This is a genomic window from Pseudomonas sp. 15C (assembly GCF_055484735.1).
In genome coordinates this window covers 115,344-173,014 of sequence record NZ_JBUDGD010000002.1, presented here as the reverse complement: position 1 = coordinate 173,014, position 57,671 = coordinate 115,344, and the positions used below count along the sequence as shown (strand labels likewise).

At 61.0% G+C, this 57,671-nt stretch carries 47 protein-coding genes (2 of these 47 cut by a window edge); 23 read left to right on the top strand and 24 right to left on the bottom strand.

Going from position 1 to position 57,671, the window contains the following annotated elements:
• The 3 genes in view from ACYYKW_RS02220 to ACYYKW_RS02210 are tightly spaced (at most 45 nt apart) and all read left to right on the top strand, a layout consistent with a single transcriptional unit that may run on beyond the window.
• A protein-coding gene (locus tag ACYYKW_RS02220; RefSeq protein WP_464989306.1) for a putative bifunctional diguanylate cyclase/phosphodiesterase crosses the window boundary here: on the top strand, positions 1 to 571 show its end. 1,553 nt of this gene lie to the left of the window's left edge; the window shows 571 of its 2,124 coding nt (coding positions 1,554-2,124); its start codon lies off the left edge, out of view; the stop codon is at positions 569 to 571.
• Between the two features lie 45 nt (positions 572 to 616).
• A complete protein-coding gene (locus tag ACYYKW_RS02215) occupies positions 617 to 1,111 on the top strand; it encodes a M48 metallopeptidase family protein (RefSeq protein WP_090287041.1) in 495 nt (164 codons plus the stop codon).
• Positions 1,112 to 1,132: 21 nt separating this feature from the next.
• Complete coding sequence (locus ACYYKW_RS02210; protein ID WP_090287039.1) at positions 1,133 to 1,429, top strand: winged helix-turn-helix domain-containing protein; 297 nt, start codon at positions 1,133 to 1,135, stop codon at positions 1,427 to 1,429.
• Between the two features lie 123 nt (positions 1,430 to 1,552).
• On the opposite strand, the gene ACYYKW_RS02205 is transcribed toward ACYYKW_RS02210, so the two are convergent.
• Entirely contained in the window at positions 1,553 to 2,005 is a 453-nt protein-coding gene (locus ACYYKW_RS02205) for a GNAT family N-acetyltransferase (protein ID WP_093097547.1), read from the bottom strand.
• Between the two features lie 254 nt (positions 2,006 to 2,259).
• On the opposite strand from ACYYKW_RS02205, the gene ACYYKW_RS02200 reads away from it, so the two are divergent.
• Positions 2,260 to 2,997, top strand: coding sequence for a substrate-binding periplasmic protein (locus tag ACYYKW_RS02200; protein ID WP_090287035.1), 738 nt, complete (start codon positions 2,260 to 2,262; stop codon positions 2,995 to 2,997).
• 110 nt (positions 2,998 to 3,107) lie between these two features.
• Here the strand turns inward: ACYYKW_RS02200 and yccS are convergent, their stop codons facing one another.
• From yccS to betI, 9 genes are all read right to left on the bottom strand, one after another.
• A complete protein-coding gene (gene yccS, locus ACYYKW_RS02195) occupies positions 3,108 to 5,300 on the bottom strand; it encodes a YccS family putative transporter (protein WP_464989305.1) in 2,193 nt (730 codons plus the stop codon).
• Positions 5,301 to 5,562: 262 nt separating this feature from the next.
• Positions 5,563 to 6,741, bottom strand: a complete 1,179-nt coding sequence (locus ACYYKW_RS02190) for a BaiN/RdsA family NAD(P)/FAD-dependent oxidoreductase (protein ID WP_093097554.1) — start codon at positions 6,739 to 6,741, stop codon at positions 5,563 to 5,565.
• Between the two features lie 158 nt (positions 6,742 to 6,899).
• Positions 6,900 to 8,285: an ATP-dependent RNA helicase DbpA gene (gene dbpA, locus ACYYKW_RS02185; RefSeq protein WP_090287027.1), complete on the bottom strand. Its 1,386-nt coding sequence runs from the start codon at positions 8,283 to 8,285 to the stop codon at positions 6,900 to 6,902.
• Positions 8,286 to 8,365: 80 nt separating this feature from the next.
• Positions 8,366 to 9,793: a multidrug transporter subunit MdtD gene (mdtD, locus tag ACYYKW_RS02180; RefSeq protein ID WP_090287025.1), complete on the bottom strand. Its 1,428-nt coding sequence runs from the start codon at positions 9,791 to 9,793 to the stop codon at positions 8,366 to 8,368.
• Between the two features lie 160 nt (positions 9,794 to 9,953).
• A complete protein-coding gene (locus tag ACYYKW_RS02175) occupies positions 9,954 to 11,291 on the bottom strand; it encodes a TldD/PmbA family protein (RefSeq protein WP_464989304.1) in 1,338 nt (445 codons plus the stop codon).
• Positions 11,291 to 12,733 (bottom strand): TldD/PmbA family protein, encoded by a 1,443-nt coding sequence (locus tag ACYYKW_RS02170; RefSeq protein ID WP_336356678.1) that lies wholly within the window; start codon positions 12,731 to 12,733, stop codon positions 11,291 to 11,293. The genes ACYYKW_RS02175 and ACYYKW_RS02170 overlap by 1 nt, the downstream gene beginning before the upstream one ends.
• A 278-nt stretch (positions 12,734 to 13,011) precedes the next feature.
• Positions 13,012 to 14,715, bottom strand: coding sequence for a choline dehydrogenase (betA, locus tag ACYYKW_RS02165; RefSeq protein WP_093097561.1), 1,704 nt, complete (start codon positions 14,713 to 14,715; stop codon positions 13,012 to 13,014).
• Positions 14,716 to 14,851: 136 nt separating this feature from the next.
• Complete coding sequence (gene betB / locus ACYYKW_RS02160; protein ID WP_093097563.1) at positions 14,852 to 16,324, bottom strand: betaine-aldehyde dehydrogenase; 1,473 nt, start codon at positions 16,322 to 16,324, stop codon at positions 14,852 to 14,854.
• Positions 16,325 to 16,385: 61 nt separating this feature from the next.
• On the bottom strand, positions 16,386 to 17,006 hold the full coding sequence (gene betI / locus ACYYKW_RS02155) for a transcriptional regulator BetI (protein ID WP_203419794.1): 621 nt from the start codon (positions 17,004 to 17,006) through the stop codon (positions 16,386 to 16,388).
• Between the two features lie 427 nt (positions 17,007 to 17,433).
• Between betI and betT the strand changes: the two genes are divergently transcribed.
• Complete coding sequence (gene betT, locus ACYYKW_RS02150; protein WP_464989303.1) at positions 17,434 to 19,431, top strand: choline BCCT transporter BetT; 1,998 nt, start codon at positions 17,434 to 17,436, stop codon at positions 19,429 to 19,431.
• A gap of 252 nt (positions 19,432 to 19,683) precedes the next feature.
• Here betT and choV read toward each other — a convergent pair whose 3' ends face one another.
• The 3 genes from choV to ACYYKW_RS02135 all read right to left on the bottom strand — a co-directional run bounded on the left by choV (position 19,684) and on the right by ACYYKW_RS02135 (position 22,729).
• A complete protein-coding gene (choV, locus tag ACYYKW_RS02145; RefSeq protein WP_090287012.1) occupies positions 19,684 to 20,862 on the bottom strand; it encodes a choline ABC transporter ATP-binding protein in 1,179 nt (392 codons plus the stop codon).
• Entirely contained in the window at positions 20,859 to 21,704 is an 846-nt protein-coding gene (choW, locus tag ACYYKW_RS02140) for a choline ABC transporter permease subunit (RefSeq protein ID WP_016772805.1), read from the bottom strand. The genes choV and choW overlap by 4 nt, the downstream gene beginning before the upstream one ends.
• 77 nt (positions 21,705 to 21,781) lie before the next feature.
• A complete protein-coding gene (locus tag ACYYKW_RS02135; RefSeq protein ID WP_464989302.1) occupies positions 21,782 to 22,729 on the bottom strand; it encodes a choline ABC transporter substrate-binding protein in 948 nt (315 codons plus the stop codon).
• A 436-nt stretch (positions 22,730 to 23,165) separates the two neighbouring features.
• On the opposite strand from ACYYKW_RS02135, the gene ACYYKW_RS02130 reads away from it, so the two are divergent.
• Both ACYYKW_RS02130 and gbdR read left to right on the top strand, forming a co-directional pair.
• Positions 23,166 to 24,542, top strand: coding sequence for an L-serine ammonia-lyase (locus tag ACYYKW_RS02130; RefSeq protein WP_464989301.1), 1,377 nt, complete (start codon positions 23,166 to 23,168; stop codon positions 24,540 to 24,542).
• Positions 24,543 to 25,058: 516 nt separating this feature from the next.
• Positions 25,059 to 26,162, top strand: coding sequence for a choline metabolism transcriptional regulator GbdR (gene gbdR, locus ACYYKW_RS02125; RefSeq protein ID WP_090287006.1), 1,104 nt, complete (start codon positions 25,059 to 25,061; stop codon positions 26,160 to 26,162).
• A 112-nt stretch (positions 26,163 to 26,274) separates the two neighbouring features.
• On the opposite strand, the gene ACYYKW_RS02120 is transcribed toward gbdR, so the two are convergent.
• From ACYYKW_RS02120 to ACYYKW_RS02095, 6 genes are all read right to left on the bottom strand, one after another.
• The gene (locus ACYYKW_RS02120; RefSeq protein ID WP_464989300.1) at positions 26,275 to 26,538 is read right to left on the bottom strand and encodes a hypothetical protein; all 264 of its coding nucleotides are present in this window, start codon (positions 26,536 to 26,538) and stop codon (positions 26,275 to 26,277) included.
• A 319-nt stretch (positions 26,539 to 26,857) separates the two neighbouring features.
• Positions 26,858 to 28,021, bottom strand: coding sequence for a gamma-butyrobetaine dioxygenase (locus ACYYKW_RS02115; protein ID WP_464989299.1), 1,164 nt, complete (start codon positions 28,019 to 28,021; stop codon positions 26,858 to 26,860).
• A 24-nt stretch (positions 28,022 to 28,045) separates the two neighbouring features.
• Positions 28,046 to 28,522: a thioesterase family protein gene (locus ACYYKW_RS02110; protein WP_464989298.1), complete on the bottom strand. Its 477-nt coding sequence runs from the start codon at positions 28,520 to 28,522 to the stop codon at positions 28,046 to 28,048.
• Between the two features lie 227 nt (positions 28,523 to 28,749).
• Complete coding sequence (locus ACYYKW_RS02105) at positions 28,750 to 29,715, bottom strand: L-carnitine dehydrogenase (RefSeq protein WP_464989297.1); 966 nt, start codon at positions 29,713 to 29,715, stop codon at positions 28,750 to 28,752.
• Between the two features lie 138 nt (positions 29,716 to 29,853).
• The gene (cdhC, locus tag ACYYKW_RS02100) at positions 29,854 to 30,741 is read right to left on the bottom strand and encodes a 3-dehydrocarnitine:acetyl-CoA trimethylamine transferase CdhC (protein ID WP_093097582.1); all 888 of its coding nucleotides are present in this window, start codon (positions 30,739 to 30,741) and stop codon (positions 29,854 to 29,856) included.
• 118 nt (positions 30,742 to 30,859) lie between these two features.
• Positions 30,860 to 31,804, bottom strand: a complete 945-nt coding sequence (locus ACYYKW_RS02095; protein ID WP_093097584.1) for a choline ABC transporter substrate-binding protein — start codon at positions 31,802 to 31,804, stop codon at positions 30,860 to 30,862.
• 191 nt (positions 31,805 to 31,995) lie between these two features.
• Here ACYYKW_RS02095 and ACYYKW_RS02090 point away from each other — a divergent pair, with 191 nt between their 5' ends.
• Positions 31,996 to 32,940, top strand: a complete 945-nt coding sequence (locus tag ACYYKW_RS02090; protein ID WP_093097587.1) for a GlxA family transcriptional regulator — start codon at positions 31,996 to 31,998, stop codon at positions 32,938 to 32,940.
• Between the two features lie 143 nt (positions 32,941 to 33,083).
• Here ACYYKW_RS02090 and ACYYKW_RS02085 read toward each other — a convergent pair whose 3' ends face one another.
• Entirely contained in the window at positions 33,084 to 33,500 is a 417-nt protein-coding gene (locus ACYYKW_RS02085) for a DUF3010 family protein (protein ID WP_093097589.1), read from the bottom strand.
• A gap of 47 nt (positions 33,501 to 33,547) precedes the next feature.
• Positions 33,548 to 33,949, bottom strand: coding sequence for a lysozyme inhibitor LprI family protein (locus tag ACYYKW_RS02080; RefSeq protein WP_336356686.1), 402 nt, complete (start codon positions 33,947 to 33,949; stop codon positions 33,548 to 33,550).
• Between the two features lie 231 nt (positions 33,950 to 34,180).
• On the opposite strand from ACYYKW_RS02080, the gene ACYYKW_RS02075 reads away from it, so the two are divergent.
• From ACYYKW_RS02075 to etfB, 6 genes are all read left to right on the top strand, one after another.
• The gene (locus ACYYKW_RS02075; RefSeq protein WP_007962626.1) at positions 34,181 to 35,158 is read left to right on the top strand and encodes a dipeptidase; all 978 of its coding nucleotides are present in this window, start codon (positions 34,181 to 34,183) and stop codon (positions 35,156 to 35,158) included.
• A gap of 105 nt (positions 35,159 to 35,263) precedes the next feature.
• Positions 35,264 to 35,794: a DUF5943 domain-containing protein gene (locus ACYYKW_RS02070; protein WP_005792152.1), complete on the top strand. Its 531-nt coding sequence runs from the start codon at positions 35,264 to 35,266 to the stop codon at positions 35,792 to 35,794.
• Between the two features lie 15 nt (positions 35,795 to 35,809).
• The gene (dgcA, locus tag ACYYKW_RS02065) at positions 35,810 to 37,870 is read left to right on the top strand and encodes a dimethylglycine demethylation protein DgcA (protein WP_093097591.1); all 2,061 of its coding nucleotides are present in this window, start codon (positions 35,810 to 35,812) and stop codon (positions 37,868 to 37,870) included.
• A gap of 113 nt (positions 37,871 to 37,983) precedes the next feature.
• The gene (gene dgcB / locus ACYYKW_RS02060) at positions 37,984 to 39,933 is read left to right on the top strand and encodes a dimethylglycine demethylation protein DgcB (RefSeq protein ID WP_464989296.1); all 1,950 of its coding nucleotides are present in this window, start codon (positions 37,984 to 37,986) and stop codon (positions 39,931 to 39,933) included.
• On the top strand, positions 39,933 to 41,153 hold the full coding sequence (gene etfA, locus ACYYKW_RS02055) for an electron transfer flavoprotein subunit alpha (RefSeq protein ID WP_464989295.1): 1,221 nt from the start codon (positions 39,933 to 39,935) through the stop codon (positions 41,151 to 41,153). Before dgcB ends, etfA begins: the two co-directional genes overlap by 1 nt.
• Positions 41,154 to 41,162: 9 nt before the next feature.
• Positions 41,163 to 41,933, top strand: coding sequence for an electron transfer flavoprotein subunit beta (gene etfB / locus ACYYKW_RS02050; RefSeq protein WP_336356690.1), 771 nt, complete (start codon positions 41,163 to 41,165; stop codon positions 41,931 to 41,933).
• Positions 41,934 to 42,860: 927 nt separating this feature from the next.
• Here etfB and gbcA read toward each other — a convergent pair.
• Positions 42,861 to 44,156 carry a glycine-betaine demethylase subunit GbcA gene (gbcA, locus tag ACYYKW_RS02045; protein WP_016772823.1) on the bottom strand — a complete coding sequence of 432 codons (1,296 nt, stop codon included), beginning with the start codon at positions 44,154 to 44,156 and terminating at the stop codon, positions 42,861 to 42,863.
• Positions 44,157 to 44,452: 296 nt separating this feature from the next.
• On the opposite strand from gbcA, the gene gbcB reads away from it, so the two are divergent.
• Complete coding sequence (gbcB, locus tag ACYYKW_RS02040) at positions 44,453 to 45,553, top strand: glycine-betaine demethylase subunit GbcB (protein ID WP_093097600.1); 1,101 nt, start codon at positions 44,453 to 44,455, stop codon at positions 45,551 to 45,553.
• A 218-nt stretch (positions 45,554 to 45,771) separates the two neighbouring features.
• Here the strand turns inward: gbcB and ACYYKW_RS02035 are convergent, their stop codons facing one another.
• Entirely contained in the window at positions 45,772 to 46,812 is a 1,041-nt protein-coding gene (locus ACYYKW_RS02035) for a threonine aldolase family protein (RefSeq protein ID WP_090286977.1), read from the bottom strand.
• 126 nt (positions 46,813 to 46,938) lie between these two features.
• Here ACYYKW_RS02035 and ACYYKW_RS02030 point away from each other — a divergent pair, with 126 nt between their 5' ends.
• The 8 genes from ACYYKW_RS02030 (at position 46,939) to fdhA (ending at position 57,137) form a co-directional block, all read left to right on the top strand.
• A complete protein-coding gene (locus ACYYKW_RS02030; RefSeq protein ID WP_464989356.1) occupies positions 46,939 to 47,649 on the top strand; it encodes a TraX family protein in 711 nt (236 codons plus the stop codon).
• A gap of 284 nt (positions 47,650 to 47,933) precedes the next feature.
• Positions 47,934 to 49,187: a serine hydroxymethyltransferase gene (gene glyA, locus ACYYKW_RS02025; protein ID WP_090286973.1), complete on the top strand. Its 1,254-nt coding sequence runs from the start codon at positions 47,934 to 47,936 to the stop codon at positions 49,185 to 49,187.
• Between the two features lie 20 nt (positions 49,188 to 49,207).
• Positions 49,208 to 50,458 (top strand): sarcosine oxidase subunit beta, encoded by a 1,251-nt coding sequence (locus tag ACYYKW_RS02020; RefSeq protein ID WP_003177603.1) that lies wholly within the window; start codon positions 49,208 to 49,210, stop codon positions 50,456 to 50,458.
• Between the two features lie 14 nt (positions 50,459 to 50,472).
• Positions 50,473 to 50,802, top strand: a complete 330-nt coding sequence (locus ACYYKW_RS02015; RefSeq protein ID WP_016772830.1) for a sarcosine oxidase subunit delta — start codon at positions 50,473 to 50,475, stop codon at positions 50,800 to 50,802.
• Entirely contained in the window at positions 50,799 to 53,816 is a 3,018-nt protein-coding gene (locus ACYYKW_RS02010) for a sarcosine oxidase subunit alpha (RefSeq protein WP_464989294.1), read from the top strand. Before ACYYKW_RS02015 ends, ACYYKW_RS02010 begins: the two co-directional genes overlap by 4 nt.
• Positions 53,817 to 53,973: 157 nt before the next feature.
• The gene (locus tag ACYYKW_RS02005; protein ID WP_093097608.1) at positions 53,974 to 54,606 is read left to right on the top strand and encodes a sarcosine oxidase subunit gamma; all 633 of its coding nucleotides are present in this window, start codon (positions 53,974 to 53,976) and stop codon (positions 54,604 to 54,606) included.
• A 271-nt stretch (positions 54,607 to 54,877) separates the two neighbouring features.
• Positions 54,878 to 55,735 (top strand): formyltetrahydrofolate deformylase, encoded by an 858-nt coding sequence (gene purU / locus ACYYKW_RS02000; protein WP_464989293.1) that lies wholly within the window; start codon positions 54,878 to 54,880, stop codon positions 55,733 to 55,735.
• A gap of 202 nt (positions 55,736 to 55,937) precedes the next feature.
• A complete protein-coding gene (fdhA, locus tag ACYYKW_RS01995; protein WP_090286964.1) occupies positions 55,938 to 57,137 on the top strand; it encodes a formaldehyde dehydrogenase, glutathione-independent in 1,200 nt (399 codons plus the stop codon).
• A gap of 164 nt (positions 57,138 to 57,301) precedes the next feature.
• Here fdhA and ACYYKW_RS01990 read toward each other — a convergent pair whose 3' ends face one another.
• Positions 57,302 to 57,671, bottom strand: the 3' portion of a protein-coding gene (locus ACYYKW_RS01990) for an anti-sigma factor (protein WP_464989292.1). 305 nt of this gene lie beyond the right edge of the window; only the last 370 of its 675 coding nucleotides appear in the window; its start codon lies off the right edge, out of view; it ends in the stop codon at positions 57,302 to 57,304.

Below are 57,671 nucleotides of genomic sequence, written 5' to 3'. Positions count from 1 at the left end.
TCATCGCGGTGCAGGTCAGCGTAAAGCCTGGGAAAGTCTGTTTGCCGATGATCTGGTGCTGGGCGTCAGTTTGAGCAACACCCAGTTCAGCCTGCCGAATCTGGTTACCGAATTGCGTCAGGTGATGGAGCGTCACGCCTTGCAGCCGCGACAGCTGGAGGTCGAGATCACCGAAGAAGCCTTGATGCAGAACCCCGACGAAACCCGCAAACAGTTGCGCTTGCTGCGTAATCTCGGCGTGCGCGTGGCGCTGGATGACTTCGGTTCCGGGCCGTGCTCATTGGCGCATTTGCGCGATCTGGAGCTGGATACGCTCAAGCTTGATCGCCATTTGATCGCCCGGTTACCTGATTCGCCCCGCGACGCCTCGCTGGTCAGTACGGTGATCAGTCTGTGCAAGCAATACGGTTTGCTGGTGATCGCCGAAGGGGTGGAAACCGTCGAGCAATACCAGTGGCTGCAAGCCCATGGCTGCGAGTATGTGCAGGGTTTCCTGGTGGCGCGGCCGTTGATCGCCGAGGACGCGGCCAGCTTCGCCGAGCCGTTTGACTGGGGCGCGCTGGCCGGTTGAATTCGCTACACTGGCGCACCTTTTTGCCAACCGTGCTGCCCGCTGATGACTGCGTTGAAATACCTCCAGGCCTATCCGGAACGTTTGCAGGATCAGGTGCGCCAGTTGATCGCCGAAGGGCGGCTGGGCGAATACCTCGATCAACGCTATTCGGGCCGGCACGACGTGCAGAGCGACAAGGCGTTGTACAGCTATGCGCTGGAGCTGAAGCAGGAATACCTGCGCAATGCGCCGGCGATCGACAAGGTGCTGTTCGACAACCGCCTCGACCTCACCCACCGCGCGCTCGGCCTGCATAGCACGGTGTCGCGGGTGCAGGGCGGCAAGCTCAAGGCCAAGAAAGAGATTCGCATCGCCTCATTGTTCAAGGACGCCGCGCCGGACTTTCTGAAAATGATCGTCGTGCACGAACTGGCGCACTTCAAGGAGTCGGACCATAACAAGGCGTTTTATAAATTGTGCGAGCACATGCTGCCCGGGTATCACCAGGTCGAGTTCGATCTGCGCGTGTACCTGACCTGGCGCGACATGCAGGCTTGATCAGCTATCAGGAAGATGTGGATGGACGTCAGCAAGACCAAGAGCAGTTTCTATCGCCGCCTGTTTGTGGCGTACCTGATCGACAGCGGTCTGGCGCCGAGCGTGCCGGCACTGACCGAAGTCACCGGCATGCCCCGCCGCACAGCGCAGGACACGATCGCAGCGCTGGCGGATCTGGATATCGTCTGTGAGTTCGAGCAGGAAGAGGGCGCGCGCAATCATGCCGGGCGTTATCGGATTCGCGATTGGGGGGCGATTGATCGTGGCTGGATCGAGCGCAATTTGCGCCAGATCAAGGCAGTGCTGGAGTATCCCTGAATCCTGAGTGGACTGGGCTGACGCCATCGCTGGCAAGCCAGCTCCCACAGGTTTTTCTGGTGTTCACACAAGTTGTGAACGACGCAATTCCTTGTGGGAGCTGGCTTGCCAGCGATGGGGCCTTCAGGAGCGACGCATACCGATATGTGGAATGTCATCCTCAAGATATTCCTCACCTGCCACCACAAACCCGTACCGGCCGTAATACCCCTGCAGATGCGCCTGCGCCGACAGGTAGATCGGCACCTGCGGCCAATGCTTCTCGGCCTGTTTCAACGCCTGCTCCATCATCTTGTGCCCCAGCCCTTTGCCGCGACCGGCCGGTGCCGTCACGACGCGGCCGATCACCACGTCACCGCCCTGAGACTGCGGATCCAGCAGGCGCAGGTACGCGACCAGTTGATCATTGTCCCAGCCCATCAGGTGATGGGTGTCGCCGTCGAGGTCTTGGCCATCCAGGTCTGGGTAGGCGCATTTCTGTTCGACCACGAACACTTCCGAACGCAGTTTCAGAAGCGCGTACAGCTGTTCCTTGCCCAGATCGCTGTGATGTTTGCAGATCCACTCGATTGTCATTTGCCGATTCCTTGTTCGTGTCGCCCGATACTAAGCGCACGCGACGAAGATGTCTTTATGGCGTAAGAGTCTGTGATAAAGGTCAAAATGCCATCATTCCTTTCGCGCAGCCGTGCCGAGTTTGTGTAATCTGCTGGAGAGTGCCGTGCACTGGCTGTAATGAGCTAATGTTAGTGCCTGGGTTTTGCCGGTAAGGGGTCTTGGTTTTCTGCCGTGAGACGCGTCGGGCCGCTGCCCGTTGAGGATGTTCAAGCATGCCGCGATTGCTTCAAGCCGTTGCTTTGATCGGACTGCTGTTGCTGGGCCAGGATGCGACAGCGCAGAAGCTGCGACTGGTCTTCGATCATTGGCCACCGTTTACCGACGACACGCTGGTCAACGGCGGGCTGGCCACGGATATCGTCAGCACCGCGCTGGCCCGGGCTGGTTACGCCAGCAGTTATGAACAGGTGCCATGGGCGCGGGCCTTGCTCGGCGTCGACGAAGGTCGTTACGACGTGCTGGTCAACGCCTGGTACAACGAAGACCGCACCCGGTACGGGCAATTCTCCGGCGAGTACCTGACCAACCGGATTCGCTTCCTCAAGCGCAAAGACGCGCCGATCGATTACAGCAATCTGCAGGAACTGCACACCTATCCGATTGCGGTGGTACGCGGCTACGCCTATTCGGCGGTATTCGATGCCGATACGGCGATGCAGAAAGTCCCTGTGCATAACTTCGCCATGGGTGTGCGCATGCTCGCGGCGGATCGGGTCAAGTTGACCCTGGAAGACGAATACGTGGCCAAGTATTACCTGGCGCGCGAGTCAGCCAAGGTGCGCAATTCAGTGGAATTCCTGCCTAAGCCGTTGAGTGAGAACAGCCTGCATATTCTGGTCAGCCTGAAGAATGCGCAGCATGAACAGATTGTTGCGGGGTTCGACAAGGCGATTGCAGCGATGAAGGCTGATGGCAGTTATGAAAAGCTGCTGCGCCAGCATGGGATGTGAAGGCTGATCCAGGATTTGTTGTGTCGCTGATGGCGCTATCGCGAGCAGGCTCACTCCTACATTGGAATGCGTTCCCCTGTAGGAGTGAGCCTGCTCGCGATAACGCCTTGTCAGCCGCCGCTGATCTCTGAGGTGTCCTTGATAAGGTGCGCCGCCAGCGTGCGCAGCGGCCCCAACTGCCGGCAGATCAACGCCAGTTGCGTCTGCACCAGCCGCTGGCCTTCATCGATTTCATCCGGCATCTGCTCCAGCTCATTGGCCAGTGCTTCTTCCTCATCGCTCTGAATCGCAATCGGCTGTTTGCTTGCCAGCCCCTGGGCGATTTCGTCGATACTCGCGGCCAGCTTGACCCCGGCGCCATCGATCAGATGCTCACGCACATCGGCTGGCAATTGCGTCTCGCGATGCGCGCCCAGCCCTGACAGATAACTCAGCAGAGTGTGCGAGAGCACCAGAAAGCGGAAGCCGACGTCCGCTTCCTTACGGAAATGCCCCGGCTCCATGAGCATGTTCGCCAGCGTCGTCGACAGCGCCGCGTCGGCGTTGTGCGCGTTGCGGCGAGCCAGGCGATAGGCGAGGTCGTCGCTCTTGCCGGCGGCGTATTGCTGCATGATCTGGCGCAAATAGATGCTGTTGCAGGTCAGCGTGTTGGCCAGCACTTTGTTCAGGCGTCGGCCCTGCCAGTCCGGCAGGAACAGGAACACCGCCAGCCCGGCGATCAGGCTGCCAAGCAGGGTATCGAACAGGCGCGGCAGGAACAGCCCGTAGCCATCGCCGACCTGATTGAAGCAGAACAGCACCATGATGGTGATCGCCGCTGTCGCCAGGGTGTAGCGCGTGGTGCGGTTGGTAAAGAACACCACCCCGGCGGCAATGGCGAAGCACGATTGCACCAGCGGGTTGGGGAACAGGTCGAACAGCGCCCACGCCACCGTAAGGCCGATCGCTGTGCCGAGAATCCGCTGACCAAGTTTGCGCCGCGTCGCGCCGTAGTTCGGCTGGCAGACGAATAGCGTGGTGAGGATGATCCAGTAACCTTGCGACGGGTGAATCAAGTGCACCATGCCGTAACCGATACTCAGTGCCAGCGGCAGGCGCAGGGCATGACGGAACAGCAACGAGGTCGGCGTCAGCTGGGTGCGCAGGCGAATCCACACGTCTTTGAGATTGCGCGGCGAGCGGTCGAGCAGGCTGCTGTCGGTGGCATCGGCGAGGGCATCAGGATTGCTCGCATCGCTGAGCAAACGGTCGAGGGTGCCGAGGTTGGCCGCCAGTGCGCGTAGCGAGCGGAGCAAGCCGCGCCACGCGGGGTTGCTCTGGATGCGCAAGTGTTCGAGGGAGGCGTGCAGGTCGCCCAGGGCTTCGGCAAAACTCGCGTCGTAAACGAAAGGCTGGCGCATCTGGATCGATTCGGCCAGGGCGCGGCAGGCCTTGCCTTGCTGGCGCAACAGACGCTGGCAGCGGAACAGCACGTCGCTGTGAAAAAACGCCTCGGCGAGGGCGTTGTACGGATAGTGCGAAGAGCTGGCGCGTTCGTGGATGTCTTGGGCGAGAAAGTACAGCTTCAGGTAACGGCTGACTTTCGATCCGGGGCGACCGTTGCCGACCCGGTGCAGAATGATTTCCTTGGCGGTGTTGAGCGCGGCGACCACACGGCCATTCTGCTGCGCCAGTTCCAGACGCCGGGCTTCGACGTCCATCTGCCGGATCGGCTCGAACAGCGCTGACTTCAGCTTCAGATAAAACCCGAGTTCACGAAACAACCGCGCCAGACTCTGCTGCACCGGTTGATTGGAAAACAGTGCCTGCCACAGCACCGAGAGCAGACCGTACCACGCTGCACCGGCGACCAGCAGCATCGGCTCATGCCAGAAGTCGGTGACCGCGCCGCCACGCTGATCGACGCCGATCATCGTGTACACGGACAAGATCAAGGTTGCCGAGGCAATCGCCCCATAACGCTCGCCGAGTGCACCGAGCATGGTCAGGCCGAAACTGGCGAGCGCCAGGGCAACGGCGAAAATGATCGGGTAGGGGAACAGCAATTCCACCGACAGCGCGGCGATGCTGAAACACACCAGCGTCACCGCGAGCGCATTGAGGCGGCCCTGCCAACTGTCGTCGGTTTCCGCCAGGGCGCTGGCGATGATGCCGAGGAACAACGGAATCAGCAGGCCCATTTCATCCTGATACCAGCACAGCGCCATGCTGCCGGTCAGGGCGATGAACACCCGCACGCTATAACTGAATTTATCCAGCGCCCACAGGCGCCGCAAAGACTGACGAAACGAGGTCGAGGACATGAAGTGCGAAGGCCTTCCGAGGCGATGCCGCTAAATTGAGCCAGTAATGACGCCGACGCAATGGCGCCGAGCACATCTGACAGCAAAAAGTGTTCCTTTGAGATCTTGTGCGAACTAAATCTTGAATGAGGCACATGTTCCTGTGGGAGCTGGCTTGCCAGCGATGAGGCCGGTACATCCAACATCAATGTTGAATATCAGACCGCCATCGCTGGCAAGCCAGCTCCCACAGGGATTGCATTTCACATTCGAGAGAATGGGGTCAGGCGTACTGCGCAGCCGCGTATCCGGACGCCCACGCCCACTGAAAGTTGAAGCCGCCCAGATGCCCGGTGACGTCGAGCACTTCGCCGATGAAATACAGGCCGGGACTTTTCAGCGATTCCATGGTTTTCGACGAGACTTCGCGGGTATCCACGCCACCGAGCGTCACCTCGGCCGTGCGATAGCCTTCGGTGCCCGCCGGCACGACTTTCCAGCTGCCCAGCTTGTCGGCGATCTCGGCCAGTTCGGCGTGGGTGTACTGCTTCATCGGTTTGGAGACGAACCAGTTGTCTGCGAGCAGGTTGGCCATTTTCTTGGTGAAGATCTCGCCGAGTAGCGTCTTCAGCTCGCTGTTCGGCCGTTCGGCCACTTGCTGCTGCAGCCAGCTCGCGGCGTCGTGATCCGGCAGCAGGTTGATCTCCACCGTATCGCCGGATTCCCAGAACGAGGAAATCTGCAGAATCGCCGGGCCGCTGAGGCCACGGTGGGTGAACAGGATGTTTTCGCGAAAGCTCTGCTCGTTGCAGCTGACCAGACAATCCACCGAAGTGCCGGACAGCTCGGTGCACAGTTCCTTGAGCTGGTCGGTGATGGTGAACGGCACCAGCCCGGCGCGGGTCGGCAGCAGTTCATGGCCGAACTGTTTCGCCACCTGATAGCCGAAACCGGTGGCGCCCAGCGTCGGGATCGACAGGCCGCCCGTGGCAATCACCAGCGACTGGCACTGCACCTGGCCGAGCGTGGTGTCGAGCAGGTAACCGCTGTCGACTTTCTCGATAGTCTGGATCGAAGTGTCGAGGTGCAACTCGACGCCGGCCTGATCACATTCATCAAGGAGCATTTCGAGGATGTCGCTGGATTTGTTATCGCAGAACAGCTGGCCGAGTTTTTTCTCGTGGTACGGCACGCCGTGCTTGCCGACCATGCCGATGAAATCCCACTGGGTGTAACGCGCCAGTGCGGATTTGCAGAAATGCGGATTCTGCGAAAGGAAATTGCCCGGCTCGGTGTACATGTTGGTGAAGTTGCAGCGGCCACCGCCCGACATGAGGATTTTCTTGCCGGCCTTGTTCGCGTGATCGAGCAGCAACACCTGACGCCCGCGCCCGGCGGCGGTCAGTGCACACATCAACCCAGCGGCGCCAGCGCCAATGATCACGACTTCGGTAGAGCGCAAAACGGTGTCCTCACACAAAATTCAAAATCACCTGCGACCCATGTGGGAGCGGGCTTGCCCGCGATGAGGCCTGCACATCCAACATAGATGTTGTCTGTCAGTCCGTCATCGCGGGCAAGCCCGCTCCCACAGGGGATCTTCTTTGGATGGAAGATCGATTACAAAATGCGTACGCGCAGCGAGCGGCCCTTGATCTTGCCATCGTTCAAACGCTGCAGGGCCTGCATGGCCACGGTGCGTTCCACGGCGACGTAGGCCTGGAAATCGAAGATCGCAATCTTGCCCACTTGCGCACCGGGAATGCCGGCTTCGCCCGTCAACGCACCGAGAATGTCGCCCGGACGCACTTTGTCTTTGCGCCCGGCGCCGATGCACAGGGTAGTCATCGGCGGCTGCAGTGGTGCCAAGCCCTGGGACTTGAGGTTGTCGATCTGATCCCAGTTCAGCGGCGATTTCTGCAGTTGTTCGATGGCTTGCGCACGGTGCGCTTCGCCCGGGGCGACCAGGCTGATGGCAATGCCTTTCTCGCCGGCGCGACCGGTGCGGCCAACCCGGTGAATATGGATTTCCGAATCGCGGGCCAGCTCGACGTTGATCACCATGTCCAGCGCATCGATGTCCAGACCACGGGCGGCAACGTCGGTGGCGACCAGCACCGAGGTGCTGCGGTTGGCGAACATCGCCAGCACCTGATCGCGATCACGCTGTTCCAGATCGCCATGCAGGCCGACTGCGGAAATGCCTTTGGCGGTCAGGTGATCGACGGTTTCCTGCACCTGCTGCTTGGTGAAGCAGAACGCCACGCACGAGGCCGGACGGAAGTGGTGGAGGACTTTGGTCACCGCGCTCATGCGATCTTCCGGGGAAATCTCATAGAAGCGCTGCTCGATCTGGGTGTCATCGTGGAACGCTTCGGCTTTCACCGTTTGCGGGTCACGCATGAACTTCGAGGCCAGTTGCTTGATGCCCACCGGGTACGTGGCCGAGAACAGCAGGGTCTGACGGCGCTCCGGGGTTTTGACGATGATGTCTTCGATGGCGTCGTAGAAACCCATGTCGAGCATGCGGTCGGCTTCGTCGAGGATCAGCGTGTTCAGGCCATCGAGCACCAGCGAACCCTTGCGCAGGTGCTGCTGAATGCGCCCCGGCGTGCCGACGATGATGTGCGCGCCGTGCTCCAGCGAAGCGATCTGCGGGCCGAACGACACGCCGCCGCACAGGGTCAGGACTTTGATGTTGTCCTCGGCGCGAGCCAGACGACGGACTTCCTTGGCGACCTGGTCGGCCAGCTCACGGGTCGGGCAGATCACCAGTGCCTGGCAGCCGAAGTAGCGCGGGTTGATCGGGTTGAGCAAGCCGATACCGAACGCGGCGGTCTTGCCGCTGCCGGTCTTGGCCTGGGCGATCAGGTCCATCCCCTTGAGGATCACCGGCAAGCTCTGCGCCTGGATCGGCGTCATCTGGGCATAACCGAGTGATTCGAGGTTAGCCAGCATGGCGGCGGACAGGGGCAGAGTATTAAAAGCGGTGGCGATGGTGGTCACGGGACGGGCCTGCAAAACAAAATGTCGCGCAGTGTAGCAGCCCCGTGCCACTTTCTTCGAAAGTTCTGGACGAACAGCGATCAATGTTCGATGTGTTGTTCCGGGCGTTTGGGCCGGCGCCCGTCTTCCTTGGACAGCTGCGAGAAGATCGTCGCCGCCAGCATCGCCATCACCCCAACCGTGACAAAGGTCAGCTGGAACGCACCGAGCACGGTGTCCACGCCGTCGTTGCCGATCTGCGCGGTAAACCCGCCGAGCAGCGCACCGGCGCAGGCCACGCCCAGGCTCAACGACAGTTGCGCGACCACCGACAACAGGCTGTTGCCGCTGCTGGCGCTGGCGTCGTCGAGGTCGATCAGCGTCACCGTGTTCATCGCCGTGAACTGCAACGAGTTGATCGCGCCGAGCACCGCCAGCAGGCACAGCAGCAGCCAGTACGGCGTCTGCTCACTGACCAGCGCCATGCTCGCCAGCATGATCCCCAGCGCCAGCGTGTTGCCGGTCAGGACGATGCGATAACCGAGGCGTTCGATCAACGGCCGCGCCACCCACTTGGCGACCATCGCCGCTGCGGCCAGTGGCAGCATGCTCATCCCCGCTTGCGACGGTGAATACCCCAGCGCCACTTGCAGCAGCAACGGCACCAGAAACGGCAGGGCGCCGCTGCCCAGACGGGCGAACAGATTGCCGAGAATGCCGACGGCAAAGGTGCGGGTCTTGAACAGCGACGGTGCGAACAAGGGATTGTCGATGTGCCCGGCGCGCAACCAGTACGCCGCCAGACAGGCCATCCCAGCGAACAGCAGCAACATCACCCGCAGGTGCGGCAGGTGCAATTCACCGAGGCCTTCCATGGCAATGGTGATGAGGATCATCGCCGCACCGAACAGCAAAAAACCCAGGCTATCGAAGCGCGTGCGTTCGCTGCCACGCAGGTCGGGGATGAACTTCCATACCGCGTAGCAACCGATCAAACCGACCGGCAGATTGATCAGGAAGATCCAGTGCCATGTCAGGTACTCGACCATCCAGCCGCCCATGGTCGGGCCGATCAAGGGGCCGAGCAATCCTGGAATGGTGATGAAACCCATGATCCGCACCAGCTCCGAGCGGGGGTAGGCGCGAAGCACCACCAGCCGCCCGACCGGGAGCATCAGCGCACCGCCGAGGCCTTGAATCACCCGTGCGCCGATCAGCATGCTCAGGCTGCTGGACAAGGCGCAGAGCAGCGAGCCGAAGCTGAACAGCAGAATTGCCCCGAAGAAGATTTTCTTGGTGCCGAAACGGTCGGCGATCCACCCCGAGGCCGGGATCAGCAAGGCCACGGTGAGCATGTAGGCAATGATCACGCCCTGCATGCGCAACGGGTCTTCGGCCAGATCGCGGGCCATCGCCGGCAGAGCGGTATTGAGGATGGTCCCGTCGAGGGACTGCATGAAAAATGCAATGGCGACGACCCACGGCAACCAGCGGGCGGTGATGGCGTCGAGAGGCGGGCGGTTGGGCATGGAACCTCGTGTGGTCAGCATATTCAAGGTCGAGCGCGGTCAGTGTGGGAGCTGGCTTGCCAGCGATGGCGGATTTCCAGACAAACAGATGTTGAATCTGATGTCCTCATCGCTGGCAAGCCAGCTCCCACAGGTGTTGCGGTGTTGCGGTGTTGCGGTGTCAGAGGGTCAGGGTCAGTCGGCTGACCAATGCCCCCGGCAGCAACGATGACGAGGTATTGCGCTGGCTATAAGTACTGGCCGACAGCAGCAACTCCCGCTCGGCGGTCAACGCTTCCAGCTGCGAACCGAGCAGGTTGTAGGCGCTGTCGTCGAAACGCATGGTGCTGACCGGCGCCTGGATCTCGCCATTCTCGACCCAGAAGGTTGCGAAACGGGTCATGCCGGTCATGCGTGCGGCCGGTTGATCCGAGTAGTTCAGGTACCACAGGTTGCTGATGTACAGCCCGGTGCCCAACTGCTGGAGGATCTGTTCCTGCGACAAGTCACCGGCGGCCATGTTCAACGCACTGGGCATTTCACCGCCGCCCGCGCCGTTCGCCGCCAGGCCATATTCGGCGGCACTGCGCGAGCCGACCAGTTGATCGCCGGCCTTGCCCTCGACAATCAGGCGCAAGTCGCTACGCGGATAACCCTCACCGGAAAACGCCGGACTCAGCGAAGTGCTGACTTTCTCGTCCAGCGACACCAGCGGGCTGAATGCCTGATCGCCGACGTAGAGCTTTTGCAGCGGGCTGCTTTTGCTGGCAATCGACTGTGCCGAAAACCCGCCCCAACTGAGCATGCCCATGATTTCTTCCAGCGCCGCCGGCGCCAGGTAGGCGCGGTATTGCCCCGGTGCCAGAGTGCGTAACGGTCGTCCCAGGTATTCAAGTTGTTCGCGCGCCTGAGCGAAGCGTTTGGCGAAGCCTGCGCTGCTCCAGTCATGCCCGGCGTAGCTGGCCTTGACCGCCTCGCCGTTGTCGTGGAACAGGCTGAAATCGAAGTTGAAGCTGTTGGCCTGATGCCAGCCGAACGCCCCCGACGAACTGGCGAAACCCCGGCTGATCGGCCCGGCGGCGTAGAACCCGACGAGGTCCAGACCTTCAGCAGCAGCGCAGATTTCATCCACCACCTGCTCGGTGTCCGGCAGCGGATGCTCCTGCACTTTCTCGCTCTGCCAGCCGTTGTGGTTGAGCAGCAGGTACGGGTCCTGCGGCAGCAGCGGCAGGGTTTCGCGCAGTTGTTGCAGGCCTTCGCTGAGCCTGCGCAGGTCGCCTTCCTGATCGCCGGACAGGGTTACCTGCAAGTCGGCGTGGCGACCGTCATTGATCAGCTTCAGGACGATGTTGGCCTGTTGCACTTGCCCGGCCTGACGCACCTTGGCGTGATTGAAGCGCACGAACGCCGAGGCTTCGGCGGCGTAGCTGAGGGTGAACTGTTCCGGCTCGCGGACGCTGTCGCGCAGCCAATCGACCATGACCTTGAAGGCGTCGCACGGATTCTTCGAAATGCTCATCAGGCGTCTCCCCCAAACACATCAATATTGCTGAACACGCAAGCCGGCGAAGCGTGGCCGACGCGGATCACCTGGTTCGGTTCGCCCTTGCCGCAGTTCGGCGTACCAAGCACCTTGACGGTGTCGGCGTTGCCCACGGCGCGCAGGCTTTTCCAGAAGTGCGCGGAAATTGCCCGGTAGTTGGGATTTTTCACCACGCCTTTAAGTTCACCGTTCTCGATCAACTGGCCCCATTCGCAGCCGAACTGGAATTTGTTGCGAGCATCGTCGATCGACCACGAACGGTTGGTGCTCATCAGAATGCCGTGCTCGATGCCTTCAATGAGCAGGCTCAGCGGCTGGTCGCCCGGTTCGATATTGAGGTTGGCCATGCGGTCGATCGGCGCGCGGTTCCAGCTGCAGGCGCGGCTGTTGGCGACGCCGTCGAGACCGGCGCGGTATTGCGACAGCGCCCCGCCCAAGGGGCGCAGCAACAAGCCGTCGCGGATCAGAAATTGTTTGCTCGCCCGACTGCCATCGTCGTCATGCCCGTAACTGGCGAGTTCTTCGGGAATGCCCGGATCGAAGGTCACGTTGAGCAGTTCGGAGCCGTATTGCAGGCTGCCGAAATCGCTGGTCTTGACGAAACTGGTGCCGGCGTAATTGCGCTCGTCGCCAAGGATCCGGTCGAGTTCCAGCGGGTGGCCGATCGATTCGTGGATTTGCAGCATCATCTGATCGGGCATCAACAGCAGATCGCGCGGGCCTTGCGGGGTGTTCGGCGCGAGCAGCAATTGCAGCGCCTGATCGGCGACTTGCGGGCCGGCGCCGACCAGGCCGCAGCGACTGATCACATCGGCGCCGCCCTGCTGGCCGAAATTCTCACGGCCGAGGCTGCGGGTCTGGCTGTCATTGCCGTCGTAGGCGGTGACGTCGAGGCTCGGGTACACGAAGCGCTGAGCCTGGCGCAATTCGGCGCCGGCGCTGCTCAGGTAGATCTGCTCGACGTGGGTAATGCCGATGCTCACTTGCCAGTTCACCAGGCGCTCATCCTTGGGCACCGAGGCGGATTCCGCGCCGAGCAACTCATAACATTCGCTCAGCGACGGAAAGGGTTGTTCGAGGTTGGGCGAAAAATAATCAGCCCGATCGCTGCTCAGCGGCTGATCGCGCAGGTCGAGCAAGGCGTGCGGCTTGAGCTGGCGGGCTTGCTGCTCGGCACGCTCGAGCGCGGTTTGCAGGCCTTGCTGCGAGAGGTCGTTGGTCGCGGCATAAGCTTCGACGCCGTTGACGCGCACGGTGAGCATCGCCCCCTCATCGCGGCTCAGGCTCGGCGGTTCGGCGACGTTCTTGCGCACCGACAGGTACTGCCCGGACTCGCGGACATAGCGCAGGGAAAAAAACTCGGCGCCCGTGCGCAAGGCAGCGAAGCGCTGCTTGAGCTGGGGGTGGAAATCGAACATTCGGAAACCTCCTTGTAGGGGCAAGCGGCACAGCGACGGCGGGGAGGGATGAAACGGTTGCGCGAGGTCTAGAGTAGGCCTGCGTGGGGGTAGGATCAAGTGAAGAGGGGGTGTAGGAGGTTTTACTGTGCAGCGGGGAATTGTGTGCTGGCTGTGAGGGCCTCATCGCTGGCAAGCCAGGCTCCCACAGGTTTTTTGCTGAACACAATATGTGTGAACGACGCAAAACCCTGTGGGAGCTGGCTTGCCAGCGATTAGCCGTGACGCGGTGTTATGTCTTATTGAGTAACCGGGGTGATATCACGCATCGGCTTGCCTTTGACCGGCGCGCCGTTCGCTACGTAATACGCAGCATTGCTGCGCGGCAGCGGCTTGCGGCCACGGATCCTGTCGGCGATTTTCTCGGCCATCATGATCGTCGGTGCGTTGAGGTTGCCGGTGGTGATGATCGGCATGATCGAGGCATCGACCACGCGCAGGCTCTGCATGCCGTGCACGCGGCCTTCGCCATCGACCACAGCCATCTCGTCGGTGCCCATCTTGCACGAGCACGACGGGTGGAACGCGGTTTCGGCGTGCTCGCGGATGAACTTGTCCAGTTGCTCATCGGTTTGCACGTCAATGCCCGGGCTGATCTCCCGACCACGGAAGGCGTCCAGTGCCGGCTGCTGCATGATTTCCCGGGTCAGGCGGATGCCGTCGCGGAATTCCTGCCAGTCCTGCTCGGTGGCCATGTAGTTGAACAGGATGCTCGGGTGCTGGCGCGGATCCTTGGATTTCACCTGGATGCGGCCACGGCTCGGCGAACGCATGGAACCCATGTGCGCCTGGAAACCGTGTTCTTTGACACCGTTGCTGCCGTTGTAGTTAATCGCCACCGGCAGGAAGTGGTACTGGATATTCGGCCATTCGAATTCCGGACGCGAACGGATGAAACCGCCGGCCTCGAACTGGTTGCTGGCGCCGATGCCGGTGCCGTTGAACAGCCACTCGGCACCGATGGCTGGCTGGTTGTACCAGAGCAGCGACGGGTACAGCGAGACTGGCTGAGTGCAGGCGTATTGCAGGTACAGCTCGAGGTGATCCTGGAGGTTTTCACCGACGCCCGGCAGGTCGTGAACCACCGGGATATCGAGGCTTTCCAGCAGTTTCGCCGGGCCGACGCCGGAGCGCTGCAGAATCTGCGGCGACGCGATGGCGCCGGAGCACAGCAGGACTTCCTTGCGCGCCTTGGCTTCGACGCGCTCTTCAGCATCGCCGATCAGGTAACGCACGCCGACCGCACGCTTGCCTTCAAACAGAATCTTGTCGGTCAGTGCGTGGGTGACGATGGTCAGGGTCGAGCGCTTTTTGGCAACGTCGAGATAACCACGGGCGGTGGAAGCACGGCGGCCGTTCGGCGTCACGGTGCGGTCCATCGGGCCGAAGCCTTCCTGCTGGTAACCGTTGAGGTCTTCGGTGCGCGGATAACCGGCCTGCACGCCCGCTTCAACCATGGCGTGGAACAGCGGGTTGTTGCCGGCTTTCGGTGTGGTCACGCTGACCGGCCCGTCGCCACCGTGGTAATCGTTCGGGCCGATGTCACGGGTTTCGGCTTTGCGGAAATACGGCAGGCAATCGAGGTACGACCAGTTTTCCAGGCCCGGCAGTTTCGCCCAGCCGTCATAGTCCATGGCGTTGCCGCGGATGTAGCACATGCCGTTGATCAGCGATGAGCCACCGAGGCCCTTGCCGCGACCGCATTCCATGCGGCGACCGTCCATGTGTGGCTCTGGATCGGTTTCGTAGGCCCAGTTGTAGCGGCGGCCCTGCAGCGGGAACGCCAGCGCGGCCGGCATTTGCGTGCGGAAGTCGTAACGGTAATCCGGACCGCCGGCTTCGAGCAGCAGAACGGTGACGCCTTCGTCTTCAGTCAGACGGGTGGCAAGTGTGTTACCGGCCGAGCCGGCGCCTATGATGATGTAGTCGTATTCTTTAGTCATAAATTCTCCTGCGGGAGCTACAAGCCACTAGCTTCTAGCTGCAAGGAAAAGCAGCGAGCGGTGGCTTCGAAATCGGGGAGGGCGGCAAGCCCAAACTGCTTTTACTTGCAGCTTGAAACTTGCCGCTTGTGGCTCCTCAGAACACCGAGACGTAATCGCCCAGCTCGACCTGTACCGATTTGATGCGGGTGAAGTTGTTCAGCGAGCTGATCCCGTTCTCACGGCCCACACCCGACTGCTTGTAGCCACCGACCGGCATTTTTGCGTCGGACTCGCCCCAGGCGTTGATCCAGCAGATACCGGCTTCGAGTTGATGAATCACGCGGTGCGCGCGGTTCAGATCGCGGGTGACGATACCGGCGGCGAGGCCGAAGTCGGTGTCGTTGGCGCGGCGGATCACTTCTTCTTCGGTTTCGTAGGAGAGGATCGCCATGACCGGACCGAAGATTTCTTCGCGAACGATGGTCATGTCGTCGGTGCAATCGGTGAACACGGTCGGTGCCACGAACGCGCCTTTGGCGAACTCGCCGTCAGTCAGACGACCGCCGCCGCACAGTACACGTGCGCCTTGTTCCTTACCTTTCTCGATGTAAGCCAGCACGCTTTCCATGTGGGCGAAGCTGACCAGCGGACCGAAGTTGGTATTTTCGTCTTCCGGGTTGCCGACGCGAATGCGCGCAACGCGTTCGACGATCTTGGCTTCGAACGCGGCTTTCAGGTGCGCCGGTACGAACACGCGGGTGCCGTTGGTGCAAACCTGACCGGAGCTGTAGAAGTTGGCCATCATCGCGGTGTCGGCGGCGCGATCCAGATCAGCGTCGTCGCAGATGATCAGCGGCGACTTGCCGCCCAGTTCCATGGTCACGTCTTTGAGCGACGAAGCCGAAGCGCTGGCCATGACTTTCTTGCCAGTGTCGGTGCCGCCGGTGAAGGAGATTTTCTCGATGCGCGGGTGCTCGGTCAGCCAGGTGCCGACTTCACGGCCGCTGCCGGTCAGGACGTTGAACACGCCGTTTGGCACGCCGGCTTCGGTGTAGATCTCGGCCAGTTTCAGGGTAGTCAGCGAGGTGACTTCGCTTGGCTTGAAGATCATCGCGTTACCCGCCGCCAGGGCTGGAGCGGATTTCCACAAAGCGATCTGGATCGGGTAGTTCCACGCGCCGATACCGGCGACCACGCCCAGCGGCTCGCGACGGGTGTAGACGAAAGAGGTGTCACGCAGCGGGATCTGCTCTCCCTCGATGGCCGGCACCAGGCCTGCGTAGTACTCCAGCACGTCGGCACCGGTGACGATGTCGACGTACTTGGTTTCGGAGAAGGATTTACCGGTGTCCAGGGTTTCCAGCGCGGCCAGCTCATCGTTGCGCTCGCGCAGAATGTCGACGGCGCGACGCAGGATGCGCGAACGCTCCATGGCGGTCATCGCGGCCCAGATCTTCTGGCCCTTTTCAGCGCTGACCACAGCGCGCTCGACGTCTTCCTTGGTCGCGCGTTGCACTTGGGCGAGGACTTCACCGTTCGCCGGGTTGATGGCTTCGAAGGTGGCATCGCTGCCAGCGTCGGTGTACGCGCCATCGATGTAGAGTTTTTGCAGTTCGAAACGGGCCATAGTGTCCTCGCAAGTGCATTGGTTGTTGGCCTTGGCCACCGCGATGACGCTACGGTGGGGGTCAGGCGTCGAGCGGTTTCTGTGTGCTCTGACCTGCCTGCTTGGCCAATTGGAAATCCATGTATTCGTAAGCGATCCGTTGCGCCTGCGCCGTGTCGAAAGCGTCTCCCGACAGCGCGCCGCGCAACCACAAACCGTCAATCAACGCTGCCAGGCCTCGCGCGGCATTGCGCGCTTCTTCGAGCGGCAACACCCGGCGGAACTCGCAGCACAGGTTGGAATACAGGCGGTGATCGTTGATCCGCTGCAACCTGTGCAAAGACGGCTGGTGCATGCTGGTGGCCCAGAAGGCCAGCCAGGTTTTCATTGCCGGGCCATTGACCTGGCTGGCGTCGAAGTTGCCTTCGATGATCACCTGCAGATGCGCCCGTGGGCTGTCATCTGTCAGCGCCTGACGGCGCGCGGTGACGTTCTCGCTGAGGACGCTCATCAGGTACCGCATCGTGGCGGCGATCAGGCCGTTCTTGTCCTGAAAGTAATGACTGATGATGCCATTCGAGACACCGGCCAAACGGGCGATCAGCGCAATGCTGGCGTCCCCCATTCCGACCTGATCGACCGCTTGCAACGTGGCTTCGATCAGTTGTTGACGGCGGATGGGTTGCATACCGACCTTGGGCATCTTGCACATCTCCTTAGGCCTTCCGAGGGGCGAATGACGCCGATCGGATTGAGGGCCAGTCTATTTTGTTTTGATTGAACGTTCAATCAACAAAGAATAAGATCTGCGACAATTCGTCGCTGCCTACAGCTTTTTCCTACGTGTAATGACGATAAAAACCGACACTTGAAACGGCTCGAAACCTGCGTGGGGCATGGCGCGGTTCGCGATTCGATGGACGTGTTGAAAGGGCAAGACGCTCGAGGCCAGGTTTCGGATGAACGTCCGCACACTTGGGCCACGAAAGCGATCAGCGCGCCATTTCGGCAGGTTCGGGCTTTTTTCGGAGTGTCTTTATATCACCCGCCGGTCGGCTGCCAACTAACCGATTGGTCGGGTTCCGTGATGCCTTGTGTTCTTCTCTCGCACTGCCTGGAGCATTTGTGCCATGAGTTCTGCCTCGCTAATAAAGACCCCGCCCGAGAAGGTGACGGTCAACGGTTGGGTGTTCTACACCTCGACCGCGTTGATTCTGTTGTTGACCGCCATTCTGATCATCGCCCCGCAAGAGGCCGGCAGAGTGTTGGGGATGGCTCAGGCCTGGTTGTCGCGCAGCTTCGGCTGGTACTACATGGTGGTGATCGCCGCGTATCTGGTGTTCGTGGTCGGTCTGGCGTTTTCCTCGTACGGCAAACTCAAACTGGGCAGCAAGGACGACACCCCGGATTTCAGTTACGGCGCCTGGGCGGGGATGCTGTTCTCGTCGGGTATCGGCATTTCGCTGTTGTACTTCGGCGCGTCCGAGCCACTGGATCACTACTTCAATCCGCCGGAAGGCACGTCGGCCAGCAACCTCGCGGCGCGGCAGGCGGTGCAGTTGACGTTCCTGCACTGGGGCCTGCATGGCTGGGCGATCTACGCACTGGTCGGCCTGGCGGTTGCTTACTTTGCTTATCGGCATAACCAGCCGTTGGCCTTGCGTTCGGCGCTGTATCCGCTGGTCGGCGAGCGGTGGGTCAAAGGCGCGGCCGGTCATGCGGTGGACGGCTTCGGCATGTTCGTGACCCTGCTGGGTCTGGTGACCAATCTGGGTATCGGTTCGCTGCAAGTGTCGTCAGGGCTGGAAAACCTGTTCGGCATGGAGCACAGCAACACCAACCTGTTGATCGTGATCATTGTCATGAGCACCGTGGCGACCATCGCTGCCGTGTCCGGCGTGGAAAACGGCATCCGGCGTCTGTCCAACCTGAATATTGTTTTGTTCAGCGGCTTGCTGATCTTCGTGCTGCTGTTCGGCCCGACTCTGCACTTGCTCAATGGCTTCGTGCAGAACATCGGTGATTACCTGAACGGCGTGGTGCTGAAGACGTTCGACCTGTATGTCTATGAAGGCGACAACGCCAAGTCCGATCGCTGGCTGGGCCTGTGGACGCTGTTCTACTGGGCGTGGTGGATTTCCTGGGCGCCATTCGTGGGCATGTTCATCGCGCGGATTTCCCGTGGTCGCACCGTGCGTGAACTGGTTGCCGGCGTGCTGCTGATTCCGCTGGGCTTCACGTTGGCGTGGCTGTCGATCTTCGGTAATTCGGCACTGGATCTGGTGATGAACCACGGCGCGGTGGAGCTGGGCAAGACGGCGCTGGAACAGCCGTCGATGGCGATCTATCAATTGCTTGAGCATTACCCGGCGTCGAAGGTCGTGATCGGTGTGTCGATCTTCGTCGGCTTCGTGCTGTTCCTGACCCCGGCCGACTCCGGCGCGGTGATGATGGCGAATCTGTCTTGCAAGGGCGGCAACGTCGACGAAGATGCGCCGCACTGGCTGCGGATCTTCTGGTCGGTGGTGATCACCCTGGTGACCATCGGCCTGCTGTTCGCCGGTAACTTCGAGGCCATGCAGACCATGGTGGTGCTGGCTGGTTTGCCGTTCTCGGTTGTGCTGGTGTGCTTCATGTTCGGCCTGCACAAGGCGATGCGTCAGGACGTGCAGATCGAACAGGAGCAGGCGCAACTGGCCGAGCGTGGGCGCCGCGGTTTCAGCGAGCGGCTGACCCAGCTGGACCTGCAACCGAGCCAATCGGTGGTGCAGCGTTTCATGGACAAGCATGTGACACCGGCGCTGGAAGACGCAGCGGCGCAGTTACGCAATCAGGGTATTGAAGTGCAGACGCTACTGGGTAAAGCCAAGCGTTGCATGGGCGTGCGCGTCGAGATGGAAGAGGGCAACCCTTTCGTTTACGAGGTGAGCCTGGAAGGTTATCTGGCGACTCCGACTGAGTCAGCGCAATCGGATGAGGCGCGTCAGCGTTATTACCGGGCTGAGGTGTATCTGCACAACGGTAGCCAGGATTACGACTTGATGGGCTTTACGCCGGAGCAGATTACCCGGGATGTGCTGGATCAGTTTGAGAGTCATCGGCAGCTCCTTGGCCGGGTGTACAGCTAAAGTCAAAAGCTGACCCTCACCCCAGCCCTCTCCCGGAGGGAGAGGGAGCCGACTGAGGTGTCTGGCGTTGTACATTGACCTGAAAGATCGAGTCGATTATGGATTCGGTAAAGCAAGATCAGGTCGGTGCAGATCTGCAGCATCCCCCGATCGGTCCCCTCTCCCTCTGGGAGAGGGCTAGGGTGAGGGGCTATTCCTGACCCAACAAAAAGGGATCGCTCACCGCGATCCCTTTTTTTATGCCACCTGCGGCTAACCCAGATTCTTGCCCAACAACGCGTGATACAACTCGCTGTCGCCCAGAATCCCCACCACATGATTGTCATCGTGCAGCACCAGCTTGTTGCCGGTCTGATAACGAATCTGCAGCGCGTCGCGCATGCCGATGTTGGAGTCCACCAGCGTTGGCTTGCGCTCGAGGCCTTCCACCGCTTGCCCAGGGGCCCAGTTCTGCAGGTTCAGCACCGAGCCGTTCTGCCGTGCACCCTTGATGGTGTTGCCTTCGGCCAGGTCCAGCCACGAATCGCCGCCCGGATCGAGGCACACCGAGCCGTTGATGCGTTTGCACTTGTCCAGCGTGCGCATCAGGCTGCGGCCGCAAAGCACGTTGAGCGGGTTGGTATGGGCGACGAAGGTGCGCACATAGTCATCCGCCGGGTTAAGGACGATTTCTTCCGGCACGCTGTACTGAATGATCCGCCCGTCCTTCATGATCGCGATGCGGCTACCCAGTTTCAGGGCTTCATCAAGGTCGTGGCTGACAAACACGATGGTCTTGCTCAGCTTGCGTTGCAGCTCCAGCAGTTCATCCTGCAGGCCCTGACGGATCAGCGGGTCGAGGGCCGAGAACGGTTCGTCCATCAGCAGAATGTCGGCGTCCATCGCCAGCGCACGGGCAAGGCCAACGCGCTGCTGCATGCCGCCGGAGAGCTCATCAGGCTTCTTGTTGCGCCACTGCGTCAGGCCAACCAGTTCGAGTTTCTCATCGACCAGTTTCTTGCGTTCCTTCTCCGGTCGGCCCTGCATTTCCAGACCGAAACTGATGTTCTCGCGCACCGTCAGCCACGGCATCAGGGCGAACTTCTGAAACACCATGGCGATACGTTTGGTGCGCATCATTTTCAGCTCGGCCGGGGTGCACGAGGCGATGTCGATCTGGCGGTTTTCATGCTCGACGAACAGCTTGCCGCGGCTCACCGTGTTGAGGCCGTTGATGCAGCGCAGCAGGCTCGACTTGCCCGAGCCCGACAGGCCCATCAGCACGCAGATTTCGCCTTTATTGATGTCCAGCGTGGCTTTTTCCACGCCGACGATCTGCCCGGTCTTCTTCAGGATCTCGTTGCGGGTCATGCCCTGGTCGAGCAGCTTGAGTGCCTCGCGCGGGTCCTTGGCGAAGATTACATCGACGTCTTCGAAGCGAATAATGCTCATGCGTCACCCCCTACTTTGGCGTCGGGTTGTTTGCAGATACGGTCGAGCATGATCGCCAGCAGTACGATCGCCAGGCCCGCTTCGAAGCCCAGCGCAATATCAGCAGTGTTCAGTGCGTTGACCACCGGTTTGCCGAGTCCGTCGGCGCCGACCAGTGCCGCAATCACCACCATCGACAGCGACAGCATGATGCACTGGGTGATGCCGGCGGCGATGCTCGGCATGGCGTGGGGCAGTTCGATCCGTGAGAGTAGCTGGCGACGCGAGCAGCCGAAGGCCTTGCCGGCGTCCATCAGTTCTTGCGGGACATCGCGGATGCCCAGGTAGGTCAGGCGGATCGGCGCAGCGATGGCGAAGACCACCGTCGAGATCAGGCCCGGTACCACACCCAGCCCGAAGAGGGTCAGGGTAGGAATGAGGTAAACGAAGGTCGGTACGGTCTGCATCAGATCGAGCACCGGCCGCATCATGGTGTAGAACATCGGTTTGTGCGCAGCGACGATGCCCAGCGGCACGCCGATCAATACGCAGACGAGGGTGGCGAACAGCACCTGGGCGAGGGTTTCCATGGTTTCCTGCCAGTACCCCAGGTTAAGGATCAGCAGGAACGAGGCGACCACGAACGCGGTCAGGCCCCACTTGCGTTGAATCAGATGGGCGATGATTGCAATCAGGCCAATCAAGACCAGTGGGTTGAACCAGGTCAGCGCAAACGTCACGCCGTGGATCATCGTTTCCAGGGTCACGGCGATTGCGTCGAAGGTGTTGGCGCCGTGTTGCGTCAACCATTCGACGAAGCCCGCGATGTACTGGCCTAAAGGTATTTTCTGATCAATCAGCATGGTAGTGAACGTCCGCATGCAAGGAAATTAACAGCCCGGGCAAGCATGCCTGCCCGGCATAAGCGATGCCCCTCGGATCAAGGCGCGAGCTTGGCTTTCACGGCCTCCAGGCCTGGTTTTCCGTCAATGGTGGTCACGCCAGCGAGCCAGGTATCGAGCACCTGTGGATTCTTTTTCAGCCAGGCCTTGGCGGCCGCGTCAGGCTTCATCTTGTCGTCGAGGATGTTGCCCATCAGTTCACTTTCCATGTCGACGGTGAACTCCAGGTTCTTCAGCAACTGACCGACGTTGCTGCATTCTTCGGCGTAACCCTTGCGGGTGTTGGTGGCCACGGTGGCGGCACCAAAGTCGGGGCCGAAGAAGTCGTCGCCGCCGGTCAGGTATTGAATCTTGAAACGCTTGTTCATCGGGTGCGGCGCCCAGCCGAGGAAGACCACGGCGGTGTCGCGCTTCTGCGCACGGTCGACCTGCGAGAGCATGCCGGCTTCCGATGATTCGACCATTTTGAAACCGGCGGTCTTCAAACCGAAGGCGTCCTTGTCGATCATGCTCTGGATCAGCCGGTTGCCGTCGTTGCCCGGCTCGATGCCATAAATCTTGCTGTCGAGTTCTTTCTTGAACTTGGCGATGTCGGCGAAATCGTGCAGGCCTTTGTCATACAGGGCTTGCGGTACGGCGAGGGTGTACTTGGCGCCCTTGAGGTTGGTGCGCACGGTGTCCACGGTGCCGGCATCGCGATACGGCTTGATGTCGTTTTCCATGGTCGGCATCCAGTTACCGAGGAACACGTCCATGTTCTTGCCGTCGGCCAGCGACTTGTAGGTCACGGGTACGGAGATCATGGTGGTCTTGGTCTTGTAGCCGAGGGCGTTGAGGACAACGGAGGTGGTGGCGGTGGTCGCGGTGATGTCGGTCCAGCCGACATCGGAGAAGTTAACGAGGCTGCACTGTGCCGGTTCTGCGGCTTGCGCCAGTAGCGGCAGACTCAGCAGGGCGGCCAACAACAACGACGGGGAACCTTTCATGGATGGACTCCTTGGTGTTTTTTTTGGCAGTGTTCCGACTGTGGACCACCGCACTTATGGGTTGCGGTTGGGTGGCGTTCTGAAGACAGCTCTACCGCAGCGCCTGGCAATCGAGTCATCCCGATCATGTACCAGTGAAAATCTGACGCCTACAGGGAGGGTCGTATCCAGTACAGGGATGGTCGCTTCCAGTGTCGGTGACGTCGCTTACAGCTTTTTTCCGCCCTCGATGGCCTTCTGATCTGCATAAAAACGGCGCATTTGCGGGGCGAAAACGTAACGGCGCTGCTGGACATGAGTGCGTCGGTGTCAGACGCCGTGCGCGCCGACAAAAGCCCGATGATGCCGGCATTCGGCGGATCGCAGCTTGAGCGTAGCAGCTCCGCCAGCGGGCGCTTTTGCCGCCCGGACCGGTATTCTCAGGAGCTCTGCAGCAATGGCTATCAGCGTTTTCGACCTGTTCAAAATCGGCATCGGCCCTTCCAGTTCCCATACCGTGGGGCCGATGCGCGCCGCGGCATTGTTCGTCGAGGCGTTGCGCGACAAGCATCAGCTGGAGCAGGTGCGGCGCATCGAGGTGCAACTGTTCGGTTCGCTGTCGGCCACCGGCGTCGGCCACGGCAGCGATAACGCAGTGATCATGGGCCTGATGGGCGAATGGCCGGACGCCATTGACCCGGCGCAGATCGGCCCGCGTATTCAGGCGCTGCGTGAAACCGACACGCTTCTATTGGCTGGTCGCCTGCCGGTGCCGTTTGTCTGGGCGCGCGACATGCGCCTGATCGATGAAAACCTGCCGTTCCATCCCAATGCCATGACCATCGTTGCCGAGGGCGATCACGGTGAATTGCATCGCGACACCTACTATTCGGTGGGTGGCGGTTTTGTCGTTGATGAGGCACAGGCCAGCAGCGGTGTGGTCGATCTCGACCGCACTGAATTGCCCTACGACTTCTCCAGCGCGGTCGAGCTGCTGGAACTGTGCAAGAAGCACAACCTGCGGGTTGCCGAACTGATGATGGCCAACGAAAAAGTCTGGCGCAGTGAAGAAGAAATCCGCGCCGGGCTGATGAAGCTGTGGCGGGCGATGCAGGATTGCGTCGAGCAAGGCCTCAAGCACGAAGGTATCTTGCCCGGCGGCTTGAATGTGCGGCGGCGCGCGGCGAAGTTGCACCGCAGTCTGCAGGAGCTGAACAAACCCAATGTCATCGGCTCGACGCTGAGCGCGATGGAATGGGTCAACCTGTTCGCGTTGGCGGTCAACGAAGAGAATGCCGCCGGTGGGCGCATGGTCACGGCGCCGACCAACGGCGCGGCGGGAATCATCCCGGCGGTGTTGCACTACTTTATGAAGTTCAGCGAGGCGGTCACCGACGCCAATGTTGTCGACTACTTCCTCGGCGCGGCGGCAGTGGGGATCCTGTGCAAAAAGAACGCTTCGATCTCCGGCGCCGAAGTTGGCTGTCAGGGCGAGGTCGGTTCGGCTTGCGCGATGGCGGCGGCGGGGCTGGCGGAGATTCTCGGGGCGACGCCTGAGCAGCTATGCAATGCGGCGGAGATTGGTCTGGAACATAACCTAGGCCTGACCTGCGATCCGGTCGGTGGTCTGGTTCAGGTGCCGTGCATCGAGCGCAATGCGATTGCCGCGGTGAAAGCGATCAACGCGGCGCAGATGGCGCTGCGTGGTGATGGTCAGCACTTTATTTCCCTGGACCGGGTGATCCGCACCATGCGTGATACCGGTGCGGATATGCATGACAAATATAAAGAAACTTCGCGCGGTGGGTTGGCGGTCAGTGCGGTTGAGTGCTGAAACCGAGTTGGCCCCGATCGCGAGCAGGCTCACTCCTACAGTTTGAAATGCGTTCTCCTGTAGGAGTGAGCCTGCTCGCGATGGGGGCCAGACCAGTCAAAACTGCTCAGCAAACGAACACCATAATTCAACCGCGCCACCTTTTGGCGCGTCGCAATCAGATAAGAGCGGTTGTCAGTCGTGACCGCTGAGTCTCTAATCGACCGTCCATCGCCTGTGCTTGCGGTGACACTCCGTGCAAATCCCCCGCAGGCCAGTTCCCACAAGTGCTACCGATCTGCTCACAGGTCGCGGGACAGGGCCCTGTCCGCGCTTGATGGCACTTCGAAATGCCACATTCGCAAGTCTCGAATAGACACGTCGGCAGGTCGTTTTCAGGAGTTATTGAATGGCCGTCCAATTTTAGGCATGGCAATTGCTCTGTCATAACAAAGCCTGCTTCTCTCGTGAGACCGCCGGCAATAACAAGAGCCTCCGCCTGAGGCCATCACCCGCTTTGTGTGAGGAGATACCGCGATGACGTCGTTCAACTCCGGGGCCCAACCCCAGAACCGTGCGCCTCAATCCATCGGCTTTCTGCTGCTGGACAATTTCACGCTGATTTCTCTGGCGTCCGCAGTTGAACCGCTGCGCATGGCCAACCAGTTGTCCGGTCGCGAGCTGTATCGCTGGAGCACCCTCACTGTCGACGGTGGCCAGGTCTGGGCCAGTGACGGGCTGCAAATCACCCCCGACGCCTCCATGCACAAAGCTCCGCCACTGGACATTGTTATCGTCTGCGGCGGCGTCGGCATTCAACGCACCGTGACCCGGGAACATGTGTCCTGGTTGCAAAGCCAGGCGCGCCAGTCCAAGCGTCTTGGCGCGGTGTGTACCGGTAGCTGGGCGCTGGCCTGCGCCGGCCTGCTCGACGGTTTCGATTGCAGCGTGCACTGGGAATGTCTGGCGGCGATGCAGGAAGCCTTCCCACGTGTCGCCATGAGTACGCGACTGTTCACCCTCGACCGTAACCGTTTCACCAGCTCCGGTGGCACCGCGCCGCTGGACATGATGCTGCACCTGATCAGCCGCGATCACGGCCGCGAGCTGTCGGCGGCGATCTCGGAAATGTTCGTCTACGAGCGCATCCGCAACGAACAGGATCACCAGCGCGTGCCGCTCAAGCACATGCTCGGCACCAACCAGCCGAAGTTGCAGGAAATCGTCGCGCTGATGGAAGCCAACCTGGAAGAGCCGATCGATCTGGATGAACTGGCGGTGTACGTCGCGGTGTCGCGTCGGCAGCTGGAGCGGCTGTTCCAGAAATACCTGCACTGCTCGCCGTCACGTTATTACTTGAAGCTGCGGCTGATCCGCGCCCGGCAACTGCTCAAGCAGACGCCGATGTCGATCATCGAAGTGGCGTCGGTGTGCGGTTTCGTCTCGACCCCGCACTTCTCCAAGTGCTACCGCGAATATTTCGGCATTCCACCGCGTGACGAACGCGTAGGCTCCAACACCACCCAGCAAGTGGCGATGCTGCCGCTGCCGCAGGCGATTGTGATGTCGCCGCTGTCGGGACCGATGTCGGCGTTGAGTCAGGCGCGCAATGAATCGACGTTTGCCAGCGTAAGGCTGTAGACCGCGTCAGCTTCATCGCTGGCAAGCCAGCTCCCACAGGGTCTGTGCAGTACACAAATGTTGTGTCGGTCCGGATCACTGTGGGAGCTGGCTTGCCAGCGATGGCGGCCTGTCAGGCGCTGTGGGATTGCTGGTAAACCGAGAGGGCCGGCAACAATTGCTTGTCGATCGCCTGACGCACGGCCGGCTGAATGCTCGCGCCGCTGGTGTACATGTCCTTGACCATCTTGCGCAGTTCAAAGGCGCGCACGTTGTCCAGCCCGCGCACCGCACACTCGCAGGCCTGTTCGGCGGTGGTGCCGCTCGGCACCTGGATGCCCAACGCCTTGAGCTGGCCCAACAGGTCTTCCTGATCAATCAAATCGGCGTACATCATCACGCAAATCCTTCTGTGGCATCGGAGGTCTGGCCCGATTCTGGTGGCCCCGACCGGAGGCGGCAAGGGCGTTTTGTCGCAGTGGCCGGGACGACTATGAACAGGTCGTTTTCGGCTAACCGACGTAATTGTCGACTAGGCACACTGGCCTCAGCTCGCTTCACGAAGGTTTGGTCACCCTCGCCTGGCAGCTCCTCGACAGTACCCTCCTCAGCTCCGATCCTGTCACGGCTTGATCGGGGTTTTTTTTGTCTGTGGATCAGAAATGTCCAGGTTGTCTGTGCTGACGCCATCGCTGGCAAGCCAGCTCCCACAGGGTCTAGCGTTGCAACACCAGAATCCGCGACAACAACTCATCCCGGTCGACATAACAGCCCTGAAAATGCCGCGCCCCGCTGGCCGGATCGAACACATTGCGCGCATGCAACGTGCGGCGGTTATCGAAGCACCACAATTCGCCCGGTTTGAGCCGCTGCATCAGTCGAAACCGCGGCTCGCGGGTCATCGCGATAAACCGTCGATAGGCGCGATACAGCAACGGCATCTGCTCAACTGAAGTCTCAAATGCCCCGCGCAAGAAGTTCGCCATGCGAATCTCCGCGACCCGTCCCAGCGTATCGAGGGCAATGATCGGCGCCAGGCGGCGATAGTCGCTGTGACGGTCCTTGTTGCGAAATTCCACGGGGATTTCGCATAGCGCCTGAAACAGCGGCGCATCCTCTTGGCGCAAGGCATCGGCAATCGCAAAGCCGTCGACAAAGATACTTTCGCCACCCTCAGCGTCATTCACCAGACAGTGCAGAAATTGCAGGCCCGGTTGCAGCTCGCGGGTGGGCAGGTCGGTGTGCAGCGGCAAGTTGAAAGCGGTGTAGGCGTTGCTGTCGGCGTCGGCTTTGGATTGCACGTTGAACAGCACGCCGAAATTGCTCTCGCGAATGAAGGAAATCCGCTGCGCGATGAGTTGCAGCGAACCGGGCTCGGTGGGCACGCCGCGCACTTGCGTCAGGCCGATGTCACGCACGGCGAGCAACCACTGCAGCAAGGCAGCGTTGTCGTTCATCAGCGCGGCGTAGTCGAACACCGGCAACTGCAGATCGCTGCGCCACAAATAGCTCTTGGGTTTTGCGGCCAGACGTTCGGTGCGGGACTCGTCGTCGTAGGCATGGGCACGCAACCAGCCCGGATCGAAACGGCTGAGGTGGCCGTCCTGCCAATCGATGCGCAGGCAGCCTTCGGTGTCAACGTAGGCGGCGCTCGGTTGCAGTTCGTCAGGCGCATCGACAATCTCGAACACCTGCTCACGAGTCACGCTGTAGACGCACTGCTGGCACGGGCAGTTGTCGCGCAGCCAGACATGGTGAAACGGGCTGACACGGCCGTCGGCCCACTTGATGACAACGCGATCCGCCAGACCCTGCACGCCACTCAGCGCGCTGATCAACGGATAAGTACGGAAATCGGCAACAGCGGCAGCGGTGTGCATGGCGGCTCCTGATGATCGAGGGATTTACCGGGCGGGCGGCAGCGCAATCACGCGGCCGACGTAAGCAGGAGCGGGCAGGTCCCGCTGCTCGGCGACGATGCTTTGCAGGTGACTCAAGGTCTCGGCACTGAATGGCGCCGAACGTGGCCCGGCGAGGTCGACGTGCAGCAGCATCTGTTCGTTGCCGGCCAGTTCCTGCGCATCACCGATCTTGTGCAGGCTGTGATAGAGGTGCAGGCGTTTGTTGTCGTGGCCGATGATCTGCGTACGCACTTCGACCTCGGTATCGAGCTTCACTTCGTGCAGGTAATTGAGGTGCAGTTCGAGGGTGAACAGCGAATGGCCGCTGGCTTCGCGGTTGTTGCTGTCCATACCGAGACGGTCCATCAGGGCGTCGGTGGCGTAGCTGAAGATCAGCAGGTAGAAGGCATCGCGCAGGTGGCCGTTATAGTCGACCCACTCGGGGATGATTCTGGTTTGGTAGGTGGTGAGGTGGGGCATTGGTTTTGGTTCCGGCAGTTGGCGGGTCGTTAGGATCAAGAGCAACCCCCTCACCCCAACCCTCTCCCCCAAGGGGGAGAAGGGGAAAGGGAGCTGATCGGGGGCCTTTCAAAACTTGAGCTCGGCACGCTGGTGCAAGTCGGCGTCACTCGAACAATCAACGCGGTCAGTTCCCTCTCCCCCCGGGAGAGGGCTAGGGTGAGGGCTGCGGTGTCATGCCATACGCATCACTCGCTGAAACTCATCCCGTGCTTCTCTTTGGTGGTTTTCACCGCCTCAAGCACCGCCAGCAAACAATCATCACGATAGCGCTCCAGCGCCGAGATGCTGTGCCGGCCCAGTTGATCTGTGGTGCCATCGACCACATCATCGATCAGCTTGTCAGTCAGCTCCGGCGCCGGCAGATAGGTCCATGGCAACTGCAACGCCGGGCCGAACTGCGACATGAAGTGGCGCATGCCAGCATCACCACCGGCCAGGGTGTACGTCAGGAAAGTGCCCATGAACGACCAACGCAACCCGGCGCCAAAGCGGATCGCATCGTCGATCTCGCCGGTGGTCGCTACGCCGTCATTGACCAGATGCAGCGCCTCGCGCCACAGCGCTTCGAGCAAGCGGTCGGCAATAAACCCCGGCACTTCCTTGCGCACATGCAACGGACGCATGCCGAGGGATTCGTAGACTTGCATCGCCGCCTGAACGGCCGCGGGCGCGGTGTTCTTGCCGCCCACCACCTCTACGAGCGGCAGCAGATACACCGGGTTGAACGGATGCCCGACCACGCAACGTTCAGGATGCGTCGAACTCTCGTAGAACTCGCTCGGCAGCAGGCCCGAGGTACTCGAACCGATCAACGCATCGGGTTTGGCTGCTGCGCTGATTTTGCTGTGCAGGTCGAGTTTCAGCTCCAGCCGCTCGGGGGCGCTTTCCTGGATGAAGTCGGCGTCGCGCACGCATTCTTCGATGGTCGCGACAAAGCGCAGGCGATCCTGCGAAGCGCCCGGCGCCAAGCCGTTTTTCTCCAGCGCACCCCAGGCATTGGCCACACGTTTGCGCAGCGCGGCTTCGGCACCCGGTGCCGGGTCCCAGGCCACTACGTCGAGACCGTGGGCGAGGGCGCGGGCGACCCAGCCACTGCCGATGACACCGCTGCCGAGGGCGGCGAAGGTTTTGATTTCGGTGATAAAGCGCATGGTGGATTTCCTGAAATTGGCTCGAAATCTGTAGGAGTGAGCCTGCTCGCGATAGCGGTTGTTCTACCGCTGGAGATGCTTCGGATGTACCGACGCCATCGCGAGCAGGCTCACTCCTACAAGGGAAATGGGTGTTCATTAGCCGCGCTGGGTCAGGCCCATCTTTTTTCGGCCTTCAGCCGGCGTAAGCACGCGGGCGCCGAGGCGGCTGAGGATTTCGCTGGCGCGTTCGACCAGTTGGCCGTTGGTCGCCAGCACGCCCTTGTCCAGCCACAGGTTGTCTTCGAGGCCGACCCGCACGTTGCCGCCGAGCAGCACCGCTTGCGCCGCCATCGGCATCTGCATGCGGCCAATGCCGAACCCGGCCCACACCGCATCGGCCGGCAGGTTGTCGACCATGGCTTTCATGGTGGTGGTGTCGGCCGGCGCGCCCCACGGGATGCCCAGGCACAGCTGGAACAACGGGTTGTCGAGCAAGCCTTCCTTGATCAGTTGCTTGGCGAACCACAGATGACCAGTGTCGAAAATCTCCAGTTCGGCCTTCACGCCCAATTCAGTGATGCGCTTGGCGCCGGCGCGCAGTTGCGCCGGGGTGGACACGTAAATGGTGTCGCCGTCGCCGAAGTTCAGGGTGCCGCAATCGAGGGTGCAGATTTCCGGCAGCAATTCTTCAACATGGGCCAGCCGGGTCAGCGGGCCGACCAGATCGGTGTTCGGGCCGAACTCCATCGGGTTTTCGCCGGCACCGATTTCCAGGTCACCGCCCATGCCGGCGGTGAGGTTGACGATGATGTCGACGTCCGCCTCGCGGATGCGCTCCATCACTTCGCGGTACAGGGCCACGTCACGGCTGAACTTGCCGGTCTGCGGATCGCGAACATGGCAGTGCACGACGGTGGCGCCGGCCTTGGCGGCTTCGACGGCGGCGGCAGCGATCTGTTTCGGGGTGACCGGCACGTGCGGGCTCTTGGCGGTCGTGTCGCCAGCACCGGTGAGTGCGCAGGTGATGATGACGTCGTGGTTCATGGTGCGGTTTCCTTGGGGCGTGATGGGTCTGTCCGCAGCCCTGTTCGGGGCTGCGAAGCGTCGTCCGGTTCCCTTTTCCTCTGGAGAGGGTCAGGGTGAGGGGCTTTTCAAAAGAGGCTTATTTGCTGGTCAGCTGCAGGTTTTCAGCGGCCGGTTTGCCGTCGAAGGTAGTCACCCCTTCGAGCCAGCGCTGCTTGTCTTCCGGGTGATCCTTGAGCCATTGCTTCGCCGACTCGAAGGCGTCTTTATGGTCGAGCAGCGGCTGCATCATCCGGCTCTCGTCTTCGGCGGTGAAGGTCAGGTTGGTCAGCAGGCGGCCGATGTTCGGGCACTGCTCGGCGTATTTCGGCGCGGTCACGGTCCACACCGTGGCCATGCCTTCGTTCGGGCCGAGGGCGTCTTCGCTGCCGGTCAGATAAGTCATCTGAATGTTGACGTTCATCGGGTGCGGCGCCCAGCCGAAGAACACCACGGCTTCCTTGCGACGTACTGCGCGATCGACGGCGGCGAGCATGCCGGCCTCGCTCGATTCCACCAGCTGGAACTTGCCGAGGCCGAACTGGTTCTTGGCGATCATTGCCTTGATCTGCGTATTGGCCCCCGAGCCCGGCTCGATGCCGTAGATCTTGCCGCCCAGTTCCTTCTGAAATTTGGCGATGTCGGCAAAGGTCTTCAGACCCTTGTCAGCCAGATACGTCGGCACCGCGAGAGTGGCGCGGGCGTCTTTCAGGCTTGGCGCTTCAAGCACCTTGACCTGGTTGGCCTCGACGAACGGGGTGATGGTCTGGGTCATCAGCGGGTTCCAGTAACCGAGGAACAGGTCCAGGCGCTGATCGCGAATCCCGGCGAAGATGATCTGCTGGGAGGCGCTGGTCTGTTTGGTGCTGTAGCCGAGGCCGTCGAGCAGGACCTGGGTCATGGCACTGGTGGCGATTACGTCAGTCCAATTGACCACGCCCATGCGCACGTTCTTGCAGGACGCCGGTTCGGCCGCCATGACGCCGGTGCTCAAAAAAGCGGTACCGCTGAGTGCAAGAACGCAGCTGCTGATCAGTCGTTTCATGTCGGGTTCCTCGGCAGTTCGATTATTGTGGTTTCCGGCATCTGGCGCGCCGGTGGTGCCAAGTTACGCAGCAACGGCCCGGTGAAAGCGCACTGCGGCGACTGGCATTTGCACTGTAGCGACCTGCACGCTTGAATGCCGCCGGCAAACGGCGTATCAACGAGCCACGCGTCCGCCAACCGAGTGCGCCCATGTCCCAGGATTTCTACTTTTTGCTGATGCCGGGGTTCTCCGCCATTGGCTTTATTTCAGCAATCGAACCGTTGCGCGTGGCCAATCGCTTTCGTGGCGAGCTGTATCGCTGGCATGTGCTCAGCGCCGACGGCGGGCCGGTACTGGCAAGCAATGGCATGTCGGTCAACGCCGATGCCGCGCTGGAGCCGCTGAAGAAAGGTGCAACGTTGCTGGTGGTGGCCGGCTTCGAACCGCTGAAGTTCATCACGCCGACGCTGGAGCACTGGTTGCGTCGGCTGGACAACGACGGTGTGACGCTCGGTGGCATCGACACCGGTAGCTTCGTCCTCGCCGAAGCAGGGCTGCTCGACGGGCACCGCCTGACGCTGCACTGGGAGGCGATCGATGCGTTCAAGGAATCTTATCCACAGCTGAGCGTGACCCAGGAGCTGTTCGAGATTGATCGGCGGCGGATCACTTCGGCGGGTGGCACGGCCTCGATTGATCTGATGCTCGACCTGATTGCCCAGGCCCACGGCCCGCAACTGGCGATTCAGGTCAGCGAGCAATTCGTGCTCGGGCGCATCCGCCCGCGCAAAGACCACCAGCGCATGGAAGTCGCCACGCGCTACGGCATCAGTAACAAGAAACTGGTGCAAGTGATCGGCGAGATGGAACAGCACAGCGAACCACCGCTGACCACGCTGCAACTGGCGGAATCGATCAAGGTTACCCGGCGGCAGCTGGAGCGCTTGTTTCGGCTGCATCTGAACGACACGCCGAGCAATTTCTATCTGCGGTTGAGGCTTGAGAAGGCGCGGCAGCTGTTACGCCAGACCGACATGAGCGTGCTCGAAGTGAGCATTGCCTGTGGCTTCGAGTCGCCGTCGTACTTCACCCGCAGCTACCGCGCAAAATTCGCCCGCTGCCCGCGCGAAGACCGGCGTACCGCACAGGCCTGAATGGCTTCCGCAACGCCATAGAATCCTGTGGGAGCGGGCTTGCCCGCGATGAGGTCGGCACATCCAACATTAGTATTGCCTGACAGTCCGTCATCGCGGGCAAGCCCGCTCCCACAGGTTCCAATGTGATTTCGGCAATCGGGTTACCTCTTCACCAACGCCGAACATGCCGCTTTGTAAGCCTCATGCTGATATTTGTTCAGCGTCCCCGGCAGTTCGAAATTGTGTTTCTTGGCCTGCGCATTGATCGTCTGCGGCGACAACAGCGTCACCTCACACCCGTCCAGCAGCTGAAACACGCCTTCAATCTTGAACGTCGTTGGCCCACCGGCAAACTCACCCTTCTTGCTGCGCTTCTTGATCGCAATCCGGTCCACCGAATTCTCCCGCACAAACGACGCGACTTGCGCCGCGAACAGCTTCACGTTGGCCGCTTCGTCATCGTCATCGAGGGCAATTTTTTTCGTGGCAAGGGGAACGTGGCTCAAGGCCGAGCCGTCGAGAGCGGCCACGGCGATGATCGCTTCGCTGCCTTTGATTTCGATGCCGCAGATGTTCATGGGAATCCTTAGACTGACTTAAGAGGTTCAGCTTACAGCTCAAACACTCATTCCTGCCCGATCGACTCCAAAAACTCCGACCGTTCATCACTCATCCGCGCCACACAATCATTCTGCGCAATGGTGAACGCTTTGCTGCCTGCAGTCGCCGGGAACGCTTCCACCGCGCAATCCGCATCCCGCGTCTTCAACCATTGCTGCTGAGCCGTCTTCAACTTGGCGGTGATGTCGGCCAGTTGCGTCGGGTTCTTGCCGTACGCACTCTGCATGCGTTCGTTGAGGCTGGCGTAGTTGTCCTTGAGCAGGTCTTCGGCGGTGGTGCGGCTGTAGGCGGAGCATTCCAGGGTCTGGATGTCGTTTTCCACCGCGTCGCACGGGTTGTTCTCGGATTCTTCGGCGGCGTGGGCGCCGGTCGCAATCAGTGCCAGGGCGAGGAGGATCGATTTCATTGGGGTCGCTCTAATCCGTTGGTGTGTGCAGGCTGCGGCAGATTCTGGCGCAAGCATGCGAGCTTGAACAGGTAGCTGATCGGAGCGGCACACGACCCTTTGTCGCGGATTGACGCTTTCGGCAATTCCCCTGTCGTTTTTGCACCCGGTCGCCCCGACACCTAGGCATATGCTGGCCCCAAAGCGCCGGCAGACGATTCGGCGCATGAATCGCCAACAAGGGGACGCCTGATGAGCCCAGCCGAATTACACGCCGACAGCATCGTTATCGACGGTCTGATCATTGCCAAATGGAACCGCGAGCTGTTCGAAGACATGCGCAAGGGCGGTCTGACGGCGGCCAACTGCACTGTGTCGGTGTGGGAAGGCTTTCAGGCGACCGTGAACAACATTGCTGCCAGCCAGAAGCTGATCCGCGAGAACAGCGACCTGGTGATGCCGGTGCGCACCACCGCCGACATCCGTCGTGCCAAGGAACAGGGCAAGACCGGCATTCTCTTCGGCTTCCAGAACGCCCACGCTTTCGAAGACCAGATCGGCTATGTCGAGGTGTTCAAGCAGCTCGGCGTCGGCATCGTGCAGATGTGCTACAACACCCAGAATCTGGTCGGCACCGGTTGCTACGAGCGTGACGGCGGCCTGTCGGGCTTTGGCCGCGAGATCGTCGCCGAGATGAACCGCGTCGGCGTCATGTGCGACCTGTCTCACGTCGGTTCCAAGACCTCCGAAGAAGTCATCCTCGAATCGAAAAAGCCGGTCTGCTATTCCCACTGCCTGCCATCGGGTCTCAAAGAGCACCCGCGCAACAAGTCCGATGCAGAGCTGAAGTTCATTGCCGACCATGGCGGTTTCGTCGGCGTGACCATGTTCGCGCCGTTCCTCGCCAAGGGCATCGATTCGACCATCGACGATTATGCCGAAGCGATTGAATACACCATGAACATCGTCGGCGAAGACGCCATCGGCATCGGCACCGACTTCACTCAGGGCCACGGCCAGGACTTCTTCGAATACCTGACCCACGACAAGGGCTACGCCCGCCGCCTGACCAGCTTCGGCAAGATCATCAACCCGCTGGGCATCCGCACCGTCGGCGAATTCCCCAACCTCACCGAAACCCTGCTCAAGCGCGGCCATTCCGAACGCGTGGTGCGCAAGATCATGGGCGAGAACTGGGTCAACGTCCTGAAAGACGTCTGGGGCGAATAGCGCTTTCTCAAGACCGCCGCCGATCTGCCCCCTCTCCTGAGGGAGAGGGCTGGGGTGAGGGCCGCGGCCAACACTGAACCATCATTTTTCTGGAGTTAAGTTTCCATGGCCAAGATCGCCCCGCAATTGCCTATCGAAGTCGACAGCGAGACCGGTGTCTGGACCTCCGACGCCCTGCCGATGCTCTACGTGCCACGTCACTTTTTCGTCAATAACCACATGGGCATCGAAGAAGTATTGGGTGCTGATGCCTACGCCGAGATCCTCTACAAGGCCGGCTACAAATCCGCCTGGCACTGGTGTGAAAAAGAAGCTGAATGCCACGGACTTGAAGGCGTTGCGGTGTTCGAACACTACATGAAACGCCTGTCGCAACGCGGCTGGGGTCTGTTCAAGATTCAGGACATCGACCTCGACAAAGGCACCGCCAGCGTCAAGCTCGAGCACTCGGCGTTTGTCTACGTCTATGGCAAGGTCGGGCGCAAGGTCGATTACATGTTCACCGGCTGGTTTGCCGGCGCCATGGACCAGATCCTCGAAGCCCGTGGCAGCAAGATTCGTACTGTGGCCGAACAAGTCTACGGAGGCTCCGAAGAGGGCCACGATGACGGCCTGTTCACCGTCAAGCCGTTGTAAGCCGAGGACCGTGAAATGGCTTTCGAAGCAATGTTCCAGCCGATCCAGATCGGCAAACTGACCATCCGCAACCGCGTGCTCAGCACCGCGCACGCCGAGGTCTACGCGACTGACGGCGGCATGACCACCGACCGCTACGTCAAGTATTACGAAGAGAAGGCCAAGGGCGGCATCGGCCTGGCCATCTGCGGCGGTTCGTCCGTGGTGGCGATCGACAGCCCGCAGGAGTGGTGGAGTTCGGTCAACCTGTCCACCGACCGGATCATTCCGCATTTCCAGAATCTGGCCGACGCCATGCACAAGCATGGCGCCAAGATCATGATTCAGATTACCCACATGGGCCGGCGCTCGCGCTGGGACGGTTTCAACTGGCCGACCCTGATGTCGCCATCGGGCATCCGTGAACCGGTGCACCGCGCCACCTGCAAGACCATCGAGCCGGAAGAAATCTGGCGGGTGATCGGCAACTATGCCCAGGCCGCGCGCCGGGCCAAGGCCGGTGGCCTCGATGGCGTCGAGCTGTCGGCCGTGCACCAGCACATGATCGACCAGTTCTGGAGCCCGCGCGTCAACAAGCGCACCGACGAATGGGGCGGCAGCTTCGAAGGACGGATGAAGTTCGGTCTCGAAGTACTGAAAGCCGTACGCGCCGAGGTCGGTGACGACTTCTGCGTGGGCATGCGCCTGTGCGGTGACGAGTTTCATCCGGACGGCTTGTCCCACGAGGACATGAAGCAGATCGCCAAGTATTACGACGACACCGGCATGCTCGATTTCATCGGCGTGGTCGGCTCGGGTTGCGACACTCACAACACCTTGGCCAACGTCATTCCGAACATGAGTTATCCACCGGAGCCGTTCCTGCACCTGGCTGCCGGGATCAAGGAAGTGGTCAAGGTGCCGGTGCTGCACGCGCAGAACATCAAGGACCCGAACCAGGCCACGCGAATTCTCGAGGGCGGTTACGTCGACATGGTCGGCATGACACGCGCGCACATCGCTGACCCGCACCTGATCGCCAAGATCAAGATGGGCCAGATCGATCAGATCAAGCAGTGCGTCGGCGCCAACTATTGCATCGACCGTCAGTATCAGGGTCTGGACGTGCTGTGCATCCAGAACGCCGCGACTTCTCGTGAATACATGGGCGTGCCGCACATCATCGAGAAATCCACCGGGCCGAAACGCAAAGTGGTCATCGTCGGTGCCGGCCCGGCCGGGATGGAAGCCGCACGGGTGGCTGCCGAGCGTGGCCACGACGTGACACTGTTTGAGAAAAAAGAATTCATCGGCGGGCAGATCACGACCGCGTCGAAAGCACCGCAGCGCGACCAGATCGCCGGCATCACCCGCTGGTTCCAGCTGGAACTGGCGCGGTTGAAAGTCGATCTGCGCCTGGGCGTAGCGGCGGATGCGCCAACCATCATGGACCTGCGTCCGGACGTGGTGGTGCTGGCGGTCGGCGGACATCCGTATCTTGAGCAGAACGAGCACTGGGGCGCGGCCGAAGGGCTGGTGGTCAGCAGCTGGGACGTGCTCGACGGCAAGGTCGCGCCGGGCAAGAACGTGCTGGTCTACGACACCATTTGCGAATTTACCGGCATGTCGGTCGCCGACTTCCTCGCCGACAAGGGCAGCCAGGTCGAGATCGTCACCGACGACATCAAACCGGGCGTGGCCATTGGCGGTACGTCGTTCCCGACCTACTACCGCAGCATGTATCCGAAAGAAGTGATCATGACCGGCGACATGATGCTGGAGAAGGTCTACCGCGAAGGCGACAAGCTGGTGGCGGTGCTGGAGAACGAGTACACCGGCGCGAAAGAGGAGCGGGTGGTCGATCAGGTGGTCGTCGAAAACGGCGTGCGCCCGGACGAGGAAATCTACTACGCCCTCAAGGACGGCTCGCGCAACAAGGGCCAGATCGACGTCGAAGCGCTGTTCGCGATCCAGCCCCAGCCTTCGCTGAGCGAGGCGGGCGACGGCTACTTGCTGTTCCGCATCGGCGACTGCGTGGCGCAGCGTAATACCCACGCCGCCATTTACGACGCACTTCGGCTCTGTAAGGATTTTTGACGGCTCAGCTGCAAGCCACAAGCTGCAAGCTGCAAGTAAAAGCACAGCCGGTCCATGCTGCTCTTTCTTGCCGCTTGTAGCTTGCAGCTTGCCGCTCGCCAGAGGTGACCCTGATGTTGAACACCCTTCTTCCAATCCTGTTGTTCGCAGCCATCGGCCTTGCGGTCCTCGGCGCGCTGCGGCGGATGAACATGTGGCGTCGTGGCCGGGCGGCGAAGGTCGATCTGCTCGGCGGTCTGCTGGCCATGCCCAAGCGCTACATGGTCGACCTGCACCACGTCGTGGCGCGGGACAAATACATCGCCAACACCCACGTCGCCACGGCCGGCGGTGCCGTGGCGTCGATTGTGCTGGCGATACTGGTGCACGGTTTCGGCCTGCATAACCGCATCCTCGGCTACGCCTTGCTGCTGATGTCGGCGGTGATGTTCGTCGGTGCGATCTTCATGTACCTGCGTCGTCGTAATCCGCCAGCGCGCTTGTCGAAAGGCCCGTGGATGCGCCTGCCGAAAAGCCTGCTGGCGTTTTCCGCGTCGTTCTTTCTGGTGACCTTGCCGGTGGCCGGGATCCTGCCGGAGAACTTCGGCGGTTGGGTGCTCGCCGCTATTCTCGGTGTTGGCGTGCTGTGGGGCGTGTCGGAACTGTTCTTTGGCATGACTTGGGGCGGGCCGATGAAGCACGCCTTCGCCGGCGCCCTGCACCTGGCCTGGCACCGTCGCCCGGAACGCTTTGGCGGTGGTCGCTCGACCGGTTTGAAAGCGCTGGACCTGAGCAATCCAGACGCACCGCTGGGCGTGGAAAAACCCAGGGATTTCACTTGGAACCAGTTGCTCGGTTTTGATGCGTGCGTGCAGTGCGGCAAATGTGAAGCCGCGTGCCCGGCGTTCGCCGCCGGCCAGCCGCTGAACCCGAAAAAACTGATTCAGGACATGGTTGTCGGTCTCGCCGGTGGCACCGATGCCAAATTCGCTGGCAGTCCGTATCCGGGTAAGCCCGTAGGCGAACATGGCGGCAATCCGCATCAGCCGATCGTCAACGGTCTGGTCGATGCCGAAACCCTGTGGTCGTGCACCACCTGCCGCGCCTGCGTCGAGGAATGCCCGATGATGATCGAGCACGTCGATGCGATCGTCGACATGCGCCGCCACCTGACCCTGGAAAAAGGTGCGACGCCGAACAAGGGCGCCGAAGTCCTCGAAAACCTCATTGCAACCGACAACCCCGGCGGCTTCGCCCCGGGCGGGCGGATGAACTGGGCAGCGGATCTGAACCTCCATCTGCTCAGCGAGAAGAAAACCACCGACGTGCTGTTCTGGGTCGGCGATGGCGCCTTCGACATGCGCAACCAGCGCACCTTGCGTGCCTTCGTCAAAGTGCTGAAAGCGGCGAAAATCGACTTCGCCGTGCTCGGCCTCGAGGAGCGCGACAGCGGCGACGTGGCGCGGCGGCTCGGTGACGAAGCGACCTTCCAGTTGCTCGCCAAGCGCAATATCCAGACCTTGGCCAAATACAGCTTCAACCGCATCGTCACCTGCGATCCGCACAGTTTCCATGTGCTGAAAAACGAGTACGGCGCCTTCGACGGCCATTATCTGGTGCAGCACCACAGCACCTACATGGCCGAGATCATCCAGGCTGGCGCGCTCAACCTCGGTCAGCACAAAGGCAGCAGCGTGACCTATCACGACCCGTGCTACCTGGGCCGCTACAACGGCGAATACGAAGCACCGCGCGAAGTGCTGCGTGCGCTCGGCATTGAGGTCAAAGAGATGCAGCGTTCCGGTTTCCGCTCGCGCTGCTGCGGTGGCGGTGGTGGCGCGCCGATCACTGACATTCCGGGCAAGCAGCGCATTCCCGACATGCGCATGGACGACATCCGCGAGACCGGCGCCGAACTGGTAGCAGTGGGTTGTCCACAGTGCACGGCGATGCTCGAAGGCGTGGTCGAACCGCGTCCGCTGATCAAGGACATTGCCGAACTGGTGGCCGATGCGCTGCTCGAAGACGCCGCGCCGAGCAAACCGGCGGCACCGGCCAAACGTGAACCTGCGGAGGTGCATTGATGAGCGACATTATCCGCCGCGACCCGCGCGCCGAATGGATCGCGCGTAACCGCCTGCATCCGCTGCACGCGGCGATGCAGCCGGCGCAACACAGCTGGATGGGGCCGAATGGCGTTATCCGCAAGAATCTGCACGGTATCGGTTTCATTGGCCCCAACGGCATCAAACGCATTGACCGCAGCGGCGCGCAGCAGGGCGGGGCGGTCAAGCGTTCGGCCGCGGTTGAGGTGCAATTGCCGTTGCATCAGGTGCCAGCGCCGGCGTTCTACATCTGCGTGGTGCCGGACATGGTTGGCGGCCGCTTGAGCAGCCACGACCGCGATCTGCTGGGCCTCGCTCATCAACTGGCCGGCACGGACGGCGCGGTGTTGGCGGTGGTGTTTGGCGAGCATAAGGAAAGCACTTTTGAAACCGCCGGCGTCGATCGCTTGCTGGTACTCGAAGGCGACGAATTCAGCGGTTATGCACCGGAACAACGGGTGCAAGGGCTGCGGGCTGTGGATAACCAGTTCAATCCGCGCCACTGGCTGCTGCCGGACAGTCGTAGCGGTGGTGGCGAACTCGGCCGACGCTTTGCTGCAGCGCTGGGCGAACGCCCGGCAACGCGGGTCTGGCAAGTGAAGGACCAGGAATGCATCGGCCGCGCTGGCGCCGGGTTGCAGGACTTGGCCCGTCCGGTCGAGCGGTTGATCCTGGCGGCGGCCGAATGCGCCGAACCGGTCAGCGAAACCCGTCACGAAGCACTGCCGGTAGAGTTATCCACAAGCGTGGCGCGCAGCCTGTCGCGAATCGAAGATCTCGGTGCGGTGGCGGTGGACCCGGGCGCGATCCCGATGGCCGAAGCCGAATTCATTTTCTCCGGTGGCAACGGCGTGAAGGACTGGGCGCTGTTCCACGAAACAGCCGCTGCACTCGGCGCCACCGAGGGCGCGTCGCGGGTCGCCGTGGACGACGGTTTCATGGCCCGTGATCGCCAGGTCGGCGCGTCCGGCACCTGGGTCACCGCGCGGGTGTATGTCGCCGTGGGTATCTCCGGGGCGATCCAGCACCTGCAAGGCATCGGCGCCTGCGACAAGGTGGTGGCGATCAACCTCGATCCGGGTTGCGACATGATCAAGCGTGCCGACCTTTCGGTAATCGGCGAAAGCGCAGAGATTCTGCAAGCGTTGATCGAGGCGGTCGCGGCTTACCGCAACGAAGCCAAGCGCGATGCGGCTTAAGGAAACCCTATGAACACGAACGTTATCAGTCTGGTCTCGATTGGCGCCCATCCTACCTCCGGCCGGCCACGGCGCGCCGAACAGGACGCCCGCGCGGTCGAGCTGGGCTTGCAACTGGCTGGGGATAACCTGCAAGTGCTGCACGCCGGCGACATCGCCGAACCGGCCCTGCGCGCGTATCTGGGCATGGGTCTTGAGCAGATGCACGTGCTGGAACAACCGGCTGGCGCCGATGCGTTGCCGGCGCTGACGGCGTACCTGCGTGATGCAGGTGCGCAGGTGGTATTGACCGGCAGTCAGGCGGAAACCGGCGAAGGTTCGGGGATGCTGCCGTTTCTGCTGGCCGAAGGCCTGGGCTGGCCACTGGTGGTCGGGCTGGCGCAGGTGGAGTCGATCAACGACGGTTCGGCGCTGGTGCTGCAAGCGTTGCCGCGTGGGCAGCGTCGACGCTTGAAGGTGAAGCTGCCGTTTCTGGCGACTGTGGATAACGCTGCGCCGAAACCTCGGCAGAGTGCTTATGGGCCGGCGCGACGGGGCGAGTTGCAGGCCAATGAAGTCGAGGTGGTGGACGACCAACTCCTGGCCGTCGCCACGCTGCAGCCTGCCAAGCCACGGCCCAAGCGTTTGAAAGTGATCAAGGCCAAGAGCGGGGCTGACCGGATGAAGGCTGCCACGGCGAAGGCCAGTGGTGGCGGTGGGCAGGTTTTGAAAGGTGTTACCGCGCAGGCGGGTGCCGAAGCCATCCTCAAATTGCTGATCGAAGAGGGTGTGGTGCGCTGAGAAGCCCCTCACCCTAGCCCTCTCCCGGAGGGAGAGGGGACCTACCGTGGTGAATTGGCCAATTACATCGACCTGCGACGTTGCGATGGCCTTGGTTTGGCCAAACTGAGACCGCCTCGATCGTTCTGTTCGATGTACCTTTACGAGTCGACTCGGTCTGCTCCCTCTCCCTTGGAGAGAGGGCTGGGGTGAGGGTAGGCTGCTTACCCACAATCCCTGTTGGCGAGTCTGTGGATAACATGTTCGCCCCTCCCTGCATGCCAAGCCAATCAAGCCTTCCACCCCAATGATCAAAAAGTGATCAGTGTAACCTACGGATTTTCAGAGGTTTTTTACAAGGCCGTGCGAAAACTTGCCCCCAATCCCTGTTGGCGCTTCTGTGGACAACATGTTCGCTGTCCTCTACACCCCTTATGAAACGGGGGTTACAAGGGGATGGTCAAATTTTGATCAAATGAAGCCGTTCTGCAGTAAAAGCGCCATGCACGGGGTCTTTTCCCCAGCCTTGCACGCTTTTCCACAGAACAAGCGAAGTTACCCCCGATCTCTGTTGGCGCTTCTGTGGATAACGTGTTCGCTACCCGCTACAGGCCTTTAAAAACCTGATCTGTAGAGATCTGTTCAAAAAGTGATCAGCCGTTTTCAGAAACCATGATTCTGAATAAGTCACGGTTTTTCTTTGCAAATCAGCAGGATATTTTTCACTTCATCCACAGTTACCCCCAATTGCTGTGGGTGGGTATGTGGATAACTTGTTTGCGGAAGGCTGGGGGGCTTGCAGGGTATGGCTGACGGGGTGGTTGATCAGAATTTGCGCAATTAAGGTTTGGGGATGTGGTGAATGTTAAATAGCTATCGCGAGCAGGCTCACTCCTACAGGGGAACGCATTCCAAACTGTAGGCGTGAGCCTGCTCGCGATACTTTTTTTAGCCTTGAACAGGAACGCCTTTGAGGTACGGTGCTGGCTCAGCCCCAAGGTTGTTCAACATCCGCTCGCTGTACCAGTCGACAAAGTTGACCACGCCAAACTCATAAGTCTTCGAGTAGGGCCCCGGCTGGTAGGCGGTGGAGTTGATCCCGCGCTGGTTCTCTTCTGCCAGGCGACGGTCCTGATCGTTGGTGGCGTCCCATACCTGACGCATGCGCTCCACATCGTAATCGACCCCTTCAACGGCGTCCTTGTGCACCAGCCATTTGGTGGTGACCATGGTTTCCTGGGCGCTGATCGGCCATACAGTGAAGACGATGATGTGGTCGCCCATGCAGTGGTTCCACGAATGCGGCAGGTGCAGGATGCGCATCGAACCCAGGTCCGGGTTCTTGATCCGGCCCATCAATTTGGCGCAGCCCTGCTTGCCATCGAGGGTCATCGACACGGTGCCCTTGAGCAGCGGCATGCGCACGATGCGGTTGCGCAGGCCAAAACTGGCGTGGGCGTACGGAATCTTCTCGGCTTCCCAAGCCGCGGCGGAGGCGGCGACGTGGTCCTTGAATGCCTGATCGGCGCGCGGATCGGTGACGTCGTCCCATTCCAGCAGGGTTTTCAGCAGTTCCGGGTGCGACGCGTTGCAGTGGTAGCACTCGCGGTTGTTTTCCAGGACGAGTTTCCAGTTGGCCTTTTCCATCAAGGTGGTGGTGATCGCCACCTTGGTGTTCTCCATGTCGTACGGTTCCATGTAATGGTTGAGCGTCGACAGGAAGTCATCGATGGCCGGCGGATTCTCGGCCAGGCTGATGAAGATGTAGCCGCCGGCGGTTTTCACGTTCACCGGTTTGAGGCCGTACTGCTTCATGTCGAAGTCGGCGCCCATCTCGGTGCCGGCGAACAGCAAGCGACCGTCCAGTTCGTACGTCCACTGGTGGTAATGACAGACCAGTTTGGCGACCTTGCCTTTTTCACTGGTGCACAGGCGCGAGCCACGGTGGCGGCAGACGTTATGGAACGCGTGCACCACGCCTTCGGCGCCACGAATGACGATGATCGGGTTCTTGCCGACCTGCAGGGTCAGGTAGTTGCCCTTGGCCGGGATTTCGCAGGTCATGCCGGCGATCAACCACTCTTTCTGAAAGATCTCCTGCATGTCGATATCGAACAGGCGCTCGTCGCTGTAGAACGGCTGCGGCAGGGAAAAGGTCCGCTCGCGCTCCTGAAGCATCTGTGCGGTGGCCTTGCGTGCGGGTTCCAGCGGATCGCCCAGGCTGATTTTTGCGGTGACGTCCATCGATGTAATCCTCATGGCCCTCTGCGTGGCCGGCGAAAGTGGCTGATCAGGTGTGCTGCAAAACGGTTGCTACGCAAGGTGTAAAGAAGTCGTCTTGTGTTGGGGCGAGTGTGGGGCCGGCGCTGCCCCGAACCTTATCCATGGGCGACATGGTGCAATCTGTTCCCGACGCGCAAGCCCCGGTGTTCAAGGGCTGGTCGCGATAAGCATGTCAATGTCGCGGATAGGTAAACGCGCGGTCCGCGCTATACGCAGAATCGCCGACATGAGGCCGACAGTCGGCCGTGGAGAACAGCATGTCCAACAGCTTCCTGAATCCGGTCACCACCCAGACCTGGGCCAATGGCCGACACATTGTCCGTTGCGTCAAAGTCATCCAGGAAACCTGGGATGTGCGCACTTTCTGCTTCATGGCCGATCAGCCGATCATGTACTTTTTCAAGCCGGGGCAGTTCGTCACCCTGGAGCTGGAAATCGAAGGCCAGCCGGTCATGCGCTCATACACCATTTCCAGCTCGCCCTCGGTGCCCTACAGCTTTTCGGTAACCATCAAGCGCGTGCCGGGCGGCAAGGTGTCCAACTGGCTGCACGATACCCTTCACGAGGGGCAGGAGCTGGCGGTGCATGGCCCGGTCGGGTTGTTCAATGCCATCGATTTCCCGAGCCCGAAAGTTCTGTACCTCAGCGGTGGCGTCGGTATCACCCCGTGCATGTCGATGGCGCGCTGGTTCTACGACACCAACGCCAATGTCGACATGACCTTCATCCACAGCGCCCGCTCGCCGAAGGACATCATTTATCACCGCGAGCTGGAACACATGGCGTCGCGGATCGACAACTTCAGCCTGCACCTGATCTGCGAGAAACATGGCCTCGGTGAGCCATGGGCCGGTTATCGCGGCTACCTCAACCACAAGATGCTTGAGCTGATGGTGCCGGACTTCCTCGAACGCGAAGTGTTCTGCTGCGGCCCGACGCCGTACATGACCGCAGTCAAGCGCCTGCTGGAAAACGCCGGCTACGACATGTCGCGTTATCACGAGGAATCGTTCGGCGCTACGCCACCGGAAGCGCGTGCCGACGCGGTGGAACAGGCCGAGCAGGCAGCCGATGCGCCGGAAATCGACGCGGCGGATCTGCATCAAGTCGAATTCACCGCCTCCGGCAAGAGCATCCGCGTGGCACCGGGCGAAACCGTGCACGCGGCGGCGGCCAAGCTGGGCTTGATGATCCCGAAAGCCTGCGGCATGGGCATTTGCGGAACGTGCAAGGTGATGAAGCTCGGTGGCGAAGTGGAGATGGAGCACAACGGCGGGATAACCGAGGATGACGAGGCCGAGGGTTTCATCCTTTCTTGCTGCAGCGTGCCTAAAGGTGATGTGCGGATTGAGTTCTGAGTAAGGCGGGCTTCGGCGTCCGGCTCGCCCCTCACCCCAGCCCTCTCCCAGAGGGAGAGGGGGCCGACCGAGGTGTCTGTCGCTCTCACCGACCTGAGACACCGTGTCGATTATGGATTCAACACTTCACGTTCAGGTCGGCGCAATGCTTGAGCGTCCCCCAATCAGTCCCCTCTCCCTCTGGGAGAGGGCCAGGGTTAGGGGCTTCTTGCTTTGCGTCAGGCCGACATCACTTCGCGAATGTCACGCGCCAGTTCGCGCACGCGTTCTTCTTCGGTGTCCCAGGAGCACATGAACCGTGCGCCGCCCTTGCCGATGAAGGTGTAGAAACGCCAGTTCTTCGCAGTCAGCGCGGCGATGGCCGGTTCCGACAGTTGCAGGAACACGCCGTTGGCCTGGACCGGGAACATCAGTTCGACGCCGGGTATGTCGCTGACCAGCTCGGCCAGCAGTTGCGCGCAGTGGTTGGCGTGGCGGGCGTATTTGAGCCAGGCGCCGTTTTCCAGAATGCCGACCCAGGGCGCCGACAGGAAGCGCATTTTCGACGCCAGTTGCCCGGCCTGTTTGCAGCGATAATCGAAGTCTTCAGCCAGTTTGTGGTTGAAGAACAGAATCGCCTCACCCACCGCCATGCCGTTTTTCGTGCCGCCGAAGCAGAGCACATCGACGCCGGCCTTCCAGGTCAGATCAGCGGGCGAGCAGCCGAGGAATGCGCAGGCGTTGGAAAACCGCGCGCCGTCCATGTGCAGGTGCAGGCCCAGCTCCTTGCAGGTGGCGCTGATCGCGCGGACTTCTTCCGGGGTGTAGACGCTGCCGACTTCAGTGGCCTGGGTCAGGGTCACCACACGCGGTTTCGGGTAGTGAATGTCCTGGCGCTTGAGCGCGACTTCGCGGATCGACTGCGGAGTGATCTTGCCGTTTTCGGTGCCGGCGATCAGCAGTTTCGAACCGTTGGAGAAAAATTCCGGGGCGCCGCATTCGTCGGTTTCGACATGGGCGGTTTCCGAGCAGATCACGCTGTGGTAACTCTGGCACAGCGACGACAGGGCCAGCGAGTTGGCGGCGGTGCCGTTGAAGGCGAAGAACACTTCGCAGTCGGTTTCGAACAGGTTGCGGAAATGATCGGCCGCGCGGGCGGTCCATTCATCGTCGCCATAGGCGCGCTGGTGGCCGTGATTGGCCTGTTCCATGGCAGCCCAGGCTTCCGGGCAGATACCGGAATAGTTGTCGCTGGCGAATTGTTGGCTCTTGTCGGTCATGGCCGGCTTCCGTAATCGAGACTCTTGTGAAGGCTCGTGGTCAATGAAGATGCGCACTTTACCGAAGATCTTCCGGGGAGCACATGCGATGTCGGGTGCAGGAAATTACCAGTTTATGAGCCGATTATGCACCTGAGCCGACGCGACGGTGCGCTGGATCTGCTCAAGTGGCTGGCGCTATTGAGTATGGTCCTTGATCACTTGCGATATGTCGGCTTTTCCGCCGATTGGCTGTACGTGCCGGGGCGACTGGCCTTTCCGTGGTTCTGCCTGGCGATGGCGGCGAATCTTTCGCGCGACGGTTCGCGAAAAATGGAGTGGCGCTATCTGGGCTGGTTGTTGCTGTTCAGCGCCGTCAGTGAAATTCCGTATCGCTTGTACATTGCTGATCCTGACACGTTGAACGTGATGCCGACGCTGGCGCTGGGGTTGTTGGTGGCGCGCGGTTGGCAGGACTCCTCGTCGGTATCGCGAATGCTGGCAGCCGCTGCGTTGGTGGCCGCGGCGGTTTTTTCAGAACGACTGATGTTTGGTTTTTTCGGCGTTCTGCTGCCCTTCGCGATGCTGTGGGTGTTTCGCCGCACCTGGTATTTTGCTCTGCTGCCGGGCCTGATCTGTCTCGCTGCCAATCAATGGCAGGTATTGCTCGAATCGGCGCGGTTCGGCAATCACGTGGCGATTGTCGGTCTGGCGGTTTGTCTGTTGGCGCCAATGCTGGGGATGTTCCTGTTGCGACATGGGCGACATCTTCAGTCGCCACCGATGCGCCGGTGGGCGTATGCGCTGTATCCAGCACATTTCCTGCTACTGCAACTCATCCGTCAAATCACCGCTTAACCCTGTGGGAGCTGGCTTGCCAGCGATAGCTGTGGGCCAGCCGCCATCGATGCCGGATATGACACCGCCATCGCTGGCAAGCCAGCTCCCACAAGGTTCTCCAGTGTTTTCCAGATCGAGTCTGGAAAACGCATTTCCAGCCATGTCGTAAACGCACCTTTGCGTGGCGCGCGCAGGCATTTGAGCTGTCTGTGCCGGTCATACCATCGCATCAAAGGGCACCGCTGCGATTGCCGGTGCCTTACCGAGACGAATGGCGCACAGATGCCGCTGGGAGAGACGCGATGTTCAGCAAGCAAGACCAGATCCAGGGTTACGACGATGCACTGCTGGCGGCGATGAATGCCGAGGAGCAACGTCAGGAAGATCACATCGAGCTGATCGCGTCGGAGAACTACACCAGCAAGCGCGTCATGCAGGCGCAAGGCAGTGGCCTGACCAACAAATATGCTGAAGGCTATCCGGGCAAGCGCTACTACGGTGGCTGCGAGCACGTCGATAAGGTCGAAGCGCTGGCGATCGAACGCGCCAAGCAACTGTTCGGCGCCGATTACGCCAACGTCCAGCCGCACTCCGGTTCGTCGGCCAACAGCGCGGTGTACCTGGCGCTGATCCAGCCGGGCGACACCATCCTCGGCATGAGCCTGGCCCACGGCGGCCACCTGACCCACGGCGCGAAAGTGTCGTCCTCGGGCAAGCTCTACAACGCCGTGCAGTACGGTATCAACACCGACACCGGGCTGATCGATTACGACGAGGTCGAGCGTCTCGCCGTCGAATCCAAGCCGAAAATGATCGTCGCCGGTTTCTCCGCTTACTCGAAGACTCTGGATTTTCCACGCTTCCGCCAGATCGCCGATAAGGTCGGTGCGCTGCTGTTCGTCGACATGGCCCACGTTGCCGGTCTGGTCGCCGCCGGTCTGTACCCGAACCCGCTGCCGTACGCCGACGTGGTCACCACCACTACCCACAAGACTCTGCGCGGTCCACGCGGTGGGCTGATCCTGGCCAAGTCCAACGAAGAGATCGAAAAGAAGCTCAACGCCGCAGTATTCCCCGGCGCCCAGGGCGGCCCGCTGATGCACGTCATCGCTGGCAAAGCGGTGTGCTTCAAGGAAGCGCTGGAGCCAGGCTTCAAGGCCTATCAGCAACAAGTGATCGACAACGCTCAGGCGATGGCCAGCGTGTTCATCAAACGTGGCTACGATGTGGTGTCCGGCGGCACCGATAACCATTTGTTCCTGGTCAGCCTGATCCGTCAGGGCCTGACCGGCAAGGACGCTGATGCTGCCCTCGGCCGCGCTCACATCACCGTGAACAAGAACGCCGTGCCGAACGACCCGCAGTCGCCGTTCGTGACCTCGGGCCTGCGCATCGGCACCCCGGCGGTGACCACCCGTGGCTTCAAGGTCAGCCAGTGCGAAACCCTTGCCGGCTGGATCTGCGACATCCTCGACAACCTCGGTGACGCCGATGTCGAGGCCAATGTCGCCCAACAGGTGTCGGCCCTGTGCGCAGACTTCCCGGTTTATCGCTGAGCGTTCTGGAGTAAATGACTATGCAACGCTATTCGGGCTTCGGCCTCTTCAAACACTCGCTCAGCCACCACGAAAACTGGCAGCGCATGTGGCGCACGCCCACGCCGAAAAAAGTCTACGACGTGGTCATCGTCGGCGGTGGCGGGCACGGTCTGGCGACCGCCTATTACCTGGCGAAAGAACACGGCATCACCAACGTCGCGGTGGTCGAGAAGGGCTGGCTGGGCGGCGGTAATACCGCGCGCAACACCACCATCGTCCGTTCCAACTACCTGTGGGACGAGTCGGCGCACCTTTACGAACACGCGATGAAATTGTGGGAAGGCCTGTCGCAGGACCTCAACTACAACGTGATGTTCTCCCAGCGTGGCGTCTACAACCTGTGCCACACCCTGCAGGACATCCGTGATTCCGAGCGTCGGGTCAGCGCCAACCGCCTCAACGGCGTTGATGGTGAACTGCTCAACGCCAAGCAAGTGGCAGACGAGATTCCGTACCTCGACTGCTCGAAGAACACCCGTTACCCAGTGATGGGCGCTACCGTGCAGCGTCGCGGCGGCGTCGCCCGTCACGATGCCGTGGCCTGGGGCTTTGCCCGTGCCGCCGATGCCTTGGGCGTGGACCTGATCCAACAGACCGAAGTGATCGGCTTTCGCAAGGAAAACGGTGTGTGCATCGGCGTCGAAACCAACAAGGGCTTCATCGGCGCCAAGCGCGTCGGCGTGGTCACTGCCGGTAACTCCGGACACATGGCCAAGCTCGCCGGTTTCCGTCTGCCGATCGAATCCCACCCGCTGCAAGCGCTGGTGTCAGAGCCGATCAAACCGATTATCGACAGCGTGATCATGTCCAACGCCGTGCACGGTTACATCAGCCAGTCCGACAAGGGCGACCTGGTGATCGGCGCCGGTATCGACGGCTACAACGGCTATGGCCAGCGTGGTTCGTACCCGGTGATCGAACACACCGTGCAAGCGATCGTCGAGATGTTCCCGGTGTTGTCCCGCGTGCGCATGAACCGCCAGTGGGGCGGCATCGTCGACACCACTCCGGACGCCTGCCCGATCATTTCGAAAACCCCGGTACCGAACATGTTCTTCAACTGCGGTTGGGGCACCGGTGGCTTCAAGGCCACTCCCGGGTCGGGCAACGTGTTTGCCGCGAGCCTGGCCAAGGGTGAAATGCACCCATTGGCCGCACCTTTCTCCATCGACCGTTTTCACAACGGTGCGTTGATCGATGAACATGGCGCTGCTGCCGTCGCCCACTAACAGGAGAAATCCCTATGTTGCACATCTTCTGTCCTCACTGCGGCGAACTGCGCTCCGAAGAGGAATTCCACGCATCCGGCCAGGCGCACATCCCGCGCCCACTGGACCCGAACGCCTGCACCGACGAGGAGTGGGGCGACTATATGTTCTTCCGCGATAACCCGCGCGGTCTGCACCACGAACTGTGGGACCACGTCGCCGGTTGCCGGCAGTACTTCAACGTCACCCGCGACACCGTGACCTACGAGATTCTCGAGAGCTACAAGATCGGCGAGAAGCCACAATTCACCGACAAGGCTGGTACTGCAAAAACCGCCACGACGGCGCTGGGAGAGAAGGTATGAGCCAGACCAATCGCCTGTCCAACGGTGGACGGATCGACCGCAACAAAGTGCTGAGCTTCACCTTCAACGGCCAGACCTACAAAGGTTTCGAGGGTGACACCCTGGCCGCCGCGCTGATTGCCAACGGCGTCGACATCATCGGCCGCAGCTTCAAGTACTCGCGTCCGCGCGGCATCTTCGCCGCCGGTGCCGAAGAGCCGAACGCGATTCTGCAGATTGGCGCCACCGAAGCCACGCAGATTCCCAACGTGCGCGCCACGCAACAGGCGTTGTACCAGGGTCTGGTCGCGACCAGCACCAACGGCTGGCCGAGCGTCAACAACGACATGATGGGCATTCTCGGCAAGGTCGGCGGCAAGCTGATGCCGCCGGGTTTCTACTACAAAACCTTCATGTACCCGCAATCGTTCTGGATGACTTACGAGAAGTACATTCGTAAGGCTGCCGGGCTCGGCCGTTCGCCGACCGAGAACGATCCGGACACCTACGACTACATGAACCAGCACTGCGACGTGCTGATCGTCGGCGCCGGCCCGGCCGGTCTCGCCGCTGCCCTGGCCGCTGCGCGCAGCGGTGCCCGAGTGATCCTGGCCGATGAGCAGGAAGAGTTCGGCGGTAGCCTGCTCGACTCGCGCGAAAGCCTCGATGGCAAACCGGCGATGGAGTGGGTCGCCAGCGTCCTCGCTGAACTTAAGAACACCCCGGACGTGCTGCTGTTGCCGCGCGCAACGGTCAACGGTTACCACGACCACAACTTCCTGACCATTCACGAACGCCTCACCGATCATCTCGGTGACCGCGCGCCGATCGGCCAGGTGCGTCAGCGCATCCACCGTGTCCGCGCCAAGCGTGTGGTGCTGGCGACCGGCGCGCACGAGCGTCCGCTGGTCTACGGCAACAACGACGTGCCGGGCAACATGCTTGCCGGTGCGGTGTCGACTTACGTGCGTCGCTATGGCGTGGCGCCGGGCAAAAAACTGCTGCTGTCGACCAACAACGATCACGCCTATCGTGTGGCGCTGGACTGGCTCGATGCGAGTCTGCAAGTGGTGGCCATCGCCGATGCCCGCAGCAATCCGCGCGGAGCGCTGGTGGAAGAAGCGCGCGCCAAAGGCATTCGCATCCTCACCGGCAGCGCTGTGATCGAAGCGCGTGGCAGCAAGCGCGTGACCGCTGCCCGTGTTGCGGCGATTGATGTGAAAGCGCATGCCGTAACCAGCCCGGGCGAATGGCTCGACTGCGATCTGGTTGCCAGTTCCGGTGGTTACAGCCCGGTGGTGCACTTGGCTTCTCACCTGGGCGGCAAGCCGATCTGGCGTGAGGACATCCTTGGTTTCGTACCGGGAGAGGCACCGCAGAAACGCGTATGCGTGGGTGGCGTCAATGGCGTTTACGCGCTCGGCGATTCTCTGGCTGACGGTTTCGAAGGTGGCGTGCGCGCTGCTGCTGAAGCCGGTTTCCAGACTGTCGAAGGCGTGCTGCCGAAAGCCTTGAGCCGCGTCGAAGAACCGACGCTGGCGCTGTTCCAGGTGCCCCACGAGAAAAACTCGGCACGTGCGCCGAAGCAGTTCGTCGACCTGCAGAACGACGTCACCGCCGGTGGCATCGAACTGGCGACCCGTGAAGGTTTCGAGTCGGTCGAGCACGTCAAGCGCTACACCGCGCTGGGCTTCGGCACCGATCAGGGCAAGCTCGGCAACGTCAACGGTCTGGCGATTGCCGCACGCTCCTTGAACGTGACCATCCCGCAGATGGGCACCACGATGTTCCGCCCGAACTACACGCCGGTGACCTTCGGCGCCGTCGCCGGTCGTCACTGTGGGCACATTTTTGAACCGGTGCGCTACACCGCGCTGCATGCCTGGCATGTGAAGAACGGCGCCGAGTTCGAAGACGTCGGGCAGTGGAAGCGTCCATGGTATTTCCCGAAAAACGGCGAAGACATGCACGCCGCGGTCAAGCGCGAATGCAAAGCCGTGCGCGACAGCGTCGGCCTGCTTGATGCCTCGACCCTCGGCAAGATCGACATTCAAGGCCCGGATGCCCGCGAGTTCCTCAACCGCGTGTATACCAACGCCTGGACCAAGCTCGACGTGGGCAAGGCGCGTTACGGTTTGATGTGCAAGGAAGACGGCATGGTCTTCGACGACGGTGTCACGGCGTGTCTGGCCGACAACCATTTCGTCATGACCACCACCACCGGTGGCGCTGCCCGCGTACTGCAATGGCTGGAGCTGTACCACCAGACCGAATGGCCGCAGATGAAGGTCTACTTCACCTCGGTCACCGACCACTGGGCGACCATGACCCTGTCCGGGCCGAACAGCCGCAAGCTGCTCAGTGCCGTGACCGATATCGACCTGAGCAACGAAGCATTCCCGTTCATGACCTGGAAAGAAGGTCTGGTGGGTGACGTGCCGGCGCGGGTGTTCCGCATCTCGTTCACCGGTGAGCTGTCGTACGAAGTCAACGTCCAGGCCGACTATGCGATGGGCGTGCTGGAAAAAATCGTCGAGGCCGGCAAGCAGTACAACCTGACGCCGTACGGCACCGAAACCATGCACGTGCTGCGCGCCGAGAAGGGTTTCATCATCGTCGGCCAGGACACCGACGGCTCGATGACCCCGGACGACCTGAACATGGGCTGGTGTGTGGGTCGCACCAAACCATTCTCGTGGATCGGCCAGCGTGGGATGAACCGTGAAGACTGCGTGCGTGATCAACGCAAACAGTTGGTCGGCCTGAAACCGGTCGATCCAACCAAATGGCTGCCGGAAGGTGCGCAACTGGTGTTCAACACCAAGCAGGCGATCCCGATGAGCATGGTCGGCCACGTGACTTCCAGCTACGCGCACAACTCCCTCGGTTATTCGTTTGCCATGGGTGTGGTCAAGGGCGGTCTCAAGCGCATGGGCGAGCGGGTGTTCGCACCGCTGGCCGATGGCAGCGTGATCGAGGCGGAAATCGTTTCTTCGGTGTTCTTCGATCCGAAGGGCGAGCGGCAGAACATTTGATGGTCGGCTCCTGGGGAGTGCAGTTGCACCGCGGTGACTTCATCGCGAGCAGGCTCACTCCTACAGGTGATCGCGTACCCCTTGTAGGAGTGAGCCTGCTCGCGATAGCGGTAGATCTGCCTACACAGGGCTCAAGTCAGAATTCAGAAGGTGCTTTATGACCACAGCCAATGTGTACCAGCAACGTCCGACCACCGGCGCCCGCGCCGAGTCGTCGCTGCACCATGCCGACCTCGCCAGCCTGGTCGGCAAGGGACGCAAGAACGCCGGCGTGATCGTGCGTGAGAAAAAACTCCTCGGCCACCTGACCATTCGTGGCGATGGCCACGATGCCGCCTTCGCCGCCGGTGTGCACAAGGCGCTGGGCATTGAACTGCCCGGCGCCCTCAGCGTCGTCGTCAAAGGTGAAACCAGCCTGCAATGGATGGGCCCGGACGAATGGCTGCTGATCGTGCCCAGCGGTGAAGAGTTCGCCGCCGAGCAGAAATTGCGCGAAGCGCTGGGCGACCTGCACATCGCAATCGTCAACGTCAGCGGCGGCCAGCAACTGCTCGAACTGAGCGGGCCGAACGTGCGTCAGGTGCTGATGAAGTCGACCAGCTACGACGTGCACCCGAACAACTTTCCGGTCGGCAAAGCGGTGGGCACGGTGTTCGCCAAGTCGCAGCTGATGATCCGCCATACGGCCGAAGACACCTGGGAATTGCTGATTCGCCGCAGCTTCTCGGATTACTGGTGGTTGTGGTTGCAGGATGCTTCGGCCGAGTACGGCCTCAGTGTTCAGGCCTGAAGTGAATTGTGTTGAGCTTGCTTGCGTGTAGGGCCGGAGATTTTTTCCCCCTCACCCAGCCCTCTCCCCCAGGGAGGAGAGGGGGAAAGGGAGCCGATCTCTGGCGTATGGGAGATTTGAGTCTCGCTCGAAATTGCTCTTGAGTACGACTCGGTATTTCACGTCGGCGTAGCTCGAAAGAACACCTCGGTCAGTCCCCTCTCCCTCTGGGAGAGGGCTAGGGTGAGGGAAAAACCTGACACCCCGCACAATGAACAGGAGTCACCGCACCATGAGCCGCGCCCCAGACACATGGATTCTGACCGCCGACTGCCCCAGCGTCCTCGGCACCGTGGACGCGGTCACGCGTTTTCTGTTCGAGCAGGGCTGCTACGTCACTGAGCACCATTCGTTCGACGACCGTCTCTCCGGGCGCTTTTTCATTCGTGTGGAATTCCGCCAGCCCGACGGCTTCGACGAACAATCCTTCCGCGCCGGCCTGGCCGAGCGCGGGCAGGCCTTTGGCATGGTGTTCGAGCTGACCGCGCCGAACTACCGGCCGAAAGTGGTGATCATGGTGTCCAAGGCCGATCACTGCCTCAACGATTTGCTCTATCGCCAGCGCATCGGCCAGTTGTCGATGGATGTGGCCGCGGTGGTCTCCAACCATCCGGATCTCAAGCCGTTGGCCGACTGGCACCAGATTCCCTACTACCATTTTCCTCTCGACCCCAACGACAAGCCGGCGCAGGAGCGGCAGGTCTGGCAGGTGATCGAAGATTCCGGCGCCGAACTGGTGATCCTTGCCCGCTACATGCAGGTGCTGTCGCCGGAGCTGTGCCGCAAGCTCGATGGCAAGGCGATCAACATCCACCACTCGCTGCTGCCCGGCTTCAAGGGCGCCAAGCCGTATCACCAGGCCTACAACAAAGGCGTGAAACTGGTCGGTGCGACCGCGCATTACATCAACAACGATCTGGACGAGGGGCCGATCATTGCCCAAGGCGTCGAGGCGGTGGATCACAGTCATTACCCCGAGGACCTGATTGCCAAGGGGCGCGATATCGAAGGGCTGACGCTGGCGCGGGCGGTTGGGTATCACATTGAGCGCAGAGTGTTTCTCAATGCCAATCGCACGGTCGTTCTTTAGGCCGCCATCGCTGGCAAGCCAGCTCCCACAGGGATTTGTGTCGTACACAATATTTGATTCCACCCGAAACCTGTGGGAGCTGGCTTGCCAGCGATGAGGCCATAACAAACAACGCAAAACCAACAAGCAATAACCCGAGCACTCAACGCGCTGCCCTTCTTGGGGCGACGCGGTTCCATAAAAACAACAGTGAGGTGAAAGCATGTCTGGCAATCGTGGTGTGGTGTATCTCGGCGCTGGCAAGGTCGAAGTACAGAAAATCGACTATCCGAAAATGCAGGACCCGCGCGGCAGGAAGATCGAACACGGTGTGATCCTGCGTGTGGTTTCCACCAATATCTGCGGCTCCGACCAGCACATGGTGCGCGGCCGTACCACGGCGCAGACCGGTCTGGTGCTGGGTCACGAAATCACCGGCGAGGTCATCGAAAAAGGCTCCGACGTCGAAAACCTGAAGATCGGCGATCTGGTTTCGGTGCCGTTCAACGTGGCTTGCGGGCGCTGCCGTTCCTGCAAGGAGCAACACACCGGCGTCTGCCTGACCGTCAACCCGGCGCGTGCCGGTGGCGCATACGGTTACGTCGACATGGGCGACTGGACCGGCGGCCAAGCCGAATACGTGCTGGTGCCATACGCCGACTTCAACCTGTTGAAACTGCCGGACCGCGACAAGGCCATGGAGAAGATCCGCGACCTGACCTGCCTTTCCGACATCCTCCCGACCGGTTACCACGGCGCGGTCACTGCCGGCGTCGGTCCGGGCAGCACCGTGTACATTGCCGGCGCCGGCCCGGTCGGTCTGGCCGCTGCCGCTTCGGCACGTCTGCTCGGCGCGGCGGTGGTGATCATCGGCGACGTCAACACCATCCGCCTGGCCCACGCCAAGGCTCAGGGTTTTGAAATTGTCGACCTGTCCAAGGACACCCCGCTGCACGAACAGATCGCTGCACTGCTCGGCGAGCCGGAAGTCGACTGCGCGGTTGACTGCGTCGGCTTCGAAGCCCGCGGCCACGGCCACGACGGCGTCAAGGCCGAAGCCCCGGCCACCGTACTCAACTCACTGATGGGCGTGGTGCGGGTTGCCGGCAAGATCGGTATCCCGGGCCTGTACGTCACCGAAGATCCGGGTGCCGTGGACGCGGCCGCAAAAATGGGCAGCCTGAGCATTCGTTTTGGTCTGGGCTGGGCCAAGTCCCACAGCTTCCACACCGGGCAAACCCCAGTGATGAAGTACAACCGCCAGTTGATGCAGGCGATCATGTGGGATCGCATCAACATTGCCGAAGTGGTCGGCGTGCAGGTCATCAGCCTCGATCAGGCGCCGGAAGGTTACGGCGAGTTCGATGCCGGCGTGCCGAAGAAGTTTGTGATTGATCCGCATAAGTTGTTCAGTGCGGCGTAGGGTTTTACTGCAACGCGAGAACGGCGCCGTCAGGCGCCGTTTTTATGGAGCTGTCTTCCGTTTTAATCAATGATCTGGATTTCGTCAGCTTGCATACCTTTTTGTCCTCTCATGGCAATAAATGAAAGAACTTAAAAAGACCACAGTCTTCACAGTCTACGTAATCAAAGAGCAGCCAATGCCCCTTGATAAAGAACCGGTCCGGTTGGCTTGCCAGTTGGCGACCCACCTTTGGGCTCCAGCGTTACCGCCAACGTAATCGGCTTGCCGATCAACCCTTTCTGCGCCTCGCTTAACTCGAGCCTGCCCTTGCCCCCGACCGGAACCACGCCCAGCGAGATCGGCGTGCCACCGTCGGGAATCGCCCACAATTCGAGGCTGCGATCCACATCTACTGCCGCCAGTGTCAGCGGTTCGACCTGCAGATAATCCGCATGCGCTTCGACCTTTAGCGCCGGTTTTGCATCGGTGGTTGACAGGGTGGTGCTGTAGCGGGCGTCGTCACGGTCGTACAGCGAGCCAATGAACACCAGC

Coding starts and splice junctions, on each gene's coding strand:
- ACYYKW_RS02200 (WP_090287035.1), top strand. CDS start 2,260: ATGCCGCGATTGCTTCAAGCCGTTGCTTTGATCGGACTGCTGTTGCTG.
- ACYYKW_RS02215 (WP_090287041.1), top strand. CDS start 617: ATGACTGCGTTGAAATACCTCCAGGCCTATCCGGAACGTTTGCAGGAT.
- ACYYKW_RS02085 (WP_093097589.1), bottom strand. CDS start 33,500: ATGAACATCTGCGGCATCGAAATCAAAGGCAGCGAAGCGATCATCGCC.
- ACYYKW_RS02135 (WP_464989302.1), bottom strand. CDS start 22,729: ATGAAAGGTTCCCCGTCGTTGTTGTTGGCCGCCCTGCTGAGTCTGCCG.
- cdhC (WP_093097582.1), bottom strand. CDS start 30,741: ATGAACCACGACGTCATCATCACCTGCGCACTCACCGGTGCTGGCGAC.
- ACYYKW_RS02075 (WP_007962626.1), top strand. CDS start 34,181: ATGAGCCCAGCCGAATTACACGCCGACAGCATCGTTATCGACGGTCTG.
- betT (WP_464989303.1), top strand. CDS start 17,434: ATGAGTTCTGCCTCGCTAATAAAGACCCCGCCCGAGAAGGTGACGGTC.
- betA (WP_093097561.1), bottom strand. CDS start 14,715: ATGACTAAAGAATACGACTACATCATCATAGGCGCCGGCTCGGCCGGT.
- ACYYKW_RS02070 (WP_005792152.1), top strand. CDS start 35,264: ATGGCCAAGATCGCCCCGCAATTGCCTATCGAAGTCGACAGCGAGACC.
- gbdR (WP_090287006.1), top strand. CDS start 25,059: ATGACGTCGTTCAACTCCGGGGCCCAACCCCAGAACCGTGCGCCTCAA.
- etfA (WP_464989295.1), top strand. CDS start 39,933: ATGAGCGACATTATCCGCCGCGACCCGCGCGCCGAATGGATCGCGCGT.
- betI (WP_203419794.1), bottom strand. CDS start 17,006: ATGCCCAAGGTCGGTATGCAACCCATCCGCCGTCAACAACTGATCGAA.
- ACYYKW_RS02105 (WP_464989297.1), bottom strand. CDS start 29,715: ATGCGCTTTATCACCGAAATCAAAACCTTCGCCGCCCTCGGCAGCGGT.
- yccS (WP_464989305.1), bottom strand. CDS start 5,300: ATGTCCTCGACCTCGTTTCGTCAGTCTTTGCGGCGCCTGTGGGCGCTG.
- gbcA (WP_016772823.1), bottom strand. CDS start 44,156: ATGGACGTCACCGCAAAAATCAGCCTGGGCGATCCGCTGGAACCCGCA.
- ACYYKW_RS02020 (WP_003177603.1), top strand. CDS start 49,208: ATGCAACGCTATTCGGGCTTCGGCCTCTTCAAACACTCGCTCAGCCAC.
- ACYYKW_RS02170 (WP_336356678.1), bottom strand. CDS start 12,733: ATGTTCGATTTCCACCCCCAGCTCAAGCAGCGCTTCGCTGCCTTGCGC.
- ACYYKW_RS02005 (WP_093097608.1), top strand. CDS start 53,974: ATGACCACAGCCAATGTGTACCAGCAACGTCCGACCACCGGCGCCCGC.
- ACYYKW_RS02110 (WP_464989298.1), bottom strand. CDS start 28,522: ATGCCCCACCTCACCACCTACCAAACCAGAATCATCCCCGAGTGGGTC.
- purU (WP_464989293.1), top strand. CDS start 54,878: ATGAGCCGCGCCCCAGACACATGGATTCTGACCGCCGACTGCCCCAGC.
- ACYYKW_RS02210 (WP_090287039.1), top strand. CDS start 1,133: ATGGACGTCAGCAAGACCAAGAGCAGTTTCTATCGCCGCCTGTTTGTG.
- choV (WP_090287012.1), bottom strand. CDS start 20,862: ATGAGCATTATTCGCTTCGAAGACGTCGATGTAATCTTCGCCAAGGAC.
- dgcB (WP_464989296.1), top strand. CDS start 37,984: ATGTTGAACACCCTTCTTCCAATCCTGTTGTTCGCAGCCATCGGCCTT.
- betB (WP_093097563.1), bottom strand. CDS start 16,324: ATGGCCCGTTTCGAACTGCAAAAACTCTACATCGATGGCGCGTACACC.
- mdtD (WP_090287025.1), bottom strand. CDS start 9,793: ATGCCCAACCGCCCGCCTCTCGACGCCATCACCGCCCGCTGGTTGCCG.
- ACYYKW_RS02035 (WP_090286977.1), bottom strand. CDS start 46,812: ATGACCGACAAGAGCCAACAATTCGCCAGCGACAACTATTCCGGTATC.
- ACYYKW_RS02130 (WP_464989301.1), top strand. CDS start 23,166: ATGGCTATCAGCGTTTTCGACCTGTTCAAAATCGGCATCGGCCCTTCC.
- ACYYKW_RS02120 (WP_464989300.1), bottom strand. CDS start 26,538: ATGATGTACGCCGATTTGATTGATCAGGAAGACCTGTTGGGCCAGCTC.
- ACYYKW_RS02080 (WP_336356686.1), bottom strand. CDS start 33,949: ATGAAATCGATCCTCCTCGCCCTGGCACTGATTGCGACCGGCGCCCAC.
- fdhA (WP_090286964.1), top strand. CDS start 55,938: ATGTCTGGCAATCGTGGTGTGGTGTATCTCGGCGCTGGCAAGGTCGAA.
- choW (WP_016772805.1), bottom strand. CDS start 21,704: ATGCTGATTGATCAGAAAATACCTTTAGGCCAGTACATCGCGGGCTTC.
- ACYYKW_RS02205 (WP_093097547.1), bottom strand. CDS start 2,005: ATGACAATCGAGTGGATCTGCAAACATCACAGCGATCTGGGCAAGGAA.
- ACYYKW_RS02015 (WP_016772830.1), top strand. CDS start 50,473: ATGTTGCACATCTTCTGTCCTCACTGCGGCGAACTGCGCTCCGAAGAG.
- ACYYKW_RS02095 (WP_093097584.1), bottom strand. CDS start 31,804: ATGAAACGACTGATCAGCAGCTGCGTTCTTGCACTCAGCGGTACCGCT.
- glyA (WP_090286973.1), top strand. CDS start 47,934: ATGTTCAGCAAGCAAGACCAGATCCAGGGTTACGACGATGCACTGCTG.
- ACYYKW_RS02115 (WP_464989299.1), bottom strand. CDS start 28,021: ATGCACACCGCTGCCGCTGTTGCCGATTTCCGTACTTATCCGTTGATC.
- ACYYKW_RS02090 (WP_093097587.1), top strand. CDS start 31,996: ATGTCCCAGGATTTCTACTTTTTGCTGATGCCGGGGTTCTCCGCCATT.
- ACYYKW_RS02175 (WP_464989304.1), bottom strand. CDS start 11,291: ATGAGCATTTCGAAGAATCCGTGCGACGCCTTCAAGGTCATGGTCGAT.
- dgcA (WP_093097591.1), top strand. CDS start 35,810: ATGGCTTTCGAAGCAATGTTCCAGCCGATCCAGATCGGCAAACTGACC.
- etfB (WP_336356690.1), top strand. CDS start 41,163: ATGAACACGAACGTTATCAGTCTGGTCTCGATTGGCGCCCATCCTACC.
- ACYYKW_RS02030 (WP_464989356.1), top strand. CDS start 46,939: ATGCACCTGAGCCGACGCGACGGTGCGCTGGATCTGCTCAAGTGGCTG.
- gbcB (WP_093097600.1), top strand. CDS start 44,453: ATGTCCAACAGCTTCCTGAATCCGGTCACCACCCAGACCTGGGCCAAT.
- ACYYKW_RS02010 (WP_464989294.1), top strand. CDS start 50,799: ATGAGCCAGACCAATCGCCTGTCCAACGGTGGACGGATCGACCGCAAC.